Origin of the sequence: Prosthecobacter sp. (assembly GCF_044226605.1) — a bacterium.
Lineage (GTDB): Bacteria > Verrucomicrobiota > Verrucomicrobiia > Verrucomicrobiales > Verrucomicrobiaceae > Prosthecobacter.
Genome location: NZ_JBGAGS010000013.1, coordinates 1 through 57,671 on the forward strand (window position 1 = coordinate 1; position 57,671 = coordinate 57,671).

General features: G+C 61.6%; 38 protein-coding genes (1 of these 38 running past the window's edge). 18 read left to right on the forward strand and 20 right to left on the reverse strand.

All coding sequences use genetic code 11. The annotated features are described in order from the left end of the window. The 6 genes from ACILSO_RS18415 to ACILSO_RS18440 form a co-directional block, all read left to right on the forward strand. The coding region (locus ACILSO_RS18415; protein WP_395738912.1) for a protein kinase domain-containing protein at positions 1 to 2,208 on the forward strand (2,208 nt) is incomplete at its 5' end. A gap of 208 nt (positions 2,209 to 2,416) precedes the next feature. Then, entirely contained in the window at positions 2,417 to 3,358 is a 942-nt protein-coding gene (locus ACILSO_RS18420) for a hypothetical protein (RefSeq protein ID WP_395738913.1), read from the forward strand. Between the two features lie 12 nt (positions 3,359 to 3,370). Beyond that, a complete protein-coding gene (locus tag ACILSO_RS18425; protein WP_395738914.1) occupies positions 3,371 to 4,039 on the forward strand; it encodes a hypothetical protein in 669 nt (222 codons plus the stop codon). Positions 4,040 to 4,045: 6 nt separating this feature from the next. Beyond that, the gene (locus ACILSO_RS18430) at positions 4,046 to 13,495 is read left to right on the forward strand and encodes a hypothetical protein (protein WP_395738915.1); all 9,450 of its coding nucleotides are present in this window, start codon (positions 4,046 to 4,048) and stop codon (positions 13,493 to 13,495) included. An 18-nt stretch (positions 13,496 to 13,513) separates the two neighbouring features. Continuing rightward, complete coding sequence (locus ACILSO_RS18435) at positions 13,514 to 16,114, forward strand: Calx-beta domain-containing protein (RefSeq protein WP_395738916.1); 2,601 nt, start codon at positions 13,514 to 13,516, stop codon at positions 16,112 to 16,114. A 13-nt stretch (positions 16,115 to 16,127) separates the two neighbouring features. Further along, entirely contained in the window at positions 16,128 to 17,744 is a 1,617-nt protein-coding gene (locus ACILSO_RS18440) for a choice-of-anchor R domain-containing protein (RefSeq protein WP_395738917.1), read from the forward strand. A 46-nt stretch (positions 17,745 to 17,790) separates the two neighbouring features. Here the strand turns inward: ACILSO_RS18440 and ACILSO_RS18445 are convergent, their stop codons facing one another. The 14 genes from ACILSO_RS18445 to rph all read right to left on the reverse strand — a co-directional run bounded on the left by ACILSO_RS18445 (position 17,791) and on the right by rph (position 37,874). Continuing rightward, entirely contained in the window at positions 17,791 to 18,132 is a 342-nt protein-coding gene (locus tag ACILSO_RS18445; protein WP_395738918.1) for a hypothetical protein, read from the reverse strand. 23 nt (positions 18,133 to 18,155) lie between these two features. Further along, a complete protein-coding gene (locus ACILSO_RS18450; protein ID WP_395738919.1) occupies positions 18,156 to 21,389 on the reverse strand; it encodes a TlpA family protein disulfide reductase in 3,234 nt (1,077 codons plus the stop codon). Next, positions 21,379 to 22,362 carry a squalene--hopene cyclase gene (locus ACILSO_RS18455; protein WP_395738920.1) on the reverse strand — a complete coding sequence of 328 codons (984 nt, stop codon included), beginning with the start codon at positions 22,360 to 22,362 and terminating at the stop codon, positions 21,379 to 21,381. The genes ACILSO_RS18450 and ACILSO_RS18455 overlap by 11 nt, the downstream gene beginning before the upstream one ends. Before the next feature lie 124 nt (positions 22,363 to 22,486). Beyond that, positions 22,487 to 24,838, reverse strand: a complete 2,352-nt coding sequence (locus ACILSO_RS18460) for a hypothetical protein (protein ID WP_395738921.1) — start codon at positions 24,836 to 24,838, stop codon at positions 22,487 to 22,489. Continuing rightward, positions 24,835 to 28,182 carry a hypothetical protein gene (locus ACILSO_RS18465; protein WP_395738922.1) on the reverse strand — a complete coding sequence of 1,116 codons (3,348 nt, stop codon included), beginning with the start codon at positions 28,180 to 28,182 and terminating at the stop codon, positions 24,835 to 24,837. The genes ACILSO_RS18460 and ACILSO_RS18465 overlap by 4 nt, the downstream gene beginning before the upstream one ends. Positions 28,183 to 28,235: 53 nt before the next feature. After that, on the reverse strand, positions 28,236 to 30,440 hold the full coding sequence (locus ACILSO_RS18470) for a hypothetical protein (protein ID WP_395738923.1): 2,205 nt from the start codon (positions 30,438 to 30,440) through the stop codon (positions 28,236 to 28,238). Positions 30,441 to 30,569: 129 nt separating this feature from the next. Further along, positions 30,570 to 32,564: a BatA domain-containing protein gene (locus tag ACILSO_RS18475; protein WP_395738924.1), complete on the reverse strand. Its 1,995-nt coding sequence runs from the start codon at positions 32,562 to 32,564 to the stop codon at positions 30,570 to 30,572. Continuing rightward, positions 32,561 to 33,031 (reverse strand): hypothetical protein, encoded by a 471-nt coding sequence (locus ACILSO_RS18480; protein WP_395738925.1) that lies wholly within the window; start codon positions 33,029 to 33,031, stop codon positions 32,561 to 32,563. Before ACILSO_RS18480 ends, ACILSO_RS18475 begins: the two co-directional genes overlap by 4 nt. Beyond that, positions 33,031 to 33,180 (reverse strand): hypothetical protein, encoded by a 150-nt coding sequence (locus ACILSO_RS18485; RefSeq protein ID WP_395738926.1) that lies wholly within the window; start codon positions 33,178 to 33,180, stop codon positions 33,031 to 33,033. Before ACILSO_RS18485 ends, ACILSO_RS18480 begins: the two co-directional genes overlap by 1 nt. 23 nt (positions 33,181 to 33,203) lie before the next feature. After that, a complete protein-coding gene (locus tag ACILSO_RS18490) occupies positions 33,204 to 33,668 on the reverse strand; it encodes a hypothetical protein (RefSeq protein ID WP_395738927.1) in 465 nt (154 codons plus the stop codon). A gap of 74 nt (positions 33,669 to 33,742) precedes the next feature. Continuing rightward, a complete protein-coding gene (locus ACILSO_RS18495) occupies positions 33,743 to 34,648 on the reverse strand; it encodes a DUF58 domain-containing protein (RefSeq protein ID WP_395738928.1) in 906 nt (301 codons plus the stop codon). A gap of 300 nt (positions 34,649 to 34,948) precedes the next feature. After that, positions 34,949 to 35,956 carry an AAA family ATPase gene (locus ACILSO_RS18500; protein ID WP_395738929.1) on the reverse strand — a complete coding sequence of 336 codons (1,008 nt, stop codon included), beginning with the start codon at positions 35,954 to 35,956 and terminating at the stop codon, positions 34,949 to 34,951. Between the two features lie 110 nt (positions 35,957 to 36,066). Next, positions 36,067 to 37,005, reverse strand: coding sequence for a histone deacetylase (locus tag ACILSO_RS18505; protein WP_395738930.1), 939 nt, complete (start codon positions 37,003 to 37,005; stop codon positions 36,067 to 36,069). Positions 37,006 to 37,088: 83 nt separating this feature from the next. After that, positions 37,089 to 37,874, reverse strand: a complete 786-nt coding sequence (gene rph / locus ACILSO_RS18510) for a ribonuclease PH (protein WP_395738931.1) — start codon at positions 37,872 to 37,874, stop codon at positions 37,089 to 37,091. A gap of 153 nt (positions 37,875 to 38,027) precedes the next feature. On the opposite strand from rph, the gene ACILSO_RS18515 reads away from it, so the two are divergent. Then, on the forward strand, positions 38,028 to 38,708 hold the full coding sequence (locus ACILSO_RS18515) for a hypothetical protein (protein ID WP_395738932.1): 681 nt from the start codon (positions 38,028 to 38,030) through the stop codon (positions 38,706 to 38,708). A gap of 223 nt (positions 38,709 to 38,931) precedes the next feature. On the opposite strand, the gene ACILSO_RS18520 is transcribed toward ACILSO_RS18515, so the two are convergent. Genes ACILSO_RS18520 through ACILSO_RS18530 form a run of 3 tightly spaced genes read right to left on the reverse strand, consistent with a single transcriptional unit; the run spans position 38,932 to position 42,023 of the window. Beyond that, positions 38,932 to 40,392 (reverse strand): hypothetical protein, encoded by a 1,461-nt coding sequence (locus ACILSO_RS18520; RefSeq protein ID WP_395738933.1) that lies wholly within the window; start codon positions 40,390 to 40,392, stop codon positions 38,932 to 38,934. A 57-nt stretch (positions 40,393 to 40,449) separates the two neighbouring features. After that, complete coding sequence (locus ACILSO_RS18525) at positions 40,450 to 41,349, reverse strand: potassium channel protein - like protein (protein ID WP_395738934.1); 900 nt, start codon at positions 41,347 to 41,349, stop codon at positions 40,450 to 40,452. A gap of 2 nt (positions 41,350 to 41,351) precedes the next feature. Next, the gene (locus ACILSO_RS18530; protein WP_395738935.1) at positions 41,352 to 42,023 is read right to left on the reverse strand and encodes a response regulator transcription factor; all 672 of its coding nucleotides are present in this window, start codon (positions 42,021 to 42,023) and stop codon (positions 41,352 to 41,354) included. A 132-nt stretch (positions 42,024 to 42,155) separates the two neighbouring features. Here ACILSO_RS18530 and ACILSO_RS18535 point away from each other — a divergent pair, with 132 nt between their 5' ends. Continuing rightward, positions 42,156 to 43,148 carry a serine hydrolase domain-containing protein gene (locus ACILSO_RS18535; protein ID WP_395738936.1) on the forward strand — a complete coding sequence of 331 codons (993 nt, stop codon included), beginning with the start codon at positions 42,156 to 42,158 and terminating at the stop codon, positions 43,146 to 43,148. 248 nt (positions 43,149 to 43,396) lie between these two features. Here ACILSO_RS18535 and ACILSO_RS18540 read toward each other — a convergent pair whose 3' ends face one another. Both ACILSO_RS18540 and ACILSO_RS18545 read right to left on the reverse strand, forming a co-directional pair. Continuing rightward, entirely contained in the window at positions 43,397 to 44,680 is a 1,284-nt protein-coding gene (locus ACILSO_RS18540; protein ID WP_395738937.1) for a hypothetical protein, read from the reverse strand. Beyond that, a complete protein-coding gene (locus tag ACILSO_RS18545) occupies positions 44,677 to 45,984 on the reverse strand; it encodes an APC family permease (protein WP_395738938.1) in 1,308 nt (435 codons plus the stop codon). The genes ACILSO_RS18540 and ACILSO_RS18545 overlap by 4 nt, the downstream gene beginning before the upstream one ends. 450 nt (positions 45,985 to 46,434) lie before the next feature. Here ACILSO_RS18545 and ACILSO_RS18550 point away from each other — a divergent pair, with 450 nt between their 5' ends. The 10 genes from ACILSO_RS18550 (at position 46,435) to ACILSO_RS18595 (ending at position 57,606) form a co-directional block, all read left to right on the forward strand. Then, a complete protein-coding gene (locus ACILSO_RS18550) occupies positions 46,435 to 46,689 on the forward strand; it encodes a hypothetical protein (protein WP_395738939.1) in 255 nt (84 codons plus the stop codon). Positions 46,690 to 46,811: 122 nt separating this feature from the next. After that, complete coding sequence (locus tag ACILSO_RS18555; protein WP_395738940.1) at positions 46,812 to 47,078, forward strand: GreA/GreB family elongation factor; 267 nt, start codon at positions 46,812 to 46,814, stop codon at positions 47,076 to 47,078. Between the two features lie 66 nt (positions 47,079 to 47,144). After that, entirely contained in the window at positions 47,145 to 47,516 is a 372-nt protein-coding gene (locus ACILSO_RS18560) for a hypothetical protein (protein ID WP_395738941.1), read from the forward strand. Between the two features lie 513 nt (positions 47,517 to 48,029). Beyond that, entirely contained in the window at positions 48,030 to 48,377 is a 348-nt protein-coding gene (locus ACILSO_RS18565) for a PqqD family protein (RefSeq protein ID WP_395738942.1), read from the forward strand. A gap of 40 nt (positions 48,378 to 48,417) precedes the next feature. Then, a complete protein-coding gene (locus ACILSO_RS18570; RefSeq protein WP_395738943.1) occupies positions 48,418 to 49,515 on the forward strand; it encodes a biotin carboxylase in 1,098 nt (365 codons plus the stop codon). A gap of 154 nt (positions 49,516 to 49,669) precedes the next feature. Further along, the gene (locus tag ACILSO_RS18575) at positions 49,670 to 51,109 is read left to right on the forward strand and encodes an alanine racemase (RefSeq protein ID WP_395738944.1); all 1,440 of its coding nucleotides are present in this window, start codon (positions 49,670 to 49,672) and stop codon (positions 51,107 to 51,109) included. A gap of 274 nt (positions 51,110 to 51,383) precedes the next feature. Next, the gene (locus ACILSO_RS18580) at positions 51,384 to 53,663 is read left to right on the forward strand and encodes an urea transporter (RefSeq protein WP_395738945.1); all 2,280 of its coding nucleotides are present in this window, start codon (positions 51,384 to 51,386) and stop codon (positions 53,661 to 53,663) included. Between the two features lie 477 nt (positions 53,664 to 54,140). After that, positions 54,141 to 54,779 carry a tetratricopeptide repeat protein gene (locus tag ACILSO_RS18585; RefSeq protein ID WP_395738946.1) on the forward strand — a complete coding sequence of 213 codons (639 nt, stop codon included), beginning with the start codon at positions 54,141 to 54,143 and terminating at the stop codon, positions 54,777 to 54,779. After that, positions 54,776 to 56,098 carry a phenylacetate--CoA ligase family protein gene (locus ACILSO_RS18590; RefSeq protein ID WP_395738947.1) on the forward strand — a complete coding sequence of 441 codons (1,323 nt, stop codon included), beginning with the start codon at positions 54,776 to 54,778 and terminating at the stop codon, positions 56,096 to 56,098. Before ACILSO_RS18585 ends, ACILSO_RS18590 begins: the two co-directional genes overlap by 4 nt. Next, positions 56,095 to 57,606, forward strand: a complete 1,512-nt coding sequence (locus ACILSO_RS18595) for an urea transporter (RefSeq protein WP_395738948.1) — start codon at positions 56,095 to 56,097, stop codon at positions 57,604 to 57,606. Before ACILSO_RS18590 ends, ACILSO_RS18595 begins: the two co-directional genes overlap by 4 nt. On the opposite strand, the gene ACILSO_RS18600 is transcribed toward ACILSO_RS18595, so the two are convergent. Further along, positions 57,559 to 57,671 carry the 3' end of a hypothetical protein gene (locus ACILSO_RS18600; protein ID WP_395738949.1) on the reverse strand. 754 nt of this gene lie beyond the right edge of the window, so only the last 113 of its 867 coding nucleotides appear in the window; its start codon lies beyond the right edge, outside the window; it ends in the stop codon at positions 57,559 to 57,561. The genes ACILSO_RS18595 and ACILSO_RS18600 overlap by 48 nt on opposite strands.

Genomic DNA, 57,671 nt, shown 5'->3' on the forward strand with positions numbered 1-57,671 from the left:
CCGATCTACGAAAGCGGAGAGGAGGATGGCATGCCGTATTTCACCATGCGCCTGGCGGAAGGCGGCTCTCTGGCGGAGCGTCTGAAGAAGCGCGGCATGATGCCTGACCGCGAGGCCGCCACGTTGATGAGCCGCATCGCACGTGCGGTGCAGTATGCGCATGAGCACGGTGTGCTGCACCGGGACCTGAAACCGGCCAACATCCTGCTGGACGTGAGCGGCAGGCCCATGCTCTCCGACTTCGGCCTGGCCAGGCTTTTGGACGCAGAGTTGCAACTGACGTGGAGCAACGCGCACGTGGGCACGCCCCACTACATGAGCCCGGAGCAGGCGGCGGGAAAAGCCAAAGAGGTGACCACAGCGAGCGATGTCTGGGCCCTGGGGGTTATTTTATACCAGATGCTGACAGACAAGCTGCCCTTCCAGGGCGGCAGCGCCGTGGAGGTCATGCTGCGCATCACGCAGCAGGAGCCCGAGATCAGCTCCTCGGGGAAGCGGCGTTCTTCGGTCGCGGAGGGAGCGGTGGAAGTGCCGGCTGCGGGGCTCCCTGCAAAACAAATCGTGCGCATGCAGGCAGATCTCGCCACGCTGATCCAGCGCTGCCTGGAAAAGCAGCCGGCGCGGCGCCTGCCCAGCGCGGGTTTCCTGGCCGATGAACTGGACCGGTTCCTGAACGGAGAGCCGATTCAATCCAGGGCAGTGGGGGCCGCTGAGCGGCTTTGGAAGCTGGCACTGAGAAACAAAGCAGCCACCGTCGCAGTGCTCGGCGCATCGCTGTCGCTGATCGTGGGCACGGTGGTGTCAGTCTGGCAGATGATCAAGGCGCAGCAGGCGGAGCGGCTGGCGCTCCAGCAGAAGCAGGAGGCCCAGACCGTCTCTGAGATCATCCTGAACACCGTCAAAGACCTGGATGAACGACAGACAGGCAGAGACATCGATCCCGACCAGATGAGGGAGCAGATGCTCAAGCGCATCCTCGCCTTCAAGGGAGATCCCGTGCGCAAGGCCCAGATGCTGTCCGAAACGGGCACGATGTTTGACCACCAGCAGTGCCTCGACAACTACCGGCAGGCGCTGGCGCTTCTGGAGGCAAACCTGGAGTCCGATGACGCCCGGGTGTGGGACATGCGGTTCTGCGTGGCAGGGCAGCGGGCGGTGATGGAAAACTCGTCTGATGAATGCATGGCCGAGCTGCGGCGGGTGCTCGACTGGCAGCTGGAGCACCTGGGACGCAAAAATTCACAGTCTCTTTTCACCATGCTGACATTGGGGAAGAACCTCAACATCCGCGGCGAAGGCCCGGAGGCGGTGGAGCTGATGTCCGAAGTCTGTCGCGAGGTGGACGGCAATGCCAGCTACAATCTCCAGCATCAGGCTCTATGCCGCCTGGAGCACCTGACGGCGGTGTTTCTGACGGAGCGGCAGGAGCACGCGCTGGCACTCGGGCGTGACTACGTTGGCAAAGCCCTGAAGGATCTGGGAGACCGCCACGTCATGACGGCCCGCACCATGTACCGGCTGGCTTCATGCTACAAAAAGGCCGGCATGCTGGATGAGGCCGTGACGGAAGGACGCCGCGCACTGGACACCTTCTGGCGTTCCGTGGGGCCGGACAACACTTTTGCCAAAGACTGCCTCAGCGAACTCTCCGCCCTGCTGGGCAAAAAAGGCGATAAAAAGGAGCGCCTGGCCCTGGTGCATGAAGCGGTCAAAGTGTGTGATCTCAGCCTCGGCCCCAGCCATCCCTTTTCTCTCTACCGGGTGGAGTGCTGCATGTTCATTCAGAATGAACAGAACTACTACTATGACGCCGCCACCGTGGGGACGCAGTGGCTGCAGCGCATCCGCTCTCCGCAGGGAACCTTGCCGGCGGACGCCGATGGCGTGCTGCGGGAGCTGGCCCGCGCTCAGTTGCTGCGCCGGCTGCACAGCCGTTCTGAGGCGGTCCTCAGGGAGCTGATCGTCTTGATGGAAGAGCACAAGCCTGAAGACATCCAGCGTTATTCGGATATGTCCAATCTCGCGGACACGCTGCTTGCCCAGGACCGGCCCGCAGAAGCCGCTGACCTGCTCAGGAAGGCCATTCAGGGCCTCAAGGAGCATGGCCATGCCCGGCCCCAGTTTGCGGCCACATCCCTGGCGAAGGCGAAAAAACGGCTTTCATCAGCAGAGGAGGCCATGGGATCGGAAAAAACGGCGGGCCGTTGAAGATATTCTCATTCGGGCGGTAACACGCGCCGCACCAACCTGTGGATGGCGGATGCGAGGCCACCCTGCCACGGCTCCAAGATCTTGTGCGCCGGTGATCAGGACCTCCGTCCGATGAATTCCACCCCTCGGTAGGCAAAAATCTAAATCTTGAGGTAACACGCTCGAAAAAAAAGTGTGGATGGCCAGCACACCCTTGCTTGCCCCAATGAAAAAACGTTTTTCGCTTCCACATCTGCTCTCGGCTTTAGTGCTGCTTGCAGGGACCTTGCAGGCTCAAAACCTTGCACAGACCCTCACGCTGCAACCGGGTTGGAACAGTGTCTGGCTTGAGGTGGAGCCCTCGCAGCGTGATCCCGATGTTTTGTTTGCCGGGCAGCCGGTGGAGATGGTGACGACCTTCATCCCCCTCGCGGCGAAGTACACTTCGTTGCGCGATCCAGCGTCTGATACGTGGAAAGATGCCGAATGGCGCACCTGGCAGCCAGCGACAGCCTCAGGGGCTTTTTTGAACAACCTGCACCAGCTCATGCCTGGCCAGGGTTACCTGATTAAAGCGACAGATGTGGCTACGGTGACGATTGCGGGAATAGCGAGGCTGAATCGTATCGACTGGCGTCCGCAGTCCTTCAACCTCGTCGGGCTGCCGGTCGATCCCGCATCACCGGTCACTCTGGGGGCGTTTTTTGCCAATTCACCGGCACATACGCCGCTGCGTGCGTTTCGATTGCTGAACGGCAAGTGGGTGCAGGCCTCGTCGGCGGAGCCCGCAGTGCCTGGAAAATCTTACTGGGTCTGGTGCGGTACGGGGAGCGATCACCAGGGCCCCGTTTCACTGCGCAGCAGCAGTAGCAGCATCGAGTTGAATGCAGCGGACAGCCAGGGCTCGGTCGAATTCCGGCCCGTCGGCGGTTCGGCGCTGACAGTCAGCATCACAGCGACGGGTTCATTATCCCTCGCCCGCCTTGGGGGGGCTGCACGCACCGCCATCTCCGGCACTCAAACGCTCACCGCCGTGGCGGGTGAGTGGACGCCCTTTCGCATTGGCCATGCGAGCCTCACCAGCTTCCCGCAGACTTCTGCGGCCAGTCTTCTCGAAATCCGCTGCTCCGGCGTGCTGTGGCGCGTGCCGGTCACCTGCACACCCTGATTTCTCTTTCTCATGAAACTCGCACTCCTCCTGTTTTTCTGTCTCGTGACAGTTGCTTCGGCGCAAACCGCCGCCGGCCTCTGGGTCGGCGATATCACGCTTGATCAGGTCAATGAAGTTCACGCTCGGCAGACCACCGGAGCCACGCCCACACCGGCCGCAAAGCCTTTCTCCATGCGCGTGCTCCTGCATGTAAACGCCAGCGGTCAGATCAAGCTGCTCAAAGAAGCCGTGCTGATGCGCACCCGGGGTGCTTCCCCCGCGCCAGTGATCGTCACGCAGATGAACCTCATCCCAAACTACGACGGCGTCACGGTGCGCGGCGGCCAGCTCATCGGCCAGCGCTTCAGCACCGTGTCCTTTCCGATGAGTGGGGACACCCTTGCCCTTTCCGGCGGCCTGGCCGCTGGGACGAGCGCCACGGGCACCTTGGCACTGGCCGCAAGCAGCCCGGTGAATCCCTTCCGTCACAAATATCATCCCGATTTGGCAAACGCTGGCCGCGCGGTCAGCCGCGCCATCAGCATCGCCATCACCGCAGGTGAGACCCCTGCCGATCACGTCCTCAATGGCACCTGGTCCGAAACCATCACCGGCCTGCACAACAGCGCCATCACCGTGACCGGCAGCCTGGTGCTGAACCGCGTCAGCACGGTGGACCAGCTCAACAACACTCCGTAAATTGTCATGAAGAAGCTGCTCATTCTTGGTTTTTCATTCCTGGTCACCACGGCCTGCTCCCGTGCTGCCAATGCGTATGTCAAAGAGATGCAAGGCGTGTCTGGCGGGACCGTCACTCACTACGCTGGCACCGTGGATACAGGCACCCAGCAGACCAGCCAGTCATCGCTGATGTTCGGATTCCCATTGACGAACGGAGACGGTCCGGACGCATGGGCTCCCTCGTTTCGTACGGTGGCCAACGACACCAACATCTTCATTGCCGGCTGGTGCGACAAGCCAGGGTCCAGTCCTGCGGTGCGCGACGGCTTCATCTCGAAGCTTGATGCTCTGGGGGTCACTTTGTGGACGAAGTCTCTCAGCGTTGTTTTGGGCCAGAGCGTCGGCTTCAAGATCAACGACATCGCCATCATCAACGGCTATCTGTACGCCTGCGGAGAAACGTCTGACAGCCCCTCCCCTCGTGCCTTCATTGCCAAGCTCACACTCGATGGCGTGGCGGTGGACTACAGCATCGTCCGCGCGGATTTGGGGACTGCTACCTTGGCACGCGCCACAGGCATCTGCGTGGCCAGCGTTTCCAATGTGAACCGGATTTCGATCGTCGGTGACTTCACCGGCACGAGCATGATTGTCGAACAGCGAAAAATGAACTCCGGGACGAATACGTTCGATAACCTTGTCGGACGCATGGACAGCGGCAGTGCCCGTGATGTGTTCGTGGTTTCGTTTGCCGACAATCTCGATGCAAGCTGGGCGACCACGATCGGTTTTAACCAGGTCAATGATTTTGCATCCGGCATCACAGCGGACGGCAGCGGGCGCCTGTATGTCGCGATGAACTTCCAAAATCCGGACGGGGTGAATGCCAGTCTGACCTTCCAGGCGCTGGATGACGTGCGTGTGGTTTGCACCGCCGCGCTCCCCACTGGGGCCACTTTTGACGCCAGCTCGATCCCCAACAACTACGACTTTTCCTTCGGAGACTGGGGTACCATCCTCATGATCGATTCACAAAGCGGCACGGGCGCCCGAATCATCAATCACTCGGAGCCGGTGCGTGTGGATGACACCTCCGGCACGGCGGGCGCGGGCTCGCGTGTCGTGGACCTCGAGTACAACAACGGCACCATTTTTGCCACCGGCGAGTTTTACAAGAACTTCAGACCCACCGACTCGCAGGTGAACCTGAGTCCGGACGGCAACCAGACGTGGAGCAGCAACGGCCTCAGCTACGATGTCTTTGTCGCACGTCTCGATCCGACAAATCTGTCGTGGGGAACCGCCGTTTTTCTCGATTCGGGAGGCTTTGACTTCGCGTCCCAGATCGTGACGACCAACGACGCTGTTTATGTTACCGGGAGCGCTGGCGGCGCTCTGAACCACACCACTCTGGGGGGCGGTGCGGGCAAGAATCCGATCAACCTCGGAGGCTCGTCCACACGGCATCTTTTCTGGACGAAGCTGGACAGCAATGATCTGACAAAGCGGTGGCATGTCACACCCGTGGAGATTGTAGGGTCGATCTCGATCCCTCTGGTGCAGCGCAGTTCGGGCATCGGTGTCGTGGGGGACTCGGTGGTGCTCACTGGTTACTGGAGCACTGGTTCATTGACCTTGGGGGAGGCGGCCAACCGCGTGACCCTTCCGAACTACGGAACCACGAACCGGGGATTCATCGGCTACTTGAACACAGATGGTTCGTGGCAGCAGGAAGTGAGTTTGACCATCAATTCTGACTACGGCCTGCCATCGCCGTTCGGCGGCACACAGACGGTGCGTTCCGGGCTCAATGTGCACGCCGAGGTGAGTCCCATTGTCTATGAGGACAGCAGCGGCGCCGTTCTCGACAGTTCCAATGCGGAGGTCATCCGCACCCAGGCGGTCACACGCCGCATCTGCACGGGCTACCAGTTCAAATCGAGCCAGGTCAACGGCACTGCAAGCGAGGTCGATTTCCTTGTCTCGGGCGATGTGGTCCTCAATTTCCTTTGGAGCACGGAGCATGCTTTGGAAATTCTCACCGACTTGCCCGCTGGTCTCACCTCGCAGGCTGCCGGCAATCCAAGTCCGGCGGTGAACAAGAACTGGCTCGCGGAGAAATCGCCAGTAATCGCGCAGATCGACGGGGCGTCCTACATCGACCAGGATGGTGTACGCTATCGTTGTACGGGTTATTTGCCGACCGGCACCGCCATCCCAGCCGGGTTCGGCACCGTGACCAACCAGATTGCCTGGGGCTCCTTCCAGAACCGCCAGCAGGTCCCTCAGTTCACCCTCACAGGTCCTGCCACGATTACCTGGAAATGGGACAAACAATACCGCATTCGCAGCACGGCAAATTCATCCCTCGCCAGCGCTGCCCCCTATGTGGACGGCGTCCCCGTGCTCACGACTACTACGACTCCCACGAGCTCCACTCCTTACACGGCATCGGCTGTCACAGGATTTCCCACGACGGGTTTTGGAGGCACCGGCAGCGGTTGGTTCGCTGGTGAAGGTCCACCCCAGGTCAACGACGGGGACATCAATACCAAGCTGGTTCACTTCGCCAAGGTGAACTGTGGGGTGATCCTTAGCTACACCACCCCCATGGCAGCGAACCGCATCCGCCTCACCACCGGCAACGACTCACCCGAGCGCGATCCCCAAAACATCAGAATCGAGGGAAGCACGGATCCCGGCGCCACCCCGACCAACTGGCAGACCATCTCCGCTGTCGTGAGTGTGCCCGTCACGGGTACGCGCGGATTCACTCAGGAACTCCAGTTCTCAAACACCACTTCGTTCAAGCACTATCGCATCACCGTGCTTTCGATCGTGAACCAGGCGTTGGCGAATTCCATGCAGGTCGCGGAGATAAAGCTGGTGACCTACGCACCAACGCTGACCTCGACGTCAAGCGCCGTGGGGCCTCGCATCAGCGGCTCGGGTGATGTTTGGGCCACGGACGGCACCGCACTCACCATTGGTTCAGCGTCGTCGGTGAGCGGTGGCATCGGCAGTCTCGCTTTGAAAGGCTACACCGGCGGCACGGGCGCGGTGGTGCCGTTTGATACTCGCGGTGTCACCACCAAGGCCATCACGCTCAATTCGGCCTCCACCATCATTTGGGACTACGCACGCACGACTTATCCGGAAACAGTCACCATCGGCAATTTCGTCACCTTCAGCACCGTCACCGGCATCGACGCCACGAACGTGAACAAACTCAAGACACCCGATGGGGGCGTCACCATCAATGTTCCGGCCAACAGCACCTGGAACGACATGCAGACCTGGGACCAGGTCGGTCAGAAGCTCTATCCTCTGCGTCCCGGCAAGTTCACCGTCGAGTTTGAAAATCTCGCATCTCCGGATGACACCACGCAAAACGTCATCGTCGAGGTCACCGCGGTGATGCCCGGTTCCACCAGCTACAATCACATCATCGAGACGCCGTCCGTCGATCTTGATCCCGACGACAGCGACGCCCGCGCTTTCCAAAAGCTGGCTTATACTGACGCGGCCGCCACCGTCAGCAATGCGGGCTTGTTCGCCAACACTGAGGAGGGCTACAGCGTGCTGCTGTTCTCCGTGCGTGCGGGCGGAGCCGCCGCCACGGGCAATCTCGCGCAGGAAAGCCTCAGCGTGAAGACCGTGCGCTCCCAGTTCTGGAAAAACGCCGTTGGAGCAAAGCTGAACGCCACCATCGGCACCGCCATCACGACCGCGGACCACGACGTCACCGCCGTGGGTCACAATGGTTATGTCCTGACCCGCCTCGCGCCGGTGAACTTTGGCATTTATGATCTCGCCTCACAGAAGGGGCCCATCATTCCGGTGAACGTGGAATATCCTGGCTTCGGCACTTGGAATGCGCCGGACAATCCTGGCATGTGTGCCATCGCCTGGTATCAGGTTCAGGACGGCCTGCGCTGGCCCTACAAGGCGGTGGCCTACAGCCCGCAGTGGCCTGCTTCTCCGCCGCGCATCGTGGTGGCCAGCCAGCTCGGCTCGGAGGGCCTCAAGGACTCCGCCGGCACTCCTCAGACGGTGTTCACCGCCCCCGCCTACAACGCCGTCGCCATTTACAACCAGCCAGACGCCACGCTTCCCGGCTTCAATCCAAACGAGGAGCACGCACTTGTGGCTCCCTCATTCCTCGATGCCTCACGCACCGCCGCCTATGCGCTGCGCAATGAGCTGAACCGTACAACGCTCAACGCCAGCTACACCAGCCAGCCCTACGTCCTCGTAAACTACCGCGATGACACGGATCCTGCCAATCCGGTGCAGAAGATGGCCGTGTACGCCATTCAGCACCAGGACGCCGCCACCAGCGACTCCCGCCTGCCAGCTTTCAACCAAAGCTACATTTTCCGCTACCAAGGGGTGGCGGGCACAAAGCTCGTGCCGCCGTATCCGCTCAGCATCGTCATCGGCGCCAGCCCCCAGGCCCAGACCAACGGTGTCAATGTGGACCCTGCCCGCGTGACTTACTACGAGGACAAAACCGGGCAGCCATGGATTGTCTCCGGAGACACCGACGGCGCTGATGACATCACCGCAGAATTTTACTATCCCCTGCGTGGAGACTTTTGGCATCCCACTCTCGCCACTGGAAGTCCGTTGCACTTCGGGCCCGCCTCACCGCTGCACAACGTCAATTACGACGCCGTCTGGCCTGCGAACACGGGCTTCCTGAAGGCGGGCGAAACACTCACCTTCTCCGGCGGCGAATACAGCAGCGACCACTCGGCTGACTCCACGGCTCCGCCGCCCCTCCCAGGTGCCATTTCCTGGCAGAGCGCGAAGGTCACCTACGATGATGCAAACCCCGCGCTCGACCCCGCCACCCTGGCCACAAATTACCTCGTGCGTGTCGTTCCCGCGCTCACTGCGCGTGAGGTGTCGCTGCCAGTCTCCAGTCTGCCGGACACTCTCAAGCCTGCTTCCGGCAATGTCGTCGTCGAAGGCACGCTGTGGCGTTTCAAGAAGCTGAGCGCCGGCCTGCAGCAGCGCATCTACTTCAATTCCATCACGGGCATGCTTGGCGTGCGCGGCCTGCTGAATGGGCGCGCCATTGGAGATCCAAATCTCACCGCAGCACCGGGTGCGCAGACCATCCTGCAGCCAAACGTCCTCACACCAGCCGAGGAATCGATCCTCTCCGGCATCGACACCGACTCCCACTGGACCTCGGCCGTCGCCGCACTCGCCACCCTTTCGCGTGATCCGCAAAACCTCCCCGGCGTTGATTACGGCATCGGCCTGCAGGCCGCCACGCCCTCCGGCGTCCAGCCGGCCACCACCATCGGGCCTGGCACTGCCGTCATCCCGAATCCCAGCCTGCTGAATCCGGCCTACCAGCCGACGCTGACCACAGGCTATGTCACTATCGCAGAAAATGACGACGCATCACTGGGGGATGCCCCGGTGGCCATCCATGTCTTCCGCGTCACGCGTGCAGAGATCTACCGCGGCTCGCTCGCGCCGATCTATCCGGACAATGTGTTCGATGAAAAAATCACCGTCCGCCACACGGGAGACTTTGGCGGCAATGTGGCCGACTTGTTCTTCGAGTGGCAGGTGCGTGAAGAGGACGGTCGTGTGCTCAACCCCCCCGGCATCACCCTGCCCACCGCTGGCACGCCCTCGGGTGGCGACTGGACGTTGTTCAATTCGGGCGTTGGCCTGAACGAAATTCAGCTCGCTGGGGCCAGCTCCGCGCTTTTGACGGACAACCTGTTCTTCTGCCGCTATCGCCACAAGGACGCAAACCCCTCCGTGTCCACCAGCTGGAGCCAGTGGTCAGGCGCGGCCAACAGCCGCCCGCCAAATGCTGCCTCGCCTTCTGCCGTCACGGACACCGCCTACGTCGCGCAGCTTGTCGCAGGCTGGGTGAAGCGCGTGACGGATGCGGTGAATGTCTTCGATGCGCGCATCTCCGACTTCCGCAACAACGACGCACCCGCCACCTACACCAGCATGATCCAGCAGGCGGGCCCGCGCTATGAGGGCCCCGTCGCCTTCAATCCGACGAAAAATGTGATCGAGAACTACGGCATGATCGAGCTTTACCAGACGGTGCTTGAACGCGCGAAGGATCTGAGCATCAACCTCACCCCCGGCACCAGCGGAGTCGACACTGCGCTGCTCAATGCGGCAAACCGCATCTCGCAGTTCTACACCTTGATCGCCAACGAGGCTTACAGTGATGCGCTGGATCCCACCATCGGCTACAGCACGCAGAGCAGCCAGTACGGCGCCCTTGCGCCGACCATCCACGCCTTCCAAAACCAGACCGCTGATCTTCTTGAAGAAGAGCTCGCGCTGCTGCGTGGCCGTGGCGAAGTCGGCGCGCGCCCGGCCTACAACCGCCTGTTGTGGAATTTCACCAACGGCCAGGGCGAGGCCGCCTACGCGATGAATTACGCCATCAGCGACGTGAACAACGACGGCTTCATCGACGCCAATGACGCGCAGATCCTCTACCCCCAGGGCCACGGCGATGCCTGGGGCCACTACACCATGGCGCTGAAAGGCTACGCGGATCTTTTCACCAACAGCCGTTTCGCCTGGGACCCGCGCAGCGAGCTCTATCAGATCAATGGCGTCGTGTTCAACATCGACTACCTTGACGAACGCGCCTTCGCCGAGGCCGCCGCCACGCGTGCCAAGGCTGGCGCGGAAATCGTCGATCTCGTTTACCGCGCCAAATACACCGAAAATCCTGCCGGGCAGTGGCAGGGTTATCAAGACACGAACACGGACCGTGCCTGGGGCGTCTATGAATGGGGTCAGCGTGCCGCCACCGCCGCTTACTTCGACTGGGCCGTCGGCAATGCCTTGCTTCCCGCATCTGACACCACGCATGAAGGCATTCAAAAAGTGGACCGCAGCACCGTCGGCGGCCTCGGCGTGCTCGCGGGCAATGCCGCGCTCATTCAAAGCAAGGTCGAAAGCGCCGATCGCGGCTACAACCCCCTCGGCCTCGATCCCAACGTCGTGCCTTTCGACATCGACCCCGTTCGCGTGGACCGCACCAGCGTGAATCCCGCCACACATTTCGAGCAGATTTACGAGCGTGCCGTCGCCGCCTCCGCCAATGCCATCACCACCTGGGACAATGCCAATCAGATCAACAACCTGCTCCGCCGCACCGGTGCCAGTACCGAAGAACTCCGCCAGCAGACCAAGCAGCAGGACATCGATTACCGAAACCGTCTCATTGAAATCTTCGGCACGCCATATGCCGGAACCATCGGCGCAGGCCAGGCCTATCCGGACGGCTACACGGGACCCGATTTGTACCTCTACATGTACGTGGACACCACACAGGTGAATGACAGCACTATCCCGCCCACCCCTTCAGACGTGCTTGTGAACTACAAGAAACTTTTTGCCCTCGCCAGCAACACCAATCCATTCGAGGACACTGGGGTCGGAACAGATCAGACCAGTTACGCCACGGACATTCTCAACAACTGGTTCCCGGCCGACTACCAGAAAACCTTCACATTGGAAGGCTCGGTCCAAGACTCCTCACTCTCGCTGAATTTGCCGATCACCGCCAGCGGCTACTCATTCAACGCGCCCTCAGGCTGGGGCATGCGCTCCTCTCCGGGAAAGCTTCAGCTTGCCATTGGCGAGCTCATCCAGGCCGAGGCGGCCCTCCTTCAAGCATCGAATGATTATGACGGCCTCGCCGGAGATTTGGACCGCAAGTTACGCAACTTCACCCTCAAAACAGGAATTGCGACCTCAGATATCCGGGCTGTGACCAACATGCAGAGTGCACAGCAGGGCCTGGATGATCTGGCGATCATCACTTATGCCACTGCTGGCGCTTTGCGGAACGTCCGCGAGTTTGGCACGGACTTCAAAGAGGGCGCGTTGGAATCGATTCCGAAAAGTGTGTCCGATTTCACCTCTACGCTTCGTGGGTTTATCGAATATGCTAACGGTGCAGAAAACGCTACTCTGCGTGGATATGAGTTTTTGGCTGATGTTACTAATCATGGTCTCGAATTGAAGGCAGGTGAGGTCGGCACCGATCTGCAGCTCACCGAAACACAGCTTGGTCACCAAAGTGACGTCATCGACATGCTCGACGACCTCGAAGACACCCTGAACTCCGAGCCCGACCTGCGCATGGCAGCCTTCCGGGCCGTCGAGCGTCTGCGCAGCGCCAGCGACAGTTACCGCGCCTTGCTGCAGGAAGGCGCCCGTCTCGTCGATGAACGCGAAGCCTTCAACAAGCGCGTCGCCTCCACCACGACCAAGCAACGCTACGAAGACATGACCTTCCGCGTCACGCGCAATGATGCGCTGCGCAAGTACCGTAGCGCGTATGACATGGCGGCACGTTATGCCTACCTGGCCGGCAAAGCCTACGCTTATGACCTGAACTTGCCGGACAACCATGCGGCCAATGCCGCGCCGCTGCTCGCAGAGATCATCCGCACCCGTGATCTCGGCGTGTGGCAGTCTGGGCAGCCTGTTTTGGCCCAGGGCGGCCTCGCCAGCCATCTCGCCACGCTGAAGGGGAATTACGACCACTTCAAAGGCCAGATGGGCTTCAACAATCCCTCCGCGCAGATTTACACCTTCAGCTTGCGTGCCGATCTCGGCCGCGTGCCGCTCACCACACGTGAAGATGCGACTTGGCGGCAAAAGCTGGAAACCTGGCGCGTGCCTGATCTTTGGAACTACACGTTCACCGATGGCACGACAAATTACGGCTTCATCTACCGCCGCTTCTGCCGCCCATTTGCTCCCGAATTCGACGGCAGTGGCACTGCGGTGCCGCAGCCTGCGCTCGTCATTCCATTTACTTCCACGATTCAAAGCGGGAAAAACTGGTTCGACAACACGCTGGCCGCCGGGGACAGCGCGCTGAACTCCAGTGAGTTCGCCACCAAGATTCGCGCCGTCGGTGTGCGGCTTGACAGCTACAACACCTCCGCCATGTCGGTCACCCCGCAGGTGTATCTCATCCCGCTGGGCGCGGACCGCATGTTCATGCCGGAAAGCACCACGCTCCAGACGCGTGAGTGGAATGTGGTTGATCAGCGCATCCCTGCGCCGCTGCCCATCACGCCCTCGCAGCTTTCCAATCCCGACTGGCATCCCTTCACCGGCAGCACCAGCGGCTACTTCGATGAAATCCGCAAGTTCAGCAGCTTCCGCGCCTTCCCGGACAGCGTCGGCACTACAAGGGATGACATCATCAGCAGCTCACGCCTCGTCGGCCGCAGCGCCTGGAACACCCGCTGGGTGCTCATCATCCCGAATGCCAGCCTGCTCTACGATGGCGGCAGCAGCACCGCTGGCCTCAACACCTTCATCTACGGCCTGCCGAAGAGCGGCGAGACGCAGGCCACCTCCGGCACGGATCCCGCGAAGCGGGAACTCCTCGGCGTGCGCGACATCAAGCTGATGATCCAGACCTACTCCGTCTCCGGCAACTAATCCTCTCCCACGACGACCATGAAACTGTTATGCTTCATCCTGGCTTTCGTTGCCACACCCGCTCTCGCCTTCCTCAGCGAGACGGACACCGTTTTCTACGGCAAAGTGCTCCACCGCGGCGCGGGCGAGGATCTCCTGCTCACCAGCGGCTCCTTGATTTGGAGAGTAACGCCTGCTGACGGCGGCGCGCCCTTCATCGCACGGGCGCAGCTTGCCCCGCTGAAAAACGGCGAATTCTCTTATTCCATCCGCCTGCCGCAGCGCATCGCCATCACAAGCCTGTCGGTTCCCGCTGAACTCGACGGCCTGCTCATTCAAAATGACAGCGCCACACGCTTTCAGAATGTCGAGATCACCATCGATGGTCATCCCGCGACACTGATCGATCCCACGAAGACCAGTTTCGACACCATTGCACCAGAGCGTGGCCTTTTCCGCCGCGCCGACCTCACCGTAAACTTCCCTCTGCCGGACAGCGACTACGATGGCATGGCTGACTGGTGGGAAATTAAATACGGCCTCAACAAACTGCTCGATGACTCCGCGCTCGATCCTGATGGCGACCTCGTGACCAACATCGCCGAATACCGCGCTGGCTCAAACCCCAACCAGTCCGACGTGCGGCCACGTCTCAATGGCTCGCCCGTGTTAACACTGCTTGCCGGCCAAAGCTCCGCCCTTGTGGCCAGCACGACTGACTCAGATAGCACACCTGCGCAGATTCTTTGGACGCTTCAAAGCATGCCTGCGGGCATAAGTGCCAGGCTGCATGGCCTTCAGCTCAATGGCAGCGCTCTCCCTTTGGGTGCCTCGTTCACCCAGGCAGATCTCGCTTCCGGGCGCGTGATTTTCACGCATGATGGCACCACCGCCTTGGCCACTGATGCCGTGCTGACCTTCAGCATGCGGGATGAACATCCGGAATTCGCCTCGGTCGTGGAGGTCGAGGTCAGCCTCGCCAGCAGCCAGAAGGACATCTTTGCCGTCTGGAATTTGCCGCTGCCCTCGATCGGCGAACCTGACCGCGTGATCCATGACGCCTCTCGTGCAGGTGCCAGCACACTCCGCACCTCCTCCGGGCCTCAGGCTTTCAATGAAGTGAAGGCGGACACCTCTTATCAATCCTACATCTCAGCGGTCGGTGCTGATTTCCCGCGTTTGCTCATCGGTTCAGACCAGGTCGACACGCTCATCGGATCCGGTGAAGCCGATTGGATCGCCGGCGGACCCGGCAACGATTCCCTGCGCGGCTACGCTGGTGCGGACCGCTTCATCATCGCCAAAGACGGCGGTGCAGACACCCTCATGGATTTCAATGCCACGGCAGGAGACGTTCTCGATCTCACAAAAATTCTCGAGCCAGTCTCCGGGCGCTATCTGTCTGACTACTTAACGGTGACGACGGATGCAACGGACACCATCATCTCGGTGGATGCCAATGGCGATCAGCTGAGCGCGGCAGACGCCACCATCCGTCTCAAAGGCCTCCTTCTGACCAGCAACGACATCGAGGAGCTGTGGGACATGGGAGCAATCGCCACGGGCTCGATCATCCCGCGCGCCACACTTTATGTCACCGCCACCGATGCCGCTGAGGAAAACCTCGTCGCCGGCAAGTTCACCCTCCGTCGGCGCGGCGACGCTGCTGCTCCGCTCACGCTCGCAGTCACCATCACTGGCACCGCCATCGCGGGCGTGGACTACGTCGCGCTGCCGACCACGGTGACTTTTGCGGTCGGTCAGAAGACGATCGTGCTTCCGATCGTCCCGTTGGAAGATGATGTGACTGAAAACACCGAGACCATTCAGATCCTGCTGCCTGCGGCTCCGGGCTATATCCTCGCCAACAGCACGGCGAGCGCAAATCTCACCAACTTGCCAAGCCGCGTGTGGCTGGAAGTCGCCGAAAGAACCGCCTACAAAGACAGCCTCTCGCCTGCGCAGATCCTCGTCCATCGCAGTGGTGCTCTTTCTTCCCCGCTGACCGCCGGATTAACTGTCAGCGGCCGCGCCACCGCCGCCGTGGATTACAAGCGCCTTCCCGCCACTGTCACCTTCATCAGCGGTCAGGACACCATCGCCCTCGACGTGCTTCCGCTGGCCAGCGCCACCCTCACCCGCGGCGCTGAGGAGGTCATCGTCACCTTGAAAGCAGACCCGGCTTATCTCTTCGGTCCCGTGACAAAAGTGCTGACGATGATCGTCAATCAGCCGCGCGTTCTCTCCAACTGGCGCAGCACGCAGACCGGCGGACCGGATGACTCCCTGGATGACGAGGACTTCGACAATGCGGATGGCGACGGTGATGGCATCAAGGGCCTCTTGGAGTTCGCCCTGAATTTGAACGCGAAGAAGAGAGACGGCACGCCGGTCAAATTGGTCTTTGATGCCAATGGCAAGCCTGGTCTGGAATACCGCCGCTGGCCTGGTGCTCCGGAGGTGGACTACATCGTGGAATGGAGCGCTGATTTGAAGACCTGGAACATCGCCACTGAGGCCGACTCAGCCGAGACCGCCAATGAAATCGAAACCACCGGCATGGAGCGCACCGTGCGCTCTCTGCTCATGCCGCCCGCCGGCGGCGGCGTGTTCATGCGCCTGAGCGTCCAGCGCCGTTGATCTCTCCAAGACCATGAGCCGCTCCGCCTTCCTATTCGCCCTGGCGGCACTGCTGCTGGCAGCCAGCGGGGGATGGACGCGCGCGGACCCGGCCATCTCGATGACAAACCCCGTGGCAGGCACCCTGGGCAGCGATTCGCTCAACTACAATAACTGGCTGGCGAACCGCATCTACTTGGGCGAGGACGCGCCGCTGCAGCGCCCGGACACCGTGACGTTGACGATGAATGTGACTTACGCCACGCCGCTCATGAGTGTTTTCATTTACGAGGACGTGGGTGGCCGTCCCGTCGCGGACCAGTTGCTGGCGCTGTTCCCACCCACTTCCGCCTCTCTCGCAGTTTCTTCCGGCACCAACAACGTCCAGCTGGTCTTCAAGATGGCTGACACCTCGGCGGCTGTGTTCACCCCCGGCAAGCATTACTGGCTGGCGGTAGGTGTCACGGGCATCAATGACGATGCCAGCCCCGGGCAGCAGCTGGGCTTGCTTGACTGGTCATACGCATCTTCCACTGTCAGCACTAGCAACGGCTGGCAGGTCGATCCATGGATCGCCGTCTCCAATACGAACGGCGCCGAGTGGTCATCCTCCCCCGGACTCCCCTACATTTTTAACATGACTACTGTGATCGTTCCTGAACCCTCGCGTGCAGTTCTGATGCTGTTTGGCATGATGGCGCTTGCTCTGCGCCGTTGCCGTCCGCTGGCCGTTGCAGCACTGCCCCTGCTCAGCACCGGTTGTAGCAAGCCGCCCGCGCCGCCAGACGATGGGCTGGCCAAAGTGGGCGCCGAGGTGATCACCGCGGATGATTTCAAGGCTGCCGCTGTCCGCCGTGGTGGTGGCGATCCCGCCTCAGTGGACCGCAAGGCATTGCTGGAGGAACTCATTAACGAATCCGCGCTCGTCCAGCGCGCCAAAGCCAGAGGCCTCGATCAAACTCCCGATTTTCAGCGTCGCGTGCGTACTCTGCTCATCGCTACTTTGCGCGAGACCGAGTCCGCGGCACCAGCCCGGGCGGTGGCACCCACGCAGTCCGATCTCATGGGGCTCTACGAAAAGATGAAGCCCGGCTTCACGGTTCCAGCCGCGCGCCGCCTGGCCATTCTTCAGCTCACCGCCGAGACGCCCGCTTCCGAGTCCCTCAAAGCCGCGGCGGAAAAACTAAAACAGGCCGCTGCGCGTTTTCACACACTGCCACCGGACCCGTTGCGGCGCGGTTTCGGCCAGATTGCCGCCGAGTTTTCCGATGATCAGGACACCCGCTACATCGGCGGTGATCTCGGCTGGCTGACCGACGCCGAGATCAAACGTCGCCTGCCTGCGGCCGTTGCCAGCGCCGCGCTGGCGCTCACACAACCCGGCACTTCCAGCGAGGCAACCATCAGTGGCAATGCCGTCTTCGTCCTCCTGTTGTCCGGCCAGCGTGCCGCCGCCGTGCAGCCCTTCGAGAAGGTGGAAAAGCAGCTCCGGCAGGAGTTCGCAGCACTCTCCGCCAAAAAGTCCGAAGCCGAACAGCAGGCTTCGTTGCGCCAGGGCCTGGATATTCAAATCAATGAGGAGAAACTGCGCGCCGTGACTCTGGACTCTCGTGCACCAGCAGTTCCATCCGTGCCGGCGAATGCACCCTGAGTTTGTTTCATTCTCACATTCACGTCCGCCTGTCGGGCAGCACCCGTTAAAGCGTGTCGATCCCATGGCCGATCACATACCAGAACCACGCAAAAATCATCAGTCCCAGTGCCGCCGCACTCTGGATAAAGGCGGACAGGATCCTCAGAGAGACGTGCCACCTTGCTGGCGACACAAAGAATATTCCCAGGCCAAAAGCCAGCAGGGTGCTGATTTGAAAGGCTGAGACAAGTCCATCAGAGAGGCCGCCTCGGGTAGGCATCGAGGCATCTCTAAGATGCCAGTCAAAGCCCATGCAGATGAGATGAAGCACGACCAGCCCCAGCCATGGAAAAACAAGCTGGGGTGAAAACGCCCGCGGCTGGTCTGTCTCTTGTAAAGGGTCCATGACCACACGCACAAAAAAGTGGATTACTTCTCCAGCAGCTTCTTCACCTTCTCAGCGATGGTCTTCGCTCCATTCGGTTCATAGCCCGTCTTCACATAAGCCACCTTGCCATCCGGACCGATGACCACGGTGTGCGGAATGCCTTCCACGCCGAAGCTCTGTCCCACACGTTGGTTCGCATCCAGCGCGACTTCAAATTTCCAGCCGCGGGTCTCAAGGAAGGTCTTCACGGTGTCCTTGTCTTCGGCCTGGTTCACGCCGATGAACCGCACCTTCTTCGGATCGAGGGCGGCCATCTCGTCGATCATGCCGGGAAGGGACTTGATGCATGGCCCGCACCATGTCGCCCAGAAGTCGAGGACGATGACCTTTCCTTTCTCTTTGGAGAGATCGAACTCCTCTCCAGACAGCAAAGGAAGCTTGAAGGGTTTTGCGTCCTGATTGAGCAGCGGAGAGCTTTGCCCGCCGGACTCCGGCAGCACGGGCTCCGGCGCGTATTTCAGCTTCCAGTCGCGCAGCGCCAGCATGGAGGCGCTCTCTGGCGGCACCGAGCTTCGGATCACATGGATCTGCGAGAGCGGCACCCGGCAGTCGCCCAGCAGTGGGTTGGTGCCAAACACCGCATCCTCGGCAAAACGGGAAACTTTCAAGCCCAGTCGGCCGCCGTTGTTCAGCAGCAGCCAGTGGGTGATGACCGGTGGCTGGCCCTCCCGGTCCTGCGCCACAAATGCCGCGCTGACCGCGTCGGCGGGCTTGATGAGCCACACGGCGGCCTTCACGCGCTCGCGCGGCACCTGGATCGTTTCCATGCCGGAGCGCACGGCAAAATGGTCCGCGGTCGCCGCCTCGATCACGCCGCGCAGCAGGTCGCCATTGGCGGCGAGAAGCGCATGGCGCGGCGGATCCTCCTTGCGGAAGCGCGGCACCGTGAGCGCGTTCTCCTTGGCCCGCAAATCGACGATTGGAATGGCCACGCGCCCGGGAGCTATGGTGGCGCTGAAATTGCTGATCCCGCCGGAGCGCTCGCCATTGCCCCACAGGCTGAAGGGTTCGATGATGATGCCGCTGCCGGAGCGCATCTTGGGCGTGAGCGCGATTTTGCGCGCGGAGACACCCTTGAAGAAAACCTCCACGGAGTTCTCCGCGATCGCGATCCGCACAGGCATGGAACCATTGCATCGCAGGCGGAACTGGCGGTCCATCTGATCGCCATTGGATTCGAGGCCAAAGCAGACCTCGCTGCCCATGTGGCCAAAAAGAAGGTTCAAACTCGGGGCGCCTGGATTGGATTCGTCGCAAAACAAACGCATGCGCAGTGCGGAGAAGCCCACGTTGAGCAGCGAGAAATGGATCTCATTCACCTGCATGAACGAAGGATGGCCAAAGGAGCCGCCCGGATCGAGGCGCAGTTCCGCCTTGCCATTGCGCTGCACCTGCTGCGGGCCGCCGCGCACCCGGTGCCAGCCGGGATCTTCAAACCCATCCAGGTTCAGGCTGGCGCCGCCAAACTGGATGGCCTGCACCTTGTCAGCAGGAAGGTGTTTCACCGCGGCAACGTCGGACTCCAGATCGATCTGTTTTGCATCAATGGCGCGCAGTCTGCCGGGAATAACTTCTCCCTCCTGAAGATAAAACAGCGCCTCGCTGCGCATGGCCGCTGCCTCCGGTGCGGCGGCGCGGGAGATCTCCATGTCTCCCGTGCTTGCCATCACCACAGGTTTGAGGCCGCCTACAGGCTTCCAGCGCGGCTGCGCTTCGCCACCGGCGTCCAGCGTTCCATGCAGCACGTTTTTGTTGATGGTGAGAGAATCGAAGGCGGCCAGGTTTAGGTTTGCCGCGTCGGCGTCAAATCCTCGAAACTCCAGGTGATGAAGCGCTTGGGTCTTGAAGCTCACCGGCCCGTTCGAGAAAGTCGTTTTGAACGTGGCCACGTCGTTGCGCATGTGCAGCATGGTGCCGTTGATCCATTCGCCATCGGTGAACCACATTTCCGTGAGCGGCATGGCGGCCTGGGTGAAGGGAGAGGCGGTGGCTGCCACCTCGATGCCAAGGACCTTTTCCCACGGCAGGCTGGTTTCTGCGCCGTTTTCCATCCGCACGGTCAGGGTGCTGGCGTCGGCGCGCAGGGGCTGCGCTTTGAGGTAGTGCCCGTCCGTGAGTTCGATCCGGGGCCGCACGTTGGTGATGTCCGTTGGCAGCTTGCCATCCCACTCGCGCACGCGCAGCGTTTCCAGGCTGAGATCGGGGCCTTTGTTTAGCAGGGTCAACCCTGCGGGCTGGGAATCGTCATCGCCGTCCGAACTTCCCGCCTGCTTCTGAGCCAGGGCTTCCACGCGCACCTGCGCCGCACCCTGCACCACGCCAAAGAGGGCGCCAAAAAGTCCGCCGCCGCCACGTGCGGCTGGTTTTTTCTCCTCGGCTTTTGCATCGGGCGCCTGACCCGCTTCATCCACGGGCGGCTTGCTGGTTTCCGCCAGCTTGGTGCCATCCGCGCCGTAGATGGCGCACAGCCCTGTCTCACGGTTCCAGAACAATGTCAGCGTCACGCGCCGGTCATCTTCACTGAGCTTCTGCACACGCTCAAAAACGCGGCCCTGCAGCACCACATCATCCACCCAGGTCTCCACCGTCATGCGCTCCTTGTCCGCAGCCTTGAGTTCGATCTTAAATTCCGGCCGCACACTGGAGCTCAGGGTGAACTGCATCTCCAGCTTTGCCGGCGCGTCAAAAGGGAGTGTCGCGGAGTGGTTCCATCCCACCTGCTGCAGCGCGGCGCCCGGCACCATGCGCCAGAACTTCGTCTTGTTGTTCGCCGCACTGTCCGTGTTTTCCGGTTTGGACTCGATCCAGCCGCTCGTGCTCGAAAGCGCGGAAAGGGGCATGCCCGGGGCGTTGAGGCGCTGCATGCTTACCACGTTGTCACGCAGGACCTGGATGGTGCCAAAGCGGGCGGACTTCACACCGACCGTCTCCGCATCCATGCTGGTGATGCCACCAAACAGGCGGCTGCCGTCGGCAAGACGGATGCTGAACGGCTCCGCGGTTTTGGAGTCTGTTTTATGCCGGTACACCCGCTTCAGCACATTCATGCTCACCTCAAAATCCTCGCTGAACATGGGCGCGCGCCAGATCACCCTGTCCGCCTCGGCTCTCACGAAGTGACCGCCGATCCACTCCCCGTTCTGCCAGTGCAGCTCGGATGCATTGCCGGTTCCGCCCGCCAGCAGCAGTGCTGTGATGAGGTGTTTAGCGTTCATAGATGGGCAGGAAGCGGTAGTTCAGGGCCAGCGCCAGCAGGGACATGCCGGTCTCATAAGGGCCGTTGCCAAAGCTGCCGTCCGCTGCCTGGCTCTCCCCCAGCGCGCGTGCCGTGGCGGCGTTCCACTTTTGCCAGGACGCGTAGTCGCCCTGAAACAATGCCTGGGCCATGTAGTAGCGGAAGTATTCCTTGTAGCTGTTCTCGGAGTGCTCCAGCCGCTCGGTGATGTGCTTGAGCGTCGCCTTGAATTCCTCCGTGTCCTTGTGTTTCGAAACAGACGCCACCAGCGTCGCGATCGCGCTGCGGTTCATGGACTCGCCGAAGCCGCCAAAACCTCCCGTGTAGGCCACGCTGCCGTCCTTCCCGGTGCAGCGCTTCATGTATTCCAGCGCGGAGTTCACCACATCGTCCGGCACCTCCATGCCCGCATTGCGCGCGGCCAGCAGCCCCATCAAAACAGCGCCTGTCACGGAGGTGTCGGCATCCGTCGAGTTGGGCATGTAGCGCCATCCTCCCCAGCGGTTGGCCTTCTGCGCCGTGCCGGCGCAGCGGATGGCCAGATCCAGTGCCTGGGCGATCGTGCGCACCGGCTTGCCGCCTTCCCACAGCAGAGACTCGTCCACCGCGCCGTAGGCTTCGGAAAGCGAGAGCATCGCAAACCCGTGATGGTACATGCTGTTCGGCAGGTAGCCGCTGCTGGCGTCCTGGCTGCGGATGATGGCCCGCACTGCACGCCGGATGTTCGGCGCATAGCGGCCGAAGTTCGGATCTTCACCACTGGCCAGAAAGGACATCAGGCAGATGCCGTCGATGCCCGCTCCATCATTCCCGCCATGCCAGCTTCCAGACTCGCTCTGCTTTGAGGCCAGCCATGCCAGCCCGCGTTCATACACAGTCTCCACCTCCTGCGGTATGGCACCGCCAAAACGCAGCGAAGGGTCCTGACCGAAAGCTCCCAGGGAAAAAAACAAGCCGCATAACAGGAGAAGAAACAACGAACGACAAACCACCGGCAGACAAGCTCTGTCGTGTGAGCCAGCAGAAAGCCTTTTCATAATAAAGTCTCCGTTGTTCATTCGTTCGTCATAGGCCCGGTCATTGGTTCAGTATAAAGCCGCCGTTGATGATGATCTGGTTGCCATTGGCCTGCGCGCCTCTCTTCATGCGCTGTTCGTGATTGTTCTTGATGCCCTCCCAGTACTGCATCGCGTCGGGCAGGTCGCGCTCCTTGCACAGCTTCCATTGCTCCGGTGTCAGGATCGCCTGCATGTCTTTTTCGGAAATGCCTGCCACAGGCACCAGGGCGTAGTAGTATTGTAAAAACCACTGCAGCGACATGTAGCGCTCGATGTCCGGGAGGTATTCGTCGAGGACCTTCCGGACGGCGGTTTCAAATTTGGCGCACTGCTCCGCGGAAAGCTTGCGCCGCCGGTCCAGTTCGGACACGCTCATCGCCGCCATGGCTTTCAGGCGGTAGCTGCTGTGCTCGGCGGCGACTTGCTCGAGGATCTTTTGCTGCGATTCATTCAGGGTGGTTTCCAGGGCGGTCTTCCACACGTCCGTGTTTTGCGGCTTGATGTCGTTGCGGCTCAGGCTGGCCCTCTCGGTGCCCGCCAGCGCCTGCAGCACATTCTTGGAGTTGGCGGTCGCCACGCTCTGGCGCACAAAATTTTCGGTGAACTGCCGCCAGTTGCCCAGGCTGCTCTCCACCGCTCCCTTCGCCGCGGTGGTCAGCTTCTCCACTGCCGGCTCAGGGAGGGAGAGCAGGCGGGTGGCTTCCTCCACCAGCGGCATCATCGTGGCGAGCGTTCGGGTCCGCTCCGTCACATACATCTTGTACAGGTGCCGGGAGATCGCCAGCTCCATGTCCGGCACCTCCGGAAAGCTGCCGCTGCTGTCCGGCATGACCGTGCGCGAAACATTGCTGTTGGACGCGATCAGCTCGCGCCAGTGCTTCCATTGAGTATCGTCGAGAATGGCGCGCACCTTCTGCTCGTTCACTTTTCCGGCATTCTGAAAAAGCTGGATCACATTGTAGCTCCAGTACTGCTGGCGCCGCTGGTCCATGAGCGGGCGCATGGCATCCGCCAGCAGAGGCTCCAGCTCCGTGCGCTGCTTGGCGGTCATGCCGAGCATTTTGTCCATCTCCGCCAGGCAGGCGCGGGAGACGGCCAGGCAGTTGCGCTGCTCACGCTCCTTGTATTCCGTGGCCATCCGCGTGCGCTCCTCTTCCGAGAGCAGCTTCTTGATGCCTTCCGTCCAGATCGGAAGCTTGATCGCCTGATGCTCCTCATTGATGCCAAAATAAATGTTCCCGCGGATGCGCTTGCGCTCCGTGTTGGAATAGTTCTTTGCCTGCAGCAGCCAGCCCTTGCGCGCCTGGTTCAGGGACTCCTGGATGGCATCCTTCGAAAGTTTCTCCAGCGCCTTCTGGCGTTCCTTGTTCAAATCCAGCGCCGTCACCATGCCGTCGATCTCCGTGGCCATGGCCATCTCCATCTGCTGCTGCGCCTGCTGCTCCGAAGGCTTGATCATGTCCGCGACTTCGCTCTCCGCCTTGCCGAGCTCCTCCGTGTTGGACTTGTGCCATTGGGCCATCTTGTTCTCTGGCAGCACCTTCGCCGCCGCCTCATCCCACGCTTTGTCCCACACCTCTCCGCGCGGCCGGTCAAAGCGGATGTAGAAATAGCTGCGCCCCATGATGTTCTCGCGGGCGTCGGGCGGCAGGGTGCGCAGCATGCCGGTCGCTCGTTTTCTCTCCGCGTCGCTGATCCGGTCCAGCAGACTCTCCGCCGCCTTGTCCAGGGCCGCGACCTGGGCCTCCGTGAGGTCGAGCTTCTTCTTCATCTGCTCAATGCGGGAGCGCAGGTCTTCATTCATCGGGCCGCGCGACTCACGCACCCACCGCTCAAGGTGGGAGGCGATGTCCTTGTCCACCCGCTTCCGGGCCTTCTCATCCTCCTCGTGCCACGTGGCGTAGCGTGCTTCACCCAGCGTGGATTTCAGTGCGGAGAGCCAGCCTTCATTTTCATTCGGCGGCGTCCAGTCCTCCACCGGCTCATTGGGTCCCGCCACTTCCGGCTTCCACATGCCGATGTGCCGGATGGCGGCGGAGTCCGAGGTTCGGCTCAGGTAGGTTCGCATCATCACCACGGCCAGTGGCTGCCAGGCCTTCACGGAAGTCTCCACTGCCTTGCCGGAGGCAGTCTGCAGCGCCGCTTTTTCCTCCGGCGTGAGCTTGACGGTGGTGTCAATCTTTTCGACCACCTCCTCCATCAGCGTGGTCAGCTGTTTCTTCTTCTCTGGCACACAGGACTGCACAAATTCTGCCAGCACCTTTTCCACCGGTTCGGAAAGCGGCTTCTTCAGCTCGGCACGCGATGGCGTCTGCGCCTGGGTGTTTCCAGTAACTGTCAGAACGGCTGACAGCAGCAGCAGTTTGATCATTTGCCTGCACCTCCCGCTTCCAGCTTGTTGAAATAGGCGTCGAGTCCCGTCTTGAACTCTTCCGGCAGCTCACGACCTGCCTTGCCAGTGGCCTGGCCCACCGGGCGCGCATTCACATTCGCCTCGGCATCCGGGCCGGGGCCGAGGTCCGCCAGGGCGGCATCGCCCGTTCCGTCTCCTCCTCCGCCGCCACCGGGGCTGCCGCCACCGCCGCCGCCTCCTTTGCCCTGGCGCTTGGCCTGCAGCAGCAGCTCGATGGCTTCCGTCTCTGCCGCAATGGCCGGTGCGCCGGTGTCAGGCTTGTCCAGAATGCCCGCCGCTTCATCCATCACCTGCATCACGGCATTCAGGAGCTTGAGCTCCTTGCCAAACTTCTCGTTCCCTTGTGGCAGCCTCAGGATGTCATCAAACGCGCCGCGCGTGTTGGCCTGAATGCCAAACTGCTTCGAGGCGAGCACCGACGACTTCTTTGCATGCTCGCCCTCTTTCAGCGCGGCCTTCGCGTTTTCCAGTTCACGCGTTTCATCGCGCAGCTTCATCTCATCCCTCAGGGACTTCATCACCTTCAGCACGATCTCCGGCGGCAGGCTGTCTGCGCTGCAGCTGCTGCAGGATTTGCACTCGCTCGCCGCCACCATCTCCTCCGCCCAGCGGTCCAGCGTGTCCGCCCAAAACTCCGCTCCGGCCATGCTGTTCCCGCTCAGATTCACCGCGGCCTGATCTCCCAGATACGTCAGCATCTTCACCACCTGCGTCTCCTTCATCTGCCCGATGATGTTCTTAAAGTGCATGTCCGGCTTGCGTGCAAAATACGCCTCCAGGTCGCTCTGGATCACGCGCACGGTTTCGCTCTGCGTCTTTTCGTTCTCAGCGATCGCCGCCGCATCCTTCACCGGCTGGCGTTCCAGCCCGAAAGCGCTCAGCGTTTTCGTGTTCAAATCCTTCGACACGACAAGCTGCTGACGTGACGCGGCCTTCAGGCGCTTCACAAACGTACTCGCCTCCAGGCTCGCCAGAATGGCGCCCAGTTCATCGGACACCCGGGCAAACTCGGCCAGCAGCAGCTTTTGTTCATCCAGCGCATCCTGCATCTTCTTCTGCGCCTGGGAAGCCGGCGGGCTCTGCGGCTTGTCTTCCTCCTTGTCGTCCTTCTTCTTGCCTCCTGGCGCCGCGGCCATCTGCGTGGTCGGCAGTTTCAGGGTGCTGGGCTTCGGCGGCGAAGGCTTCGCATTCGGATCAGCCGGCTGCGTCTCCGCCTTGCTCATGCTGCCTTCTTTGTCGGAGATGCTCGGCATGTTGTCCTTCTTCTGCTCCTCATTGGAGGCTTTGCCAGGCTGGGAAGACTTTGGCAGATCCGGCCCGTTGGCAATCTGCGGCGCACTCGGCTTGTCCGGCGCTGCCTTGCCCTCGCCCGGTTTGCCTTCCTTCGACTGCTGTTGGTTTGCCTGATTCGATGGCGGAGTCCCCGCCGTTGCCTGCCCTGCTTTGCCGCTCTGCGCATTGGAGCTTTGCTTCAGCAGATCCGCCACACTGGGCATCCGCTTGGCCGAAATGTCCTGGAGCGACTTCAGCATCGTCGCCCACGACTCCAGCCGCTTCGCATCAAACTCATCATTGCGCGTCGCCTGTTCCACCAGGCTGCGGCCGCTTTGGTTCAGCATGCCCAGCCGTGTCGCATTCGCATTTTCCGCACTCGCCTGCTGGGCGATCTTCCGCCGGTTCTCAGGACGGTCCAGCTCTCCGGGAGTGAGCGAACGCAGCTCCTTGTTCGTCGCATGCAGCTGCTGCTCGCGCTCGTAGCTTTCGCGCGCCGCTTCCAGCCATTTGCCAAACTGCTCGGTGAGCCAGAGGGCGTGGTCGGTCTTGTTCAGCACATGGAGCACAAAGGCGGTCGAATAAGAGCGCTTTCGGTTGGGCAGGTAATCCTCCGCCCAGGCGCGAATCTCGAGCGTCTGCGGCGCCACGCCATCCCGGCTGGCGCAGAAGGTGGCTTTGGAGGAGAGCATTTTCTTTTCCGGCTCGCCCGCTGCGGCGATCTTGTCGCCCTTCGTCTTGTCATCATTCACGCTGTGCCATTCCAGGCCCGTGCGCTGGATGCCAAAGTCGTCCTGCACATCCAGATCGAATACCACGACCTCGGAATCCAGCACCACCTGCTCCTGTGTCTCGCGTCGTGCGGCCAGGCGCGGCGCTTCATCGGCTAGGGCGTTGATCTTTAAAACCAGCGGCTCGCGTGGCGTCAGTCCATCGCGGTCCTTCCACATCACATGTTTTTCGGCATCTCCGGAGACTTCATGAAATGGCGTTGTCACCTTGGCTCCAGAAACTTTCTCCGCCTCGCCATCGACTTCCGCCGAAGCCAGATCCCGCGAAGCGGTCGCCTCCAGCGAAGCCTTCGCCCCCTTCAGCACGCTGACCGATCCGCCACGCACTTCGATCATCGGCTCCGTCTTGTATTTCAGGTAATCCGGCAGCCGTGTGCGCACCGAGAGCCCGGTGAGTTCCGGCCGCGTGCGCGGCAGCACGTTCACATGCTTGCGAATGTCTCCCAGCGACAGGGAAAGCGAGGCGTCTTCCTTTTGCGGTGGGAAGGCCAGGGGATAGGCGCCCTCCGCGAGACCGCTGACCACGACCGGCTGATCACTGATCTGCGCCTTCGCTTCCGAGGGCGACCACCGCGTGTCCTTGTTCAGCTGCACTTTCAGGTCAAACGGCTCCGCATACGGCACCACAAGCCGGTCGGGCAGGGCCTCAATTTTGGCGAAGGTGAAGCGCTCCACGTCGCGCCAGGGCGTGGCCCATCGTGCCACCGCGTTCCAGGCAGCATCCGGCACCAGCGTCAGCGCCGCCACTGCCAGCATCGCTGTGACACCCGCCGCCCAGCCCCACTGGAAATGCTTGGCCTGCGGCACCGCATGGGAGAAGTCCTTGTCCTTCACCGCCTCCGCCGCCTGATCCATCGCCGCCTGCACCAGGCGCTCGCTGCGGCCTGCGGAGCCGGCCTCCACATGGGCCAGTTCCACGATGCCCAGCAGCTGGTCCCCCAGCCGCGGAAACGTGCGCTTCAGCAGCTTGGCCGCATCCTCCAGGCTCCGCTGACGCCACACCCAGCGGTGCCACTTCAGCGGCAGCCCCAGTCCCAGCACCGCAGCACCCGCGATGAGGAGCCCCGCTCTCAGCCACACCGGCGTCTCCATCACCCGGTCCAGCGCAAACACCAAAATATAAGATAGCACGATGCCGAATGCCGCCGCCAGCAGCCCCTCGGTGAGTTTAACAATCCAGACGCGCTTGCGAAAATCCGCGAGCTTCGTTTCGAGGATGACCGGCAGTTCGGTTTTCATAATTGGGAAATGTTATCCTGAACAAACGTCCCTGACGAGCTTTTGATTGGGGATTAAAACGCCCCGGCGGCCTTTCTCCCCACCCAGAAAACGCCCATCAGCAGCACCAGCAGCCCGGCCCAGGCGGGGTGGGACCAGATCTGCAGCCTGCGCTCTTGAACAGCAGGCTCCGGCATGGCCGCGATGGCTGCGACGATGGCCTCGGGGTCATTCGCGTCCAGCATCTTGCCTTTGGTAAACTGGGAAATCTCCCGCAGCACATCCAGCCGCGCCGGCTGCCCCCGCTTTTCTCGGCTGGTGCCCTGAATGGAAATCTTCGTCTCAAGACTCGATCCCGCCTCCGCGCAGCTGAGCTGCACGATGTGCTCCCCGGGCTCCACCGGGCTGAAGACACCATTGAACAATCCCCACGCCTCCTCCCCCGCGGGCATCAGCCGCACGCTGCTCACCTTGCCACTCGGCGCTGCGATCTGGGCGATCACCGCGCCGTCGCGCAGCGGCTCGCCCGTGGCGCTCATCACGTTCGCATTGAGGGTCAGCACTTCGCCCGTGCTCGGCCGGTCGGGCGAATAAAAGAGGCGCATCTTGTCGCCGCTGCTCATGTTGCGCTGATAGGCCATCCACCGCACCACCTGGCCCCAGAAGCGGTAGTGGTACTTGTCCTCCACGCCTTTGCGCCAGCGCCAGGCACCGTCCGTCCCCATGAAGAGAATCTTGCCCGCGCCGTAGGTCTTCGTCACGATGAGCGGCACGCGGCCAAATTGATTCGACTCCGTCCCATGCGTCGCCAGCACCTCGCTCCCGGCCTTGGCCCGCAGGGCAGGGGCATACCATTGGAATCCGGGCAGATTCCCCCACACCCGAGCGCTCGCTTCGTCGCTGTCTTCCAGCTTGGTCAGCAGGCTGTGGGTGCCAGCCTCGGTAAGCGCAAATTTGCCCGGTGAGGACGAGCCCCATCCACGTGGCTGCGCCGCATCCCACACCACCGGTAGCAGCTCCGCCAAAGGCGTCTCCTGCAAGGTCGATTGGAAACCGTGAAACCCAGGCATAAACACAAGTCCGCAGGCCTGATCCCGCACCACCTTCTGCAAGGCGATGCACTGCTCAGACTTCAGCTGGCTTTTCTCCAGGCCCACATCGCCAAGGAAAACCACATCATATTTCGTCAGCTCCTCATCTTTCGGGAACGTCTTCAAATAGCCCTGCCCATTTCCCACTTTGCCCAGCCCGGGGTGCAGCAGCAGGCAGTTCACGTCCACCCCTGGATCTCGCTCCAGCGCATTGCGCAGGTAGCGGTATTCCCAGCGTGGAAAGGATTCGATGATCAGCACCCGCAGCTGCTCTTTGCGGATGGAAAGCGGCGCTTCCTGCGAGTTGTTTTCAGGATAGCGCTCCGCCGGCGTCTTCGGAATCGTCAGCGTCAGTTTCACCTCGCCCGGCTTTTCCGGCTTCCACGCGATCGCGTCCTGATATCGCCCCATCGCAGGCAGCGTCACCTCCTTGGTCACGATCTCGCCGCTGGAGGATTTCATCTCCAGCATCACCACCTCATCACGTGGCAGCGAACTGTCGATCGTGAAGGGAATCCGCAGCGGCTTTCCTGCCACTGCAAAGGTCGGTACGTCAAAGCTGCTCAGCTCCACATCCGGCAGCCGCGTCTCCGCACCCGTCGGCACCGCAAATACCGGCACCTCGCGCATCCGCAGCCTTGTGGTGGCCTGCGAAGGCGCAGCCCCTGTGTTCCAGTCCCCGTCGCTGATCAGCACCACCGCCTTCAGGTTCGGCTGTTTCTCCAGCGCCCCCGCCAGCGCCGCATGGATGTCCGTCCCTTCCGTGGCAGGCGTCTGCGCCGAGGAGAAAGGCTCGATCACCACATCCATCCGCTGCTTCAGCGGTTCCCACAGCTTCGCATCGACCAAGGTCCTCGCACTCTCCTCACGCGACTTCGGCTCCGCATTCGGCTGCTTCTTGTCGATGACATCCTTCGTGCTCATGCTGCCCGAGACGTCATGCAGCACCGCCAAGGTCGGCTTCGTCTCCGGCTTGAACGTCTCCAGCCACTCCGGCTGCAGCAGCGTGACCGCAATGCCCACCGCAATCAAAATCCGCAGCAACTCCAGCCACCCCATCACCGCCCGATACCCGCTCCTCCTCCAGGCCATGATCGCCAGTCCCGCTATCGCCACAACAAACGCCACCCCCACGCCAAACGCGACGGGTGTGGGATTGAAGACGAGTTGTGATGTGGTGGGTGTCATGGGGCAAATCTTCCTCTTCCTCCTACTCTGACTCCTCCTCCCTTGAGGGGTGGAATTTTGGATGAAATTGGAGAGGCATAAAGTTCACGGGGTCAGAGGGAAAGGACGCTGGCGGTGTCTGGAGTCGAGTCATCGCGCAGGAGAGGGTTGAGTTTCACGCTTCCCCGGCATGCACAGCAAAGCCTCACCCAGAAGCGCAAGTGCCATCAGGAAAAGGAACGTGCGCCAGATTTCACTCGCCAGGCTTGCGTTGTTTTCCACCTGGTCCTCGATCACGTGGTAGTCCAGCCCGGTAAACAGCTCTGACAGCGCGGTTTTCCCCAGCGTTTCGGCATGATCTTCACTTAGCGGCCGGTTAAGCGCGATCAGCCGGTCGCCGTTCTCCACCACGCCCGCGCGCAGCGGCTGTTCAGAGCTCAGCACCGTCTGCCCATGGCGCTTCCACACGCTCAGATCTCCGCTGCCCAGCGCAGTCGCGCCAGCCTCACGCTGCTGTGCTTTGCCCAGCCCGCGTGCTCCATCCTGCAGCGCACGGTGCAGCATCACAAACATCACCACCCCATCGCGCGCTAGGCTCGATGACCCAGGCCCCGGCAGCGTTCCCAGAAACCACGCATTGCCATCGCCAGGAATGTCAGCCCGCATCAGCAGCGGCACATTGCCGTTCAGCCGCGCCAGCGGCGTGCCTTCGCCCAGGATCTCACAGCGGCGGCTTACTTCCAGATCACCCACAGGCAGGGAGGCGCCGCTGCGCGTGTTGGCCAGCAGACCCGTGTCATTGCGCCACCACTCCACCGCAGCCGGTTTCGTTTCACTGCTCCACGCCCCCCAGTGCAGCCCCCCAAAGGCCTCCGCTCCAGCGGATTCCACAGGCAGAAAAAGAACACTGCGTCCTGCACTCAGGTGATTCGCCAGCTGTTTGGAAACCAAATCATCCGCCTTCGGCAGCGCCGCATGCCAGATGATCAGCGCCACCTCCTCCCACGCGATCTCAGCAGCTCGCGCTGGCGGCAGCACTTTGGCGGCATACTTGCGCGTGGGATCAGCCGCGGCCTCCAGCGCCGCCAGCATGGGACCCGCCTCCGTTTCATCATCGCTGACAATCACCGACTGCAGCACCGCAGGTTCATCAAACACGAAATGGTACACGTTGTCAGCAGGCGAAGCGTCAGCAGGGATTTCCACCCGCCCCGCTCCCCGCTTCGTCGCTTTGTCGAGCGGAATGGAATGCCCTTGCAGCACAAGCTGGGAGTCCTTCATCTCCAGCTTCAGCGTGGTGCTCACGTCATTGATCACAAAACGCACCGGCAGCTCCAGCGGCTCATGCGCGCTCGCATCTCGCGTGATGCGCAGATCCAGCAGCAGCTCCGCCTTGCCGGCGGTTTCATGCCGCGTCGCATGCTCCACAGAAACCGAGAGATTTTGCACGGGAGGCTGTGCATAGCTCAGCAGGTGAAAGCGCAGCCCCTTCAGTGTGGTGAAGGCGCTTCGCAGCGACTGCCACCGCCCGCTCGCAGCATCCCAGTCACTTTGCCGCAGATCGCTCAGCACCCACACATCCGTGCGCCCCGTTTGATTCGTGGTGATGTAATCCAGCGCCCCTTGCAGCAGCGCCGGCACATCCGCCGCCGTGTCCGTCGGACCCGTCAGCGGCAGATCGATCAGCGACTCCGGCTTCTCCAAAAGCTGCGGCTGCAAATGCCCGTTCTCAATGAGCACCAGCTTTGAGCGCACACCCACTGTATCACGCAGCGCCTGCGCCAGCTTCGTTATCCCCGCCGCACGCTTGCTCGTGCCCGTGGCCAGGTTCTGCTGCTCCATGCTCGCAGAGCGGTCCAGCAAAACGATCACCGTATCCGGCACCCCGCCCGTAAGCCCCAGCAATCCTCCCGCCATCGGCCGCGTGATGACAAACAAAATCCCCGCCACCGCCAGCACACGAAACGCCAGAATCAAAATCTGCCGCAGCCGTGAAAGCCCCTTGTTCATCCGCTGCGCCATCCGCAGAAACATCATCGCCGCCCACTTCACCTGACGCCGCCGGTACAGGTGGATCAAATGAATCACCACCGGCAGCAGCGCGAGCGGCAGGGCATAAAGCAACGCTGGAGCGAGGAAAGTCATAGTCCGCCTTGTTCGGTGAAGTCTCTGGTCTCGCAGGCGTCGTACTTGGCTTCGAGTTGACGGGCTGCCTCAGGCGCTTTCCAGACACGATAGATAAAGTAGGGGATCAAAACGAGATTTCCCAAAACCAAAGGCCAGCCCAACGGCGACCCGTCGGCTATAACTTCCCTAAATGCGATGGAGAACCCCTGCGGCACCAGCACTGCCAAAAGCATCTCACCAGAATCATCACACATGTGCCGCCGAGTGATGCGTAGCCGAGCATACAAAAGCGTCATCACGAGCTGCAACGCGGCTGAGCCATACCAGCAGAGCTGCTGTTTCGAGCTAAGTTCCAAGGTCAAAGCGGAATGAAAGCGAAAAGCAGTGAAGGCGACCAGGAATAAGAAAACTAAAAAATCCCCCGGCCGCATGAAGCTGTAATGCGGCTGGCGTCTGAAGGTGGAAGGCGCAGTCTGTTCGGACATCACCGTCCCCCTTTCTTCTGGATGCGTACGAGAACGGGCACCCGCTTTTCCTGAAATGCCGCGCGGCAGTGCACAAAGATCAAACGCATGGCCAGTGCCAGCAGCACGATTAGCAGAGCATAGACAGGAGCTTGAGCGAGTAAGGTCATGGGTGGAGTGGCACGAAGGACTGTCAGCGGAGTCCAGGAGGGACTGCGATGTTTTTGAGCGGTTGTTCTTTGGCCTCAGGCTGATAGGTCACATGCTCCTTAAATCCCAGCGCCTGGCACAAACCGTTGAGCTTCACGAAGTCATTGTGGTGCACCAGCTCATCCTTGGGCCAGCACTGTACAGTGATGCAGTGGAAACAGACTTCAATAGCCGCGACGGGTGTGTCCTTGGCGTAAAACACGAAGACATGATGGGGATCATAGCAAAAAGCCAGGCTCACGGGTTTGGCGGCATCAAAGGTGGCGGCAAGAAGCTCCTTCGCCTGCTTGTCATCGAGCGTGACCTCCTGCGTTTTCACCTTGCTCAATCCGGCAACAGTCGAGGCAGTGACAGCCTCTGCCACAAACGTGCTGTGGTTCGGGTTTTCAAAGTGATAACCGATCACTTTGTCATAAGCGACATGGGGCCACGCTGTGCCCTCTGACACAGATTTGGAAGAGGTCTGGCCTGACGCCGGGAAACAAATGCCCGCCACTAAAGACAATAGAAGCAGCACACGCATCATCCCCGTCCCCCTTTCTTCTCAATCCGCGCCAGCAGAAATTTCGCCAGCACATCATCATACTTCTCGTGCAGCTTCACGCGGTGGTAGTCCATGCCGGTCGTTCTCACCAGTTCATCGATCTCATGAATGTACTGCCGCACCGCCTCACGATAGTTGCGCGCGATGAGACTCGGATCGGCCAGAATCGCCTCCCCACCTTCCATGTCGATAAAGCGGGCGGGCCGGTCAAAGTCGAAGTCCAGCTCCTGCTGATCCAGCAGGTGGAAAATCGCGATGTCATGCTTGCGAAACCGCAGATGCTGAATGGCAGACTTCAATTCCACCGGCGGCACAAACAGGTCGGAAAAGACCACCACCAGCGCACGCTGCCGGATCTTCTCCGCCGCATCATGCAGCGCCGTCAGCAGCGTCGTGCCGCCAACCGGCTGAATCCCGGACATCTGATCCAGCACCAGCCCCAGATGCGAAGCCCCGCGTTTTGCAGGAATCTCCACCGCCTTTTCCGCCAGACTCCACAGCCCCACCGCATCCCCCTGCTGCGCCGCGATGTAGCCCAGCGTTCCCGCCAGCTTGCGCGCATACTCAAACCGCGTCGCACCCGCAGGCCCGTAGTTCATGCTCCCGCTGGTGTCGATCAGCAGACAGAGTCGCAGATTCGTGTCCGCTTCGAATTCTTTAATATAGAAACGGTCACTCCGCCCCCACGTCCGCCAGTCCAGTCGTCGTGTGTCGTCTCCCGGCACGTATTTCCGGTACTGCGCGAATTCCAACGATGATCCTCGCACAGGACTCCGGTGCTTGCCCGACACTCCTCCAAGCATCGCCTGACGCGCATTGAGCGGCAGCGCCATCAAGCGCGAAAGAACCGCAGGCTCCAAAAACGATCGAGAATTCTCAGCCATGTTCGCGTCCCTCCCATTTCGTCCTCGTCCTCGATCCTTGCGCTCCAGCCCCCCTGGGAGCGCGGCACTCCGATGCCGCAGTGCTCCGCACTCGCACAACGCCCCGCGCCACCCCATGCCTCTCCCTCAAGCTCGCTTCCCCCCATCGCGGTCCAGCCAATGAGTATGTTTTCAAACGTTCGAGCGGATAAACATCCAGCTTTTCGTGATCAAAGAGTGAGGAAGGCATAAGAGGCGCGATTGGATCAAGGACGAGTCAGAGTAGCAGTGCGAGTTCGAGAACGACTCCGGCAAAACCCATCACCCCGCCTTCGCCAATTCATCCACCAGCCTCTTCGCCACGTCCCTGCTGCTGATCCCATCGCTCTCCGCCGTAAACGTCGTCATCACACGATGTCTCAGCACCGGCTCCGCCACCTCCATGATGTCCTCCAGCCTCACCATGTAGCTGCCATACAGCGCCGCACGCGCCTTCGCACCCAGGATCAAATACTGCACCGCACGCGGCCCCGCGCCCCAGCTCACCAGCGGCTTCAGCCACGCAGGCGCCTCGCTGCTCGCAGGCCGGGTCTTGCGCACCAGATCCACCGCAAACTCATAAATATGATCCGGCACCGGCACACGTCGCACGAGATCCTGAAACGCCAGCACCTTTGGGCCATGCAGAATGTGCTCCAGCGTCGGCAGGCTCACGCCCGTGGTGCTCCGGGCGATCGCGATCTCCTCCTCCCGGCTCGGATAGTCCACCCCGATCATGAACATGAACCGGTCCAGCTGCGCCTCCGGCAGCGGATACGTCCCCTCCTGCTCGATCGGATTCTGCGTGGCCAAAACAAAGAACGGCGAGTCCAGCGTGTACGTGCGCCCTGCCACCGTCACCTTGTGCTCCTGCATCGCCTCTAGCATCGCCGCCTGCGTCTTGGCCGGCGCGCGGTTGATCTCATCCGCCAGCACAATGTTCGCAAACACCGGCCCCTTGGCGAACTCAAACGCACGCTTCCCGCCCGGCAGCTCCTGCAATATGTCCGTGCCGGTGATGTCCATCGGCATCAGATCCGGCGTGAACTGAATGCGGCTGAAGCTCAGCGACATCGTTTCAGCCAGCCGCGAAATCAGCAGCGTCTTCGCCAGCCCCGGCACCCCCATCAGCAACGCATGCCCCCGGGCAAACAAGCAGATCGCCAGCTGCTCGACCACCTTGTCCTGGCCGACGATTATTTTCTTCAGCTCTGCGCCGAGCTGGACGTAAACTTTGCGAAGCTCATCAATGGCGGCGACATCGTCTTGCGGGAGCGGAGTGTTGGACATGGTGATTTTTTAGGAATGCTGCCACATCGCACCAGAAAAGCGGCGATCTGACAAGCGCGGTGTACGTAAATAAACTGTCAACGCCGCCGAATCTTGGATTTGCTTGTCGTTTATCCGACGAGCGTCTGAACATGATGCGTCACCGCGCTGGCCAGGCCCGCAATATTGTAGCCACCCTCCAGCACGGAAACAAGCCGGCTCCCACAGTGAGTTTTGGCGGCTTCCAGCAGCAGCTTCGTCAACGCCACAAAGTCCTCATCCGTAAGCCGAAACTGACCCAGCGGATCATCAATGCGCGAGTCAAACCCCGCCGAAATGAGAATCAGGTCCGGCTTGAAAGCATCGATCGCCGGCAGCACCCGGTCCGTAAAGGCCGCGCCGATCGTGCTCATCCCGGTGCGCGCGGGGAAGGGGAGATTCAGCGTGCAGCCCTTCCCCTTGCCACTGCCCGTCTCATCCGCATGCCCGGTGAAGGGGTACAGCGGACTCTGGTGCGTGCTGCAAAACAGCACGCTGCCGTCTTCATAAAAGATGTCCTGCGTCCCATTCCCATGGTGCACATCCCAGTCCACAACCGCCACCTTCTGCGCCCCATGCTTCTGCTGCGCATGCCGCGCCGCGATGGCGATGTTGTTAAACAGGCAGAATCCCATCCCCTGCGCCGGCCTCGCATGATGTCCCGGCGGCCTTACCGCACAGAAGGCATTCGCCGCCTTCCCGGCAAACACCGCATCCACCGCATTGAGAACTCCTCCCACCGCCTGCACCGCCACGTCATAAGACCTCGCACAAATGGCCGTGTCCCCGGTGCTCAGGTCATCCAGCCCAGACTCCACATCACGCTTTGCCTTCGCGATGTATCCCCGGTCATGACAAAGCGCCAGCTCATCGAGTGTGGCCGCACGCGGCACAATCGCCTGCATCTTCCCCACCAGCCCCGCATCCGTCAGCGCCCTCGTCACCGCCACATGCCGCGCCACACTCTCCGGATGCCCCGGACCGGGATCATGCTGCTGATAAATAGGATCGAGAAGCAGTGCGGTCGTCATAAGCTTGCGAGGTGGTGGACTCCGGCTTCAACAAACCATCGCCAACCACCGCAAACAACTGCCAACCACCGCAAACTTTTTCCTCATCGCTTGCCAAAAAACTCCGCCAGCTTCTGCAAGTCTTTCCCCTCAGCAGGTTTCATCGCAGCCGTGATGGCCGCCTCCTGAATCGCCACCAGTTCCTTCACTCCCTTGCGCCCGTATTCCAGCATCGAATGCAGCTGCGCCTCCGTAAAGGTCGCTTCCTCACCGCTGCCCTGGATCTCCACAAACTCCCCGTCCTCCGTCAGCACAATGTTGCTGTCCACATCTGCCGCCGCGTCTTCAGTGTAGCACAGGTCGAGCAGCGTCTCGCCCTTGAGAATCCCCACGCTCACCGCAGCAATTTTCTTCTTCAGCGGCTGCCGCGTGATCTTCCCCTTCTCCAGCAGACGATTGAAAGCGACCGCCACGGCAATGCATGCGCCGGTAATCGCCGCCGTGCGCGTGCCGCCGTCAGCTTGCAGCACATCACAGTCCACGCACAGCGTGCGCGGCCCCAGCTTTTCCAGGTCAACGACCGCACGCAGGCTGCGACCGATGAGGCGCTGAATCTCCGTGCTGCGTCCATCCGGCTTGCCACGCGAGCTCTCACGGTCTTTGCGCTCCAGCGTGGAATACGGCAGCATGGAATACTCCGCAGTCAGCCATCCGCCTTTGACGTTCTGCACCTTCATCCAGCGCGGCACTTCTTCATTGATGCACGCCGTGCAGATCACACGTGTGTTGCCAAAGGCAATGAGAACGGAACCCGCTGCGTGCGGGGCCACGTCCAATACATATTCGATTTTGCGGAGTTGGTCGGACGTGCGTCCATCGGTTCGGGTCATGCGATTGATTAGCATGAAGCAGGGACGCACCAAAGCCTTTTGTAAGACCGTGAGCACACGTTTGAACAAACGCCGGACACCCTGCGTCGAACCCGGTAACAATAATTGGCATTCGATATGCTAGAGGTAGATGACAGTTCAAACTTAATCTCCATGACGCGCTTTCCCCGCCCTGGCTGCTGGTTCCGTTTCACCCCAACGGATTGGAATTTTATCCGCGACACCCTGGCGCTGACGGAGCGCGGCAAGGAGGGCTTCATGGCCATGATGGATGACCCGGACGCCGTGCCCATCATCCTCGACAACGACAAGCTCTTCGAGGCCGCCATCAAATCACGCAAGGCCGCGGTGCTCTCTCCAGAGCTCTTCTTCTTTCTCGTGGTGCGTCACTCACTCAAAGAATTTGGCATCAAGGAGATGGCCGTCGCGGACTACATGGCCGTCGTCTGCGCAGACTTTGGCTGCTCGCCCACCAAAGGTCCGAACGACATCAATCACAGCGTCGACAGCCTTTACAGCGTTGATTACCTGGAGGCCATTGAGAATGCCAGCCGTCATCACAAGTTCTTCCTCCACGTGCAGTGTGCCAATCAGTTTCTGGTCCTCACCTGCCTCTACCCCGACTTCCTCCACCGCCGCGCCGCACGCCGCGGCGCTCCCGATGTGGACTACTACGAGCAAGTCGTCGTCAGCCATCTCGATGCCGCCCGCAAGCACGTCCTCGCCGATGAATTCGCCATGGAGGAAACCTTCGAAAAAGTCGCCGAATGTTTTCCCCCCGCCCGCCGCGCCATGAACCACACCGTGCGCGAATACCTCAGCCTGGGCCAGTAGCAGCACGCCCATCAAAACACGCGTTTGAAGCTGAACACCGGGGCAGTGCCAGCAGGCACACGGAAAGCGCCACCCTCTGGCCGTAGGTTGGCCGTGTTTGGCGTCCACCTTGCGAAAAGCCGTGGCACTCACGCGAGCGCGGCAGCGTTTTGGAGTGCTCCGGCCCTCCGGAGCTTTCGAGCACCCAGTTCGCTCTAAAAGCCCCAGACCACCGCAGCCCGCACTACAGCGAAGTCGTCTTGCTGGGCTCGATCCTCGGCAGCGTCGGCGAGGTCGTCAGCATGATGGCGATGTCCTCCCGTCCTCTCCACGTGCTGCGGTTCCACTTGTTCTGCATCCCTTTCATGATATCCGCCGCCACCTGCCGCCGGCCAATCGTAACCGCGAGCAGGCCCAGATCGCTGCGCAGTTCGTAGCTCCCAGGCCACTGCGCCACCGCAGCGCGGATCGCTCCCTCCACCGTGTCCAGATTAAGCCGCGGCTGGATCGCTGGAAAATCCCCGTCCGCGTAGATGTGGCGCAGCATCTGCGCCGCCAGGCCGCCTTTGTTGGTGGACTGCAGTTCCTCCACGATCGAAGCGCAGATCTGCCGCCCCGTTTCGTCGCCTTTCACGAAGCACTCGCCCAGCACGATGGCAAAAGGTGCGTAGTCCGGGTACTTCCGCAGACCCTCTTGAAACACCGGCCCGATTTCCTCTGCGGGCCGCCCGGTGATCGCCTGCAGGCGCAGCATCGTGTCATACCACGCCGGACTGGTCTTCGGAATCTCCTGCATCAGTTCCAGCCCGCGGTCCGAAGCCTGGCGGACCGTTGCAATGGAGCCCCCGTTGTAAGTCTCATACAGCGCATAGTGGAAAAGGTAGCGTGCCTCCGCCAGCCGGGCAAAAACGGAGGCCGTCTTCTGCTTCTGCCAGAGGCGGATGGCATCATGGATCTCCCGCCAAGCGCTTTCAGATTTGCTGTCCTGGTCCAGCGGGCACATGGCATCCATGATGATGTTGAGCGCCCAGTCGCCTCCGGACGTTTGCAGCTCGCTGCTGTTGATCGCGTTAAAAAAATGCTCCAGCCGGTCCACGTTTCCTTCACGCAGCCGCAGCACAGCCATGTGCTCGATCGCCTTGCGCTGCTGTGGCCCGTCAAACTCATCCCGCTCATGCGGAAAATGAGTCTTCCCCACCACCTTCAGGCTCATCGCCGCATAGAGCATGCAGCAGTGCTCATGGTAGCGCAGGTTCTCCCGCACCCACGTCACTCCGCGATCCTCCGCCAGCATCATCGCATACGGAAACTTCGTTTCGATCAGCTCGATGGCAGGCGCCGCTTTTTTGACATCGCCGTAGTAGAGGCACGTGTACGCCTTCGCCAGCAGCACCGCGCCCGCATCATGGTAGGCCTTGTATTTCTGCGCCTGTTCCCAGCTTTGAAAGTTGGTGATGGAGCCGGAAAGCCGCGAGCCTGCGGGTATGGCCGTCTTCAGCGCGTCATCCATGTCCTCCAGGTGCCTCGGATTGCGGCTGGCATACCAGTACTTGGCCGCCGCCTGCAGATTGTCATGTTTGGCCCGTTGATCCGCATTTTGGGACTCACGCAAAGCCTGCTCGATCACATGAGACGGCAGCCGCTGTGCGAAGGCGGAGGCACAGGTCAGAAGACCAAAAGACAAAAGCACGAGCAAAGCATTCATTATGGTAATTATAAAGCCTGCTCTGTCTCAGTGTCAAACGTCCCGGACCTCAGAAATTTACTCCTGCGGCATCTTCCCACGCTGCTCTGCCAGCCTCGTGCGCAGTTTGGCCAGTTCTTCCTCGAGATCCTCGATCTTTTTCTCCAGGGAGGCGCAGTACTTCGCGGGGTCCCTTTGCTGTAGCCGCTCCAGGAGATTGAACAGCAGCACCACCCGCCACAGCCGCGCCCACAGGCCTCGCAGGCGATAAGCCCGCAGCAGCCTGCCCGCCCGCAGCATGCGGGTAAATCGGAAAAGGTTCAGCACCCGCAGGAAGGCCACCAGCGGCAGCAGAATGATCACCAGATTGACCCAGTTCTTGAGGCAGTAGGCCATCTTGCTGGGCGCTGCGGCGATCATCCAGAGAAACTCCATCGTAAAGCCGATCCAGATCACGCAGGTCGTCAGGTGCGTGGCAAAGGCCATGCGCGGATGATTCTCCAGCGTCTCGCCCCCGGTCAGTTCCGCTCCCAGCACCGGCAGCACCAGCAGCGTCAGAATCACCATCGGCAGCGCCAGCTTCTCCTCCAGCTGTTCGGACGTCTCCTCTCCCACCGGCTTCCAGCCCATCCCCGGCAGCCACAGCCATCCTCTCGGCTTGCTGGTGGCTACGATCATCCGCAGCGGCGGAAGCAGCGCGGTCAGCACCAGCCGCCTGAGCCGTTCCGCCAGCGCATCCTGAGTGACGGTCAGGCCGGCCAGGCCCTCGACAATGACCACGGCCCAAAGCGTGAGGACCAGAGGAAAAAACAGCGCGTGCCCCAGGCACCATTCACGAAAGGAGTCGCCGCTTTCCCCATGCGGCAGCACCAGCCCCACCACCGTCAGAAACGCCACCGCCACACCAAGCATCAGCCCATGCCGCACACCGCCACCATGCGGGACCGGCCCTGAAATGCTCGCAGCGCTTACGCTCATGATCAACCCCCACCCAGCGCATAACCCACGCCACGCACCGTGCGGATGAGTTTTTTCTCGCGGTCCTTGTCGATCTTCGAGCGCAGCCTCTGGATGTACACCTCCACCAGATTCGTCTCAGGGTCCATGTTGTAGCCCCACACATGCTCATAGATCTGCATGCGCCCAAACACCCGCCCCGGGCTGCGCATCAGGTGCTCCAGCAGCTCAAACTCCCGCGTGCTCAGCTCGATGTCCTCACCCCCGCGGCTCACTTTGCGCTCCAGCAGATTGATGCACAGATCCTCCACCCGCAGCAGATGGCTCGAATCCCCCGCCTTGCGCCGCACCACCGTATGCAGCCGCGCCGCCAGCTCCTCCACAAAGAACGGCTTCGTCATGTAATCATCCGCGCCCAAATTCAGCCCTTCGATTTTTTCTGGCAGCGTGGACCGCGCCGTCAGCAGGATCACCGGCACATTGTTGCGCTTCTCCCGCAGCCCTCGCAGGATGCTCAGCCCGTCCCGTCCCGGAACCATGATGTCCAGCACCAGTGCGTCATACGGCACCGTCGTAGCCATCTCCCACGCCTCATCCCCATCATCGATCGCGTCCACCTGGATGCCCTGCTCCTCCAGCCCCTTTTTCGCAAAGGAAAGCAGTTTGGCCTGGTCTTCGACAAGGAGAATGCGCATGCGCCGGGATGATGCGGCGAGATGCCAGCTTGTCCACCGGCACCTGACGAAATGAGGAATCGATAAATCCGCAGCGCGGCGGAATGACGAAGTCAGGATGGCAAATTCCCTCGCTTCGGCTAATCATCCGTCATGACGACCCTGCTGGCATTCCTGCATTTTTTCTCGTCCGCGCCGGCAGCGGACGCACTCCCGGCGCAGGGCATCCAGGCCGCCGCCGCCTTCTCCGCCGCTCACGGCGGACACGCGTTCCTGGTAAAACAGAACGGCAAAATCCTTCACGAATCCTACGCCAACGGCCACACCAGATCCGAGCCTCACCGCATCTACTCCGGCACCAAGGCCTTCTGGGGCCTCACTGCCTTTGCAGCCGAAAAAGACGGCCTCTTCTCCATGGATGAACGCGTCTCCGACACCATCACCGAATGGCAGGGAGACAAGCGTAAGAGCCAGATCACCGTGCGCCAGCTCCTCGACTTCAGCCACGGCCTGGAGCCCATGTTCGGCCTTCACGAAAACACCTTCAAGGACCGCACCGCCGCCTCTTTGAAAGCCGGAGCCGTCGCCTCTCCCGGCCGCTCCTTCATCTACGGCCCAGCCGCCCTGCAGGTCTTTCACGAACTCCTCGCCCGGAAACTCGAGCGCAAGCAAACCCCCACCCGTTACCTTGAGCGCAAAGTTCTCAGCCCCCTCGGCCTCGGCTCCCAGCGCTACCTGCCAGACCAGCATGGCGCACCCCTCCTCGCCGCCGGCTTCATGCAAACCGCCCGCCAGTGGTCCGAGCTCGGCACCTGGATGCTCAAGCACGAAGACGTCCTCATGAAGCTCCAGGGCAGCAGCGCCAATGCCGCCTTCTCCTTCGGCTTCTGGAACAACCACGCCGCCGCCAGCCCTACTGCCCGCGAGATCGATGCCGAGGCCACACTCGACAAAAAATGGCAGCAGCAGTCCTGGCGCCACGCCTGCCTCTCCCGCTCCGCCCCCCCCGACCTTATCGCCTGCATCGGCTCCTACGGCCAGCGCCTCTACATCGTCCCCTCCATGAAACTCGTCATCGTCCGCCTCGCCAAAGACTCAAAACCCAACGACGCACAACTCCTCCGCCTCCTGTTTTCAAAAGGCTGAACCCTCCCTTTCGAAATTCATCGCCATACTCACCCTTGATGCTCGCAGGACTACAGCGGCAACAAAGTAGGGCAGGAACTGCTTAGAGCATTTGAAATGACGTTGTGTTCTTCGGATACAGGGGCGCTACGCGGCTCTCCCTCTCCCCGCCCCTGAAAAAACGACAGCCTCAAATTCTATCTTCGGGGAGAGGGTCGGGGTGAGGGGACACCCCATCCTTTTGGAAGCATCGCCCACGCCACACCACATCACCTCTTCGGCTCATCCGTCACCGGCAACGCCTTCGGCGGCACCGCCGGCTGGAGAGCAGGCACTGCCGGTGCAGGCGGCGCAGACGGAATCACAGCCGCCCCCGCCTTCTCCTCCACCACCGGAATCGCCTTCCTCACCATGCTCTTCGTCACGCCATAGATCAGCGTGCTCTGCTTCGGCCGCCATTGGTACCCGATCCCAAACGGAATCGGCGCCACCTCGTTCATCCGATAATACTCCGCCAGATCCGCCTGGTAATGCTGCTTGAAGAGCGGGATCGGCCCCGGGTACCACCCGTAGGCTTTCACATCCCAGAACTCCCGCGGAAAATCCTTCCACATGATGCCCGAATCATCCTGCGTCATCGTGTGGCAGTGGGTCAGCAAGTAGTCACGAATCGTGTGAAATTCGCTCATGTGCATCAGGTACGAAGCCGACTTGGTGAAGCCGTTCATCGTGCCGAGCCCGTCGCAAAATTTCAGAAACGACGCGTCCTGCTTCAGCGCCCAGCTCGCGATGTTCGTGGAGAAATAATACAGCGTCTGCACCTTCCCTTTCGTGCCCAGAAAAGTGATCCGCGCCCCCGCAGTTTTCGTCGGCTTGTCCGTCACCACTTTGCCCGCCGCATCCAGCCAGATGTTCTCCACCTTTTGAATGTAGCAGCCGCAGCGCGCCAGGAAAACATACAGCACCGGCAGCGTCCCCGTCAGCTTCGTCGCCTGCAGATCCTTCTTCATGTCTGCCGTGATGAAAAAGCTGAAGCTCAGCGAAGCATTCAGCGTGTTGCGCAGATTGCGCAGAGAGGCCCCCAGCTCTCCCTCGCTCAGTTTCGTCACATCCGGCGGCAGTCCCACCGGCTCCACCGCCGCCAGCACATACGTCGAGGCATTGGGGAAGAACGTGTGCGCATGCAGAAAATCAGGACCGCTGAAAACATACAGCAGCGGCGCGGTGTCGCTGACCGCCTCCGGCAGCCCCAGCGGCGCCCACTGGCGTATCGGCCCCAGCTGCCTCTCCTCCGCATCGGCCCACGTGGCATCCAGGTCCTTGGCATGGGCATTGAACTCACTGCGCCTCGCCAGCCCCCCCAGTGGCGATCCCTCCTGCGAGAGCCCCGCCAGAAACCGCGCCTGATCATTCGCCGTCGGTGTGAGCAAGGATGCAGGTGCAGGTGCCGAACCCGGACCCGGAGCTTGCACCCGGATCGGAGGCGGAGCCGCTATTTGCGCCACAGCGCCGTGAGTCAGAAGGGTGAACAGCAGGACAAGAGACTTCTTCATGGGGTGCGTGGAGTACGCGGTGAGACAAAATAAACGATCCAGCCAAGCAAAATTAAAGCCATCCCCGCCAGTGTTTCATTCGGATGTTTCTTGGCCACAAACACCATCATCCACAGGCTGATGCCCAGAAACAAGACCGGTGTTATCGGGTAGCCCCAGCACCGGTACGGCCGCGGCAGGTCCGGGCGCCGGATGCGCAGCACGATCAGCCCCACCACCGTCGCAAACGAACCAAGCTGAATGCTGAACTGCACGCACGTCAGCACCGTCTCAAAGCTCGCCGTCAGCAGCAGCGTGATCACGATCGCAAGCTGCACAAACAAACCCGCCACCGGCACCCCGCGCTCATCGCTCACCGCCAGCGGTGCCAGCACGCGCAGGTCCTGCCCCATCGTCTTCATCACCCGCGGCCCCACCCACGTCATCGCGCTGATGCTCGACACCAGCCCCAGGCAGATCAGGCCGGACATGATCTTCCCCCCCGTCTCTCCAAAGATGTGCACCGCAGCCACATGCCCCACATCCAGCTTGCCGTTCAGCTCGCTCATCGGCGCCACATGCAGAAACACCGCATTCAGCGCGATGTACAGCCCCGCCACCAGCATTGTGCCCAGTGCGATCGCCCGCGGCACATTCTTCTGCGGCTCGCGGATGTCTCCCACGATGTACGTGGCCGCATTCCATCCCGCATACGCATACATCACATACACCAGGCTCACCGCGAAGGGCGTGCTCCCCATCAGATTGATGTCACCCGGCTGCGGCAGGAAGTGCACCGGCTGCGCTTTCCCCAGCCAGATCCCGGTGCCGATGAAGACCAGGATCAGCGTCACCTTCAGCCATGTCGCCATGTTTTGAAATCTCGCCGCCACATGCACCCCGCCCACATGGATCAGTGTCACGATCCACACCATCACCAGCGACCACGTTGTCGCCGGCGCCTCGGGAAAGATGCCCGCGAAATACTTCCCAAACGCCATCGCCGCCAGCGCGATCGGCGCCGCAAATCCCACCGTGATCGAAAGCCATCCGGAAAGAAAGCCGACCGACGGATGAAAAATCTCGGAGAGAAAATGATACTCACCACCCGAGCGTGGCAGCGCCGCCGCCAGCTCCCCATAGCACACCGCTCCGCAGAAGGCGCACACTCCCCCCACCACCCACAGCATCAGCAGCACAAAGCCCGAGGGCAGCGAACCCACCTGAAAACCCAGCGAGGTAAACACCCCCGTGCCGATCATGTTTGCCACCACCACCGCCGTGGCCGTGATCAGCGATATGCCCTGCGTGCGTGTGGTGCTCATAGGGCGCGATGGCTACGCCCACCCATGGATGACGTCAACACCGCCCTTGCAAGGACCGTGGAGATTGAGAGGGCGCCACCCGCCATGTTGAGGCTTGCCATTTCTGTTTTGGGGACTAGCTTCAAAACTGTGAAGCCTACGTCGCGCCAGCCAAACGTTTTCGCCAGCATGGCAGAAAGCAGTGTGACTCATCCGCTTTGCCACCGACTGGCGGCAAGCCGGGCTTAAGCGGACAGCCCTGATCCTGGGCCTGTCCGCCTTTCTGCAGGCACCAGACCTGCGCACACATTCGCAGCCCGCGCCCTCATGGCGCGCAGGCTCATCTCTGGCCGCCCTCAGGCATGTCCACGCAGTGTCCACCACTCAGCGCGCCTCATGCCGCCTCGCCGCGCACTCATGTCGCAGCCAGGCACCCCCATGCTCAGACACATTTTAACACACCCTCTTTTTATGAAACTCTTGGAACGAAATTGGAATCAGGAAAACAAACTCGTCGGCACAGGCAGTGCACGGCACTTTGAGCGGCCCACATGGCTGGTCACATGCGAATTCAAACGCCGCGAAATCATCGGCCATGTTTTCACCCAGGCCCGCTATGAAGTAGCAGCCCGGACGGAAGCCGCGGCCCTGGAGTCGGTACGCTCCTTCGTGCTGCAGACGCATCCTGAAAGCTGCATCGAGTCGCTTCAGGCCACGCGTCATTGACGCTCCGTCACCTCTGACCACACACCCCTCGTCAGAAAGGCTCCTGCCATGCCGGCAGGAGCCGCTTCCGCCTGTCTGCGACGCAGGCGCTTCATCCACCATGTCCTTATACTTTTTCCTTCATGAACTCTTTTTTGATACATCGCTATGACCACGTCACCCTGCGTCCTCTCAACGAGCTGGCGACGCTGCATGAATTTGACATCACCATCCAGGTCGTGCCTGGCTACGAAGCCGATGCGGACAGCGGCCGCATTTCCGAGGACGCCCCTCTTGGCAGGGCGGTTCTGCGCCGCTCTGCGGGCGAAAAAATCGACATTCAAGTGCAGGGTCGCAGCCTGAAGATGCTGATCTTGGATGTGCAAAAATCAGCCTGCAGCAGCCGCTGAACATGTAGGCAGTTACACGGCCAAAGCAGGGCTTGCGGGAGATGAAAAAACGAATTCCCTTCCCTCATGAAGACGAGTTCATCAAAATCTCTCAGGGCACTGCTTTGGCTCGCAGCCCTCGCAGTCCTTGCAACCACAGGGTGGCTTGTCATCCGCTCCTGCCGTCCCCACCAGCAGGCGGCGGAAACGGTGGCCGCCGTCCCCGCACCCCGCCACCAGCAGCAGGACCGTGCCAAAGTCCTTTTGAGCAAAGCCTGCCCATTGGAAACCATCGAAGGCATGCCCGAACTCCGCGAAATCTGGACCGGCCCCACCGATCCCGACAGCGTCTGGCGCAGCCAGATGAAGCAGGCGGACAAAACCCTCACGCAGCACCACCTCCCCGCTCTAAACGGCACCTCCGGTCCTCCTTCCACCAGACGTTTCCAGACCCGCTGATCACCCGCCCCAGCCTCCGCGCTCCATCACGCACACGCACAGCGTCACGTCACGCTGTCGCCCGCCTGGTCTGGTAGGCATGCGCTGTGGGCACAGCATGCTTGTGCAAGCCATTTGAAACAGGTCCCTTTCTCGCTGAAGGCAAGCGGCTTCCGGAACGTAGGTGGGGCGTGTTTGGCGTCGAAGACACTCGCCAACACCACCGTCCCCCTCCGTCAAACCGCCCGACCACGAGCGTGTTCGCAAGCCCCAACGTCTGTCCTGCGCTCCCCCAAGAACGCTCGCATCCTCAAAACACCTGCCCCGCGCTCGCCAGCAGCCCGCCCTTCGTAGCTTTAAACAAAGGGTGCGCGTCCGCCCCGCCCTCCTTCGCATTCTCTCCTGCGCCCCCTGCGCGCAGACCTCTTCTGCGTCGTTCACGAGCACCAAAGATAAACGCAAATTCATCTTCGCCCCCAGCGTGCCGTTAACCCCCTGAGTTTCTATGCAGGTGTGAACCAGTCACACCCACCCATGAAACTCGCGCCCCTCTCCACACTGCTGCGTCCGTCACAGCATCAGCAGCAGCAGTCCGTGTCTGCCCCTTCCTCGGCTCCTTGCGCTGACTCCACCTCCTTCCATTTTCACACCGTCACCTGGCAGGCCGACGGCTTCGGCTTTGACGCCACCAGCGGCGAGTTCTTCACCGCCAGCCCCACCGCCCTCGTCGTCATGCAGGCCTTGGGCGAAGGCCTCGCCCGCCACCAGATCCTCGACCGCCTCACGCTCCGCTTCGATGTCGCCCGCTCCACCGCCGAGCGCGATCTGGAAAACTTCCTCGCCGAACTCGCCCATATCGGCCTGACGCAGGAGCCCGTCTGAAAACCTGAAACTCGAAACTTTAAACCTGAAACCTGCAGCCATGAATGCCTCCCCAGTCATCGCCGTCACCGGGCTTCATCGCGGTGAAAATCCCCAGCCCGGCTCCGCCGTCATCCGCAGCCTGCGCCGCGTTTACCCCGAGCTTCGCATCATCGGCCTCGTTTACGACTCCCTCGAAAGCGGCCTCTTCAGCGAAGAAGACGCGCCAGACGCCGCCTTCACCATGTCCTACCCCGGCGCCGGTGTGGAGGCCTTCTGGCAGCGCCTCGATGCCATCCGCGAGATCGAGCGCTTCGATGTCCTCATCCCCTGCCTCGATGCCGAAATGGGTCCCCTCGTCGATGCACCCGAAAAACTCCGCGAGCGCGGCATCCACGCCTGCCTCCCCACCGCCGCCAGCTTTCAGTGCCGCGACAAATCAAAGCTCGCCGAGTTGTGCGAGCGCACCCACTGCCAGACCCCGCAGACCATCGCCGTCAGCGATGTAAATTCTCTCCACCAGGCCGCAATGACCCTCGGTGGCAATGTCTTCGTCAAAGGCCGCTACTACGAGGCCCGCCACGCCATCACCCCCGCCGCCCGCGAAGCCGCCTACTGGCACATGCTCGAGCAATGGGGCGCACCGGTCCTCGTGCAGGAAAATGTGCGTGGAGAAGAATACAACGTCGTCGGCCTCGGCGATGGCCAGGGCCACATCCTCGGCTCCTGCTCCATCCGCAAGATGCTCCGCACCTCCAGCGGCAAAGGCTTCGGTGGCATGGTCGTGCGCGATCCCCAGCTCGACGCCATCGCCCAATCACTCATCGGAGAGCTGCGCTGGAATGGCCCCTTCGAACTCGAGTTCGTCAAACCCGAAGGCCCCAATGCCGGCTACTGCCTCATCGAGATCAATCCCCGCTTCCCCGCCTGGTGCGATTTTCCCTCCGCGCTCAATTGCAATCTCCCCGCCGCAGCCCTGGAGTTCGCCCTCGGCTGGCAACCACGCGAGCCGCTCCGTCACACCATTCCCGGCAAGTTCTTCATCCGCCATGCCATCGACATGACCGGAGACATCCGCGATCTCGCCGCCCTCACCACCAGCGGCCAGTTCTTCCGCCAACCCCGCGAGATCATCCCCCACGCCCCCTACCACCCCTAGCCTCCCATTCCCGCGCCAGCGTCCCCCCACTCGTCCTCGTCCTCCTACTCGAACTCGTCCTCCTACTCGAACTCGTCCTCGATCAAGCCGCCCCGCCACCACCCTCCGGCCTCCGTCATTCCGCATTCCGCATTCGTCATTCTGCATTCCTCCCATGCAATCCCTCCTCCCCTACTCCCCGCCGACCATCACTCGGCACCTCAGCGGCCAAAACAGCGCCGCCAATCGCAATCCGCACGCGCACGGCCTCAACAGCAACGTCTGCGAACGCATCGACGGCATTCCCGTCGCCGACCTCGCCGCACGCTTCGGCTCACCTCTCTTCGTTTTCTCCGAGCGCACCCTGCGCGAAAAAATCCAGCGCGCACGCGAAGCCTTCGAAAGCCGCTACCCAAACACAGGCTTCGCCTGGAGCTACAAAACCAATTACCTCAACGCCATCTGCCGCGTCTTCCACAGCGAAGGCTCCATCGCCGAAGTCGTCAGCGAGTTCGAGTATGAAAAAGCCCGCCGCAACGGCATCGCCGGACGCGACATCATCTTCAACGGTCCTCACAAATCGCGCGCCGGCCTCGAACTCGCCGCCAGCGAAGGCGCCATGATCCAGGTGGACAACTGGGACGAACTCCTGCTGCTCGACACCATTGCCAAAGATCAGGGCCGCAGCATCGACATCGCCATCCGCTGCTGGCTCGATGCAGGCATCCAGCCCGTCTGGAGCAAGTTCGGCTTCGGCGTCGAAAATGGCGAAGCCTGGCGCGCCATCCGCCGCATCGCCGAAAGCAAAGGCCGCCTCCGCCTGCAAGGACTCCACACCCACATCGGCACCTACATCCTCGAACCAAACGCCTACAAGGTCGCCGCCGAAAAACTCATCACCCTCATGGAGCGCTGCCGTGAAACCCACGGCTGGTCCCTGCGCTACCTGAACCTCGGCGGCGGCTTCCCCTCGCTCAGCACCCTGCATTACTCCTACCAGCCCGCCGAGCAGATCGTGCCGCCCATCGAAAAATACGCCGAAGCCATCGCCAGCGTACTCAACACACTCCCTCGCGATCGCCGCCCACGCCTCTACCTCGAAAGCGGCCGCGCACTCGTCGATGAAGCCGGTTACCTCATCACCAGCATCGTCGCCGTAAAACAAACCAGCGCCACCGGCCCCATCACCCTCGCAGGCAAAGCCGCCAAAGCACCCGCCTACATGCCCGAGTCAAACGGTGCCGCCTATGTCATCGATGCCGGCATCAATCTCCTCTACAGCGGCAACTGGTATCGCTTCAACGTCAAGCCCGCCAAAGCCCAGCGCGAAAGCGCCCAGCAGCCCATCAAGCTCTACGGCTGCCTCTGCATGAACATCGACGTCATCCGCGAGCAAGTCTCCCTCCCCGCCATGACCACCGGCGACCACCTCGTCATGCATCCCGTCGGCGCCTACAACATCACCCAGAGCATGCAGTTCATCACCTACCGTCCCGCCGTCGTCATGATCTCCCTCGACGGCCGCGTGGACATCATCCGCGAACGCGAAGACCTCGACTACGTCCAGCGCCTCGAACGCATCCCCTCTCATCTCCTATCCCCCTCTCACACCTAATCTTCCTCTTCCTCCTACTCCTCCTCTTCCTCCCGTTCCGGCCTCTCGCTCGTCCTCGTCCTCCTACTCGAACTCGTCCTCGATCCAGCCCCTCCGCGATCCCCCGTTCACGCCGCGTCACCCACTCCCCCAATTCCCGCGCCAGCGTCCCCGGAGTGCGGCGCTTCAGCGCCGCTTTCGCCAGCCCCCACGCCCTCACTCACCCCATCCCCAACGATCACCACCCACCGCCCTCTCCCTCTCACTCCGCATTCGTCATTCCGCATTCCCTCCCATGCCCCCCTCACCCCCATCCACCCTCCCTGCGATGGTCATTCTCGAAGACGCCATCCTCTGCCCTCCTTCCCCAAAGGAACGCGCGATCGCCAAAGCCTCCGCCCTCGCCCGCACCCTGCGTCCCCACCTCGCCCCCCTCGCCACGCCCTTGCTCGAAGTCACCCGCGCCGCCAGCTCCATCTTCCTCTGCGGCAGCTCAAAAACCGGCGCACTGCTCTGCGCCACGCTGCTCTTCATGCCGCGTTATTTCATCTTCGCCATCAGCGCCTGCCTCCTCGGCAGCCTCATCGCAAAGCTCCTGCACCTGCCCGCGGCCATGCGCAAAGACGGCACACTCCTCTACAACGTCTTCCTCAGCGCCCTCGCCGTCGCATGGATCACCCGCGGCTCACCTCTCGCCGCACCCGCCATCTGGGGCATGCTCGCCGTCGTCACCGTTTACACCCTCCTCCTCTCCGCCGCACTCTGGCATTGGTTCCCACTTCGCGCAGGCCTGCCCCCGCTCAGCGTCGCCTTCGTCGTCACCTTCGGCACATTACTGACCTTTTTCCCCCACTGGGCCGCAGGCACCGCCTTGCTCGACATGGGACTGCCCGATGAACCCGCGCTGCCATTCGTCATCACCGCCTTCCTCCGCAGCATGGGCACCATCCTCTTCCTGCCCAATGTCTGGGCCGGCCTCGCCGTCACCCTCGCCATCCTCGTGTGGTCCCGCGTCGCCATGATCAATGCCATCGCCGGTTACGCCGGCGGCATCCTCATCGTCACACTGCTCGAAGCCTGCGGCCTCGAATGGCTCGGCTGGTTCGCCGGTCACAACTACCTCCTTGCCGGCATGGCCCTTGGCGCGGTTTATTTCGTCCCTTCCCGCAGCAGCCTCGCACTCGCGTTTGTCGCAGGCTCCGTCGCCGCACTGCACGTCGCCGCCGTGCAGCACTTCCTGCGCGGCTCCGGCTGGGAATACCTGCCTCTTCCCTACTTGCTCACCATCTGGAGCCTTCTCTGCTGCCTCCGCCTGCGCGAAAAATCCGGCTCCCTCCTCCCTGCCACCGGCACCTTCGAAAACCCCGAAGCCGCCGCTGCAGCGCTCTCTCTCGCCAACGTCCGCTTCCCCCATCGCAACGACACCCACGTGCTCCTGCCCACCGCACGCGAAGTCACAGTCACGCAGGGCTTTGACGACAAGCTCAGCCATCGCGGCGAATGGAAACACGCGCTCGACTTTGAAGTGCACGACGCCTCAGACAACGCCTGCCCCACCGGCTGCGATGACGACCTCAGCCGCTACTACACCCAGGGCCTCGAAGTGCGCGCCCCTGGCACCGGCGAAATCGTCCGCGTCATCGATGGCGTGGCCGACAACGCCCCCGGCGGCTGCAACTTCGCCAGCAACTGGGGCAACCACCTCATTCTCCGCCTCGACTACGGCGGCATCGTCAAGCTCGCTCACTTCATGAAGAACGGCATCCTCGTCAAAACCGGCCAGCGTGTCGGTGCGGGCGATCTCCTCGGCTACTGCGGCAACTCCGGCCGCAGCCCCGTGCCGCACATCCATCTGCACAATCAAACCAGCACCGAAACCGGCGCACCCACCGCGCCCTTCTGCCTCACCAACTACTTCACGCGCACCGACGAAGCCGTGCGTTGGAACTTTGCCAGTGTGCCCAAAGTTGGAGCACGCATCGCACCCGCGACGGTCTCCACCACCGTGCTGGGCACGCTGGCCCATTTCGCTCCAGGCGTCGCCACCTATCGTGTCTGCCGCGCAGGAGCCATCTCCCACGAGACCCTCACCACCACGCTCGATGAGTCCGGCCGTTATGTCTTCCGCTGCGGCCACGAGTCCCTCACCGCCGTGCTCGGACTCCATGCCCTGCAGATCACCCACAGCAGCCTCCGCGGTCATTCGCAGATCCTGCGCCTCCTTTCGTTCGCCATGCCCACCGTGCCCTTCGCTTATCAAAGCGGCATGATCTGGGAGGATAGTGTCGCTTTGCAGTCGAGTCTGCACGGCTGGGCATTGGCGGGCGTCCTTGCGCCGTATCTCGGCTGCCGCACCCAGCGCGTCAGCACCCGCCACACCCTGCACCCCACCGCGCAGCGCCTCCACCTCACCACCACCATCTCAGACGCTTCGACAAACCTTCCACACCAGATCGAGTTCACCCTCGAACCCATCCGCGCCCTCACCCACCTCATCGCCCATTTCGAAACCTCCGACATCTCCTTCACCCAAACCGAATTCTCCCCCACCCTCCCCAATGGCGACACCGAATAAGCTCACTCCATCCGAATAACGACCACTGAAAAAGTAAGCAGGTGCCTTGGCAAACCACCACAACCCCAAAGCCGTCAAAGCCATCAAAAGCGACTCTCCCTCTCCCCCGCCCCTGACTCGCAACAACTCCTCAAATTTACCTTCGGGGAGAGGGCTGGGGTGAGGGGAAAACCCAAGCCCTCGTCAGCATTCGATGCTCCCGCCACACCTTCTCTCCCGCTCAACTTCCACTGCAAAAGAAGTCACCCTCCCGTTCCACAATCCACTCTCTTGGAACTCCGCTGCTCCCAAATAACAAATCGCACCTTTCCTGAGTACGTAGTTCGGGCTTCAGCCCGTCCGGACCCTCCGCACCGCCCCAGACCCTCAACCATCCAGCGCCAGTATTGTAGTACCGGCTTTAGCCGGAATTTGGAAACGCAGTTCCCGCCCCCCCATTCCACACTTCAGCCACCTCAAGCCCAGTCCCTCCCAGCCATGAAAACCCGCCTCCTCATCCTCGCACTCGCATGCCTCACCACCGCCCACGCCGCAGACAAACTCGCCACCACGTCCGAAGCCTGGCAGAAATCCCTCACCGCTGAATCGAACAACGACTACGCCGGCGCCCTCGAAAGCGTCCTCGCCTACAAAAGCGCCGGCGGAGAAACCTACCTCGCCGCCGTGCGTGCCGGCTGGCTCTCCTACCTCAACAAAGACTACGCCAAAGCAGTCCAGTACTACACCACCGCCGCCAAGCAGGAGCCTCGCGCCATCACCCCACATCTCGGCATGATGAACGTCTATCAGGCCCAGTCCAAAACCGATGACCAACTGCGCGAGGCGCGCAAAGTCATCGACATCGACCCCCTCCATCGTTCCACCCTCCTCATCGCCGGAGAGATCCTCTTCAATCAGCAGGACTACCGCAAAGCCGAAGTGTACTTTGAGCGCGCCCACAAACTCACACCTGAGGACCCCATCGCCATGAGTTGGTATGGCTGGTCACAAATTAACCAAGGCCAGGCCCGCCTCGCCTCCCACCTCTTCGAGCGCCTCATGCAGATCAATCCCGACGGCTTCATGGTCCGCGACGGCTTTGCCATCACCCACCCCGGCCCTCCCGGCCCACCATGATCGCCACCCACACGCCCACTCAGATCCGCAACCGCGGCCGCCATCTCCACACCGCGCTCGATCAAGTCATCGAGCAACGCGCCTGGAGCCGCCCCAAACGCCGCGCACACCAGTGGCGCACCCTGCGCTCTCTCGTCCAGCACGCCCACGATCACATCCCTCTCTACCAGCGCCTCTTCACCCGCGCAGGCTTCATCCCCGAAATGCTCGATGACTGGGATGACCTCTCCAAACTCCCGCTCCTCACCAAAGAAGACCTGCGCACCGCAGTAAAAACAGACCTCCTCGCCAAAGACAACCGCGATGACATCCGCTGGCTCGCCTCCTCCGGCTCCACCGGCATCCCCGCCACCATCGCTCGCACCGAAGATTCGCTCTGGCACTACATGGCCTGCAACACCGCCCTCTTCTACGACTGGTGCCACGGCAAGCCTCTCAGCAACGGCCTCTACCTCGTGGACATGGCCCGCGACAGCATCGACTTCGCCGCCGCCGATCTCCTCAGCACCACCGTGCCTTCCTCACGCATTCTCTCCGTGCATGACCCCGTGGCCAAGCTCACCCGCGAACTCCTCAGCATCGCCCCCGACTTCATCTCCTCCTATCCTTCGACACTTCGCGCCATCGCCTTGGATCTCCGCACGCAAAAGCGTGTCATGCCCAAAACCCAGCTCATCCATCTCACCTCCGAGATGCTCGATGCCCACACCCGCCACCTCCTCACCAAGGTCTTCCCCAACGCACGCCTCATCGAAACCTACACCAGCACCGAAGGCGGTCTCGTCGCCTGGCAGTGCATGCACGACGCCCGCTGGCACATCGCCGAGACGAACGTCATCTGCGAGATCGTCGATGACCATGGCCTGCCCACCGACGGCCTCGGCCACATCGTCATCACCGACCTCACCAACACCGCCACCCCCATCCTCCGCTATCGCGGCCTCGGCGATCTCGCCCGCTGGGAACCCGAGCCATGCCCCTGCGGCAGCACCGCCCGCAGCATCCGCCACATCGAAGGCCGCAGCGCCGCCATGCTCCGCACCCTCGCCGGTGCCATCGTCTCGCCCTATGTCATCACCAACGCCATCGAGGAGATCCCCGGGATGGCCCAATATCAGGTCGTGCAAAAGCAAGCCGGAATCCTCGAAGTGCGAATTATTGCCGAATCCGACACACAAGTGCCCCGCATTGAGTCGCAAATCCGTCAGTCTCTCGGCGCCGCATGGACCTTGGAAATCACCTCCGTCTCCAAGATTGCCGCGCCCTCAGGATCGCATAAAGTGCCTCTGGTGATCTCCGAACTCCCTCTTGCCGCATGAAGCGCCTTCTCGACCACACCCTGCGTGGTTACGGGCAGATGCTCGTGGCAAACAGCCGCATCACCGGCGCCTGCGTTCTCATCGGTCTCTTCATCCTTTCCACCGAAACCGCCCTCATGAGCCTCGGTGGCGCTCTATGCATCTCCTTGCTCGCACAATGGCGCGCACAAAATGACAGCGTGCTCAAAACCGGCCTCTTCAGCGTCAACGGGGCGCTTCTGGGCGCCTTATGGTACCTCTTTCCACAAGTCCCCCTCTGGGCACAGGCCCTCACCACCGCCCTCGGCTGCGCCGCCATGGCCTTCTTCTTCGTGCCCGTCGCCGAACGCATGCACGAGAACAAATCCCCCTATGTCCTCTTCAGTCTCCCTTATGTAGCCGCTGCGTGGGTGGCGCTGACAGCCCTGATCTTCTTCGGCGTGCACGATGCCGAACTCACCCGCGGCTGGCGCGCCCTCCTGACCAATCGCTTCGAGAAAGCCGAGAAACATTTCCTCAACACCGAAGTCAGCACCGACATGGCCGAAGCCTACCGCTGCGCCGGTCTCGGCTGGAGCCTGTACCGACGTGGAGATCAAACGGGAGCACAGACCGCCTTTTCACGCGTCCTTTCCCTCAAGATCGGTGTCGCCGATGCCTACGACGGCCTCGGCTGGAGCCGCTTCCGCCAGGGCCGTTACGACGATGCCGAACTCGCCTTCCGCCGTGCCGTCGCTCTGGACTCCTTCTTTGCCGACTCCTGGGATGGCCTCGGCTGGTGCGCCCTGCAGGCCGGCAGGCCCGACGAAGCACGCCACCACTTCATCACGGCTGCTTTATGCGCCCCAATGTTCGCTGATGCCTTCACAGGCTTCGCCGCGACGTTGTCCGGAGGAACGGCTCACGACTACGCGCAGGCATGGAGCGGGTTTCTCTCCACTCATCTCAGCCTGACAGCGCAGTTCACGTCCTCTCGAGTGCTGCTCTGCTGGGTCTGGTTTTTCATCGGCATTCTCTGGCATTCCCGTACCAGCGCCCTCGTGGCCCTTGCTGCCGTCGGCATCTGCGTCCTGGGCTCTGCATGGAAGCCCGTCTTTGGCGATCCCGCCTTTGCCATGAACGTCATCGTTCTCGCCCTTGCGCTTGGTGGCCACTATCTGCGCTTAAATGCGCGAACCTTCGTCTGGCTTCTTCTGCTCATCCTGGCACTCGCCTTTCTGTGGGAGCCGCTTTCGGAAGCGCTGCTGCGTCTGGCACTGCTGCCCCTCTGCCTTCCCTTCAACTTCGCGCTGCTTGGCAGCATTTCCTTCTTCGGCTGGCTGCATCGCCGAGGTCTGCGGGATGAGCGCATCCCCATCGACTGGGCCTCCAGCACCCCGGCGGAAATACGCGCCTTCACGGCACAAAAGGAAGTCGCAGACGTCTGTTGGGAGAAACTCAGGAAAGCAGACCCCGAGCAACCGCAGCCCAAGACCGAGCGCTCACTTCAGCTTCCGGCCAAAGTGGACCTCAAAGTAAACCCCGAGTGAATCCGCCAGCGCGATGGCAAAACGCCGCTGATTCTCCGGCGTGTCCCGCACATTGTTCCACGGAC

What these genes read in the sequence shown, in the direction of transcription:
- ACILSO_RS18515 (WP_395738932.1), top strand. Translation starts at nt 38,028, where the DNA reads ATGACGCGCTTTCCCCGCCCTGGCTGCTGGTTCCGTTTCACCCCAACG.
- ACILSO_RS18550 (WP_395738939.1), top strand. Translation starts at nt 46,435, where the DNA reads ATGAAACTCTTGGAACGAAATTGGAATCAGGAAAACAAACTCGTCGGC.
- ACILSO_RS18585 (WP_395738946.1), top strand. Translation starts at nt 54,141, where the DNA reads ATGAAAACCCGCCTCCTCATCCTCGCACTCGCATGCCTCACCACCGCC.
- ACILSO_RS18430 (WP_395738915.1), top strand. Translation starts at nt 4,046, where the DNA reads ATGAAGAAGCTGCTCATTCTTGGTTTTTCATTCCTGGTCACCACGGCC.
- ACILSO_RS18520 (WP_395738933.1), bottom strand. Translation starts at nt 40,392, where the DNA reads ATGAATGCTTTGCTCGTGCTTTTGTCTTTTGGTCTTCTGACCTGTGCC.
- ACILSO_RS18580 (WP_395738945.1), top strand. Translation starts at nt 51,384, where the DNA reads ATGCCCCCCTCACCCCCATCCACCCTCCCTGCGATGGTCATTCTCGAA.
- ACILSO_RS18435 (WP_395738916.1), top strand. Translation starts at nt 13,514, where the DNA reads ATGAAACTGTTATGCTTCATCCTGGCTTTCGTTGCCACACCCGCTCTC.
- ACILSO_RS18570 (WP_395738943.1), top strand. Translation starts at nt 48,418, where the DNA reads ATGAATGCCTCCCCAGTCATCGCCGTCACCGGGCTTCATCGCGGTGAA.
- ACILSO_RS18470 (WP_395738923.1), bottom strand. Translation starts at nt 30,440, where the DNA reads ATGACACCCACCACATCACAACTCGTCTTCAATCCCACACCCGTCGCG.
- ACILSO_RS18530 (WP_395738935.1), bottom strand. Translation starts at nt 42,023, where the DNA reads ATGCGCATTCTCCTTGTCGAAGACCAGGCCAAACTGCTTTCCTTTGCG.
- ACILSO_RS18590 (WP_395738947.1), top strand. Translation starts at nt 54,776, where the DNA reads ATGATCGCCACCCACACGCCCACTCAGATCCGCAACCGCGGCCGCCAT.
- ACILSO_RS18450 (WP_395738919.1), bottom strand. Translation starts at nt 21,389, where the DNA reads ATGAACGCTAAACACCTCATCACAGCACTGCTGCTGGCGGGCGGAACC.
- ACILSO_RS18480 (WP_395738925.1), bottom strand. Translation starts at nt 33,031, where the DNA reads ATGTCCGAACAGACTGCGCCTTCCACCTTCAGACGCCAGCCGCATTAC.
- ACILSO_RS18595 (WP_395738948.1), top strand. Translation starts at nt 56,095, where the DNA reads ATGAAGCGCCTTCTCGACCACACCCTGCGTGGTTACGGGCAGATGCTC.
- ACILSO_RS18535 (WP_395738936.1), top strand. Translation starts at nt 42,156, where the DNA reads ATGACGACCCTGCTGGCATTCCTGCATTTTTTCTCGTCCGCGCCGGCA.
- ACILSO_RS18485 (WP_395738926.1), bottom strand. Translation starts at nt 33,180, where the DNA reads ATGACCTTACTCGCTCAAGCTCCTGTCTATGCTCTGCTAATCGTGCTG.
- ACILSO_RS18555 (WP_395738940.1), top strand. Translation starts at nt 46,812, where the DNA reads ATGAACTCTTTTTTGATACATCGCTATGACCACGTCACCCTGCGTCCT.
- ACILSO_RS18425 (WP_395738914.1), top strand. Translation starts at nt 3,371, where the DNA reads ATGAAACTCGCACTCCTCCTGTTTTTCTGTCTCGTGACAGTTGCTTCG.
- ACILSO_RS18505 (WP_395738930.1), bottom strand. Translation starts at nt 37,005, where the DNA reads ATGACGACCGCACTGCTTCTCGATCCTATTTATCAGCAGCATGATCCC.
- rph (WP_395738931.1), bottom strand. Translation starts at nt 37,874, where the DNA reads ATGACCCGAACCGATGGACGCACGTCCGACCAACTCCGCAAAATCGAA.
- ACILSO_RS18495 (WP_395738928.1), bottom strand. Translation starts at nt 34,648, where the DNA reads ATGGCTGAGAATTCTCGATCGTTTTTGGAGCCTGCGGTTCTTTCGCGC.
- ACILSO_RS18475 (WP_395738924.1), bottom strand. Translation starts at nt 32,564, where the DNA reads ATGACTTTCCTCGCTCCAGCGTTGCTTTATGCCCTGCCGCTCGCGCTG.
- ACILSO_RS18540 (WP_395738937.1), bottom strand. Translation starts at nt 44,680, where the DNA reads ATGAAGAAGTCTCTTGTCCTGCTGTTCACCCTTCTGACTCACGGCGCT.
- ACILSO_RS18560 (WP_395738941.1), top strand. Translation starts at nt 47,145, where the DNA reads ATGAAGACGAGTTCATCAAAATCTCTCAGGGCACTGCTTTGGCTCGCA.
- ACILSO_RS18545 (WP_395738938.1), bottom strand. Translation starts at nt 45,984, where the DNA reads ATGAGCACCACACGCACGCAGGGCATATCGCTGATCACGGCCACGGCG.
- ACILSO_RS18565 (WP_395738942.1), top strand. Translation starts at nt 48,030, where the DNA reads ATGAAACTCGCGCCCCTCTCCACACTGCTGCGTCCGTCACAGCATCAG.
- ACILSO_RS18440 (WP_395738917.1), top strand. Translation starts at nt 16,128, where the DNA reads ATGAGCCGCTCCGCCTTCCTATTCGCCCTGGCGGCACTGCTGCTGGCA.
- ACILSO_RS18460 (WP_395738921.1), bottom strand. Translation starts at nt 24,838, where the DNA reads ATGATCAAACTGCTGCTGCTGTCAGCCGTTCTGACAGTTACTGGAAAC.
- ACILSO_RS18465 (WP_395738922.1), bottom strand. Translation starts at nt 28,182, where the DNA reads ATGAAAACCGAACTGCCGGTCATCCTCGAAACGAAGCTCGCGGATTTT.
- ACILSO_RS18500 (WP_395738929.1), bottom strand. Translation starts at nt 35,956, where the DNA reads ATGTCCAACACTCCGCTCCCGCAAGACGATGTCGCCGCCATTGATGAG.
- ACILSO_RS18445 (WP_395738918.1), bottom strand. Translation starts at nt 18,132, where the DNA reads ATGGACCCTTTACAAGAGACAGACCAGCCGCGGGCGTTTTCACCCCAG.
- ACILSO_RS18575 (WP_395738944.1), top strand. Translation starts at nt 49,670, where the DNA reads ATGCAATCCCTCCTCCCCTACTCCCCGCCGACCATCACTCGGCACCTC.
- ACILSO_RS18420 (WP_395738913.1), top strand. Translation starts at nt 2,417, where the DNA reads ATGAAAAAACGTTTTTCGCTTCCACATCTGCTCTCGGCTTTAGTGCTG.
- ACILSO_RS18525 (WP_395738934.1), bottom strand. Translation starts at nt 41,349, where the DNA reads ATGAGCGTAAGCGCTGCGAGCATTTCAGGGCCGGTCCCGCATGGTGGC.